This is a genomic window from Curtobacterium sp. PhB128, assembly GCF_004340725.1.
Taxonomy (GTDB): domain Bacteria; phylum Actinomycetota; class Actinomycetes; order Actinomycetales; family Microbacteriaceae; genus Curtobacterium.
Genome location: NZ_SLUR01000006.1, coordinates 57,672 through 115,342, shown reverse-complemented (window position 1 = coordinate 115,342; position 57,671 = coordinate 57,672). Strand labels below are relative to the sequence as shown.

51 protein-coding genes and 5 tRNA genes (2 of these 56 cut by a window edge) are annotated in these 57,671 nt (G+C 70.8%); 39 read left to right on the top strand and 17 right to left on the bottom strand.

Annotated features, from left to right (window positions below; translation table 11 throughout):
- Positions 1-1,312, top strand: the 3' portion of a protein-coding gene (gene menD / locus EDF23_RS11890; protein WP_131921845.1) for a 2-succinyl-5-enolpyruvyl-6-hydroxy-3-cyclohexene-1-carboxylic-acid synthase. Its footprint begins 434 nt before the window's first position; the window shows 1,312 of its 1,746 coding nt (coding positions 435-1,746); its start codon lies off the left edge, out of view; its stop codon occupies positions 1,310-1,312.
- Positions 1,313-1,320: 8 nt separating this feature from the next.
- Here the strand turns inward: menD and EDF23_RS11885 are convergent, their stop codons facing one another.
- Positions 1,321-2,580: an isochorismate synthase gene (locus tag EDF23_RS11885; protein WP_131921754.1), complete on the bottom strand. Its 1,260-nt coding sequence runs from the start codon at positions 2,578-2,580 to the stop codon at positions 1,321-1,323.
- Between the two features lie 108 nt (positions 2,581-2,688).
- Here EDF23_RS11885 and EDF23_RS11880 point away from each other — a divergent pair, with 108 nt between their 5' ends.
- The 4 genes from EDF23_RS11880 (at position 2,689) to EDF23_RS11865 (ending at position 7,170) form a co-directional block, all read left to right on the top strand.
- Complete coding sequence (locus tag EDF23_RS11880) at positions 2,689-3,480, top strand: demethylmenaquinone methyltransferase (protein ID WP_131921753.1); 792 nt, start codon at positions 2,689-2,691, stop codon at positions 3,478-3,480.
- A 32-nt stretch (positions 3,481-3,512) separates the two neighbouring features.
- Complete coding sequence (locus EDF23_RS11875) at positions 3,513-4,589, top strand: polyprenyl synthetase family protein (protein ID WP_111084273.1); 1,077 nt, start codon at positions 3,513-3,515, stop codon at positions 4,587-4,589.
- Between the two features lie 86 nt (positions 4,590-4,675).
- Positions 4,676-6,049, top strand: a complete 1,374-nt coding sequence (locus EDF23_RS11870; protein WP_123338847.1) for an FAD-dependent oxidoreductase — start codon at positions 4,676-4,678, stop codon at positions 6,047-6,049.
- A gap of 5 nt (positions 6,050-6,054) precedes the next feature.
- Entirely contained in the window at positions 6,055-7,170 is a 1,116-nt protein-coding gene (locus tag EDF23_RS11865; protein ID WP_131921752.1) for a heparan-alpha-glucosaminide N-acetyltransferase domain-containing protein, read from the top strand.
- A 180-nt stretch (positions 7,171-7,350) separates the two neighbouring features.
- Here EDF23_RS11865 and cls read toward each other — a convergent pair whose 3' ends face one another.
- Positions 7,351-8,811 carry a cardiolipin synthase gene (cls, locus tag EDF23_RS11860; RefSeq protein WP_123292102.1) on the bottom strand — a complete coding sequence of 487 codons (1,461 nt, stop codon included), beginning with the start codon at positions 8,809-8,811 and terminating at the stop codon, positions 7,351-7,353.
- Between the two features lie 5 nt (positions 8,812-8,816).
- Positions 8,817-9,305, bottom strand: a complete 489-nt coding sequence (locus tag EDF23_RS11855; RefSeq protein WP_111084269.1) for a YajQ family cyclic di-GMP-binding protein — start codon at positions 9,303-9,305, stop codon at positions 8,817-8,819.
- A gap of 137 nt (positions 9,306-9,442) precedes the next feature.
- Here EDF23_RS11855 and EDF23_RS11850 point away from each other — a divergent pair.
- The 5 genes from EDF23_RS11850 (at position 9,443) to EDF23_RS11830 (ending at position 12,049) form a co-directional block, all read left to right on the top strand.
- A tRNA-Tyr gene (locus tag EDF23_RS11850) sits at positions 9,443-9,527 on the top strand.
- Positions 9,528-9,584: 57 nt separating this feature from the next.
- A complete protein-coding gene (locus EDF23_RS11845) occupies positions 9,585-10,406 on the top strand; it encodes an inositol monophosphatase family protein (RefSeq protein ID WP_131921751.1) in 822 nt (273 codons plus the stop codon).
- Between the two features lie 148 nt (positions 10,407-10,554).
- Positions 10,555-11,778 carry a M23 family metallopeptidase gene (locus EDF23_RS11840; RefSeq protein WP_131921750.1) on the top strand — a complete coding sequence of 408 codons (1,224 nt, stop codon included), beginning with the start codon at positions 10,555-10,557 and terminating at the stop codon, positions 11,776-11,778.
- A gap of 93 nt (positions 11,779-11,871) precedes the next feature.
- Positions 11,872-11,943 (top strand) — tRNA-Thr (locus EDF23_RS11835).
- A gap of 32 nt (positions 11,944-11,975) precedes the next feature.
- A tRNA-Met gene (locus EDF23_RS11830) sits at positions 11,976-12,049 on the top strand.
- 186 nt (positions 12,050-12,235) lie between these two features.
- On the opposite strand, the gene EDF23_RS11825 is transcribed toward EDF23_RS11830, so the two are convergent.
- Positions 12,236-12,634 (bottom strand): hypothetical protein, encoded by a 399-nt coding sequence (locus tag EDF23_RS11825; protein WP_131845699.1) that lies wholly within the window; start codon positions 12,632-12,634, stop codon positions 12,236-12,238.
- Positions 12,635-12,763: 129 nt separating this feature from the next.
- Here EDF23_RS11825 and EDF23_RS11820 point away from each other — a divergent pair, with 129 nt between their 5' ends.
- Genes EDF23_RS11820 through EDF23_RS11810 form a run of 3 tightly spaced genes read left to right on the top strand, consistent with a single transcriptional unit; the run spans position 12,764 to position 14,666 of the window.
- Positions 12,764-13,213: a MaoC family dehydratase N-terminal domain-containing protein gene (locus tag EDF23_RS11820; RefSeq protein ID WP_123292106.1), complete on the top strand. Its 450-nt coding sequence runs from the start codon at positions 12,764-12,766 to the stop codon at positions 13,211-13,213.
- Positions 13,210-13,635: a MaoC/PaaZ C-terminal domain-containing protein gene (locus tag EDF23_RS11815; RefSeq protein WP_131921749.1), complete on the top strand. Its 426-nt coding sequence runs from the start codon at positions 13,210-13,212 to the stop codon at positions 13,633-13,635. The genes EDF23_RS11820 and EDF23_RS11815 overlap by 4 nt, the downstream gene beginning before the upstream one ends.
- Positions 13,636-13,649: 14 nt before the next feature.
- Positions 13,650-14,666: a UDP-N-acetylmuramate dehydrogenase gene (locus tag EDF23_RS11810; RefSeq protein WP_243648903.1), complete on the top strand. Its 1,017-nt coding sequence runs from the start codon at positions 13,650-13,652 to the stop codon at positions 14,664-14,666.
- 85 nt (positions 14,667-14,751) lie between these two features.
- On the opposite strand, the gene EDF23_RS11805 is transcribed toward EDF23_RS11810, so the two are convergent.
- Positions 14,752-15,933, bottom strand: coding sequence for a pyridoxal phosphate-dependent aminotransferase (locus EDF23_RS11805; protein WP_131921844.1), 1,182 nt, complete (start codon positions 15,931-15,933; stop codon positions 14,752-14,754).
- Between the two features lie 180 nt (positions 15,934-16,113).
- Between EDF23_RS11805 and EDF23_RS11800 the strand changes: the two genes are divergently transcribed.
- The 6 genes from EDF23_RS11800 (at position 16,114) to EDF23_RS11775 (ending at position 19,683) form a co-directional block, all read left to right on the top strand.
- Positions 16,114-16,186, top strand: a tRNA-Trp gene (locus EDF23_RS11800).
- A gap of 20 nt (positions 16,187-16,206) precedes the next feature.
- Complete coding sequence (gene secE / locus EDF23_RS11795) at positions 16,207-16,485, top strand: preprotein translocase subunit SecE (RefSeq protein WP_111084262.1); 279 nt, start codon at positions 16,207-16,209, stop codon at positions 16,483-16,485.
- Between the two features lie 119 nt (positions 16,486-16,604).
- Positions 16,605-17,618: a transcription termination/antitermination protein NusG gene (gene nusG, locus EDF23_RS11790; protein WP_111084261.1), complete on the top strand. Its 1,014-nt coding sequence runs from the start codon at positions 16,605-16,607 to the stop codon at positions 17,616-17,618.
- A 144-nt stretch (positions 17,619-17,762) separates the two neighbouring features.
- Positions 17,763-18,194 (top strand): 50S ribosomal protein L11, encoded by a 432-nt coding sequence (gene rplK / locus EDF23_RS11785; RefSeq protein ID WP_022906459.1) that lies wholly within the window; start codon positions 17,763-17,765, stop codon positions 18,192-18,194.
- A gap of 90 nt (positions 18,195-18,284) precedes the next feature.
- Positions 18,285-18,974 (top strand): 50S ribosomal protein L1, encoded by a 690-nt coding sequence (gene rplA, locus EDF23_RS11780; RefSeq protein WP_123292110.1) that lies wholly within the window; start codon positions 18,285-18,287, stop codon positions 18,972-18,974.
- Between the two features lie 100 nt (positions 18,975-19,074).
- The gene (locus tag EDF23_RS11775; RefSeq protein ID WP_123938622.1) at positions 19,075-19,683 is read left to right on the top strand and encodes a Pr6Pr family membrane protein; all 609 of its coding nucleotides are present in this window, start codon (positions 19,075-19,077) and stop codon (positions 19,681-19,683) included.
- A gap of 9 nt (positions 19,684-19,692) precedes the next feature.
- Here the strand turns inward: EDF23_RS11775 and EDF23_RS11770 are convergent, their stop codons facing one another.
- On the bottom strand, positions 19,693-20,376 hold the full coding sequence (locus EDF23_RS11770) for a YqaJ viral recombinase family protein (RefSeq protein ID WP_123938623.1): 684 nt from the start codon (positions 20,374-20,376) through the stop codon (positions 19,693-19,695).
- Positions 20,377-20,443: 67 nt separating this feature from the next.
- Positions 20,444-21,655 carry an ROK family protein gene (locus tag EDF23_RS11765; protein ID WP_185002799.1) on the bottom strand — a complete coding sequence of 404 codons (1,212 nt, stop codon included), beginning with the start codon at positions 21,653-21,655 and terminating at the stop codon, positions 20,444-20,446.
- 144 nt (positions 21,656-21,799) lie between these two features.
- On the opposite strand from EDF23_RS11765, the gene EDF23_RS11760 reads away from it, so the two are divergent.
- The 6 genes from EDF23_RS11760 (at position 21,800) to EDF23_RS11735 (ending at position 28,233) form a co-directional block, all read left to right on the top strand.
- Positions 21,800-22,546 carry a sugar phosphate isomerase/epimerase gene (locus EDF23_RS11760; protein ID WP_111084257.1) on the top strand — a complete coding sequence of 249 codons (747 nt, stop codon included), beginning with the start codon at positions 21,800-21,802 and terminating at the stop codon, positions 22,544-22,546.
- A complete protein-coding gene (locus tag EDF23_RS11755) occupies positions 22,543-23,688 on the top strand; it encodes a Gfo/Idh/MocA family oxidoreductase (protein WP_123938624.1) in 1,146 nt (381 codons plus the stop codon). Before EDF23_RS11760 ends, EDF23_RS11755 begins: the two co-directional genes overlap by 4 nt.
- A gap of 104 nt (positions 23,689-23,792) precedes the next feature.
- Positions 23,793-25,094: a sugar ABC transporter substrate-binding protein gene (locus EDF23_RS11750; RefSeq protein WP_111084255.1), complete on the top strand. Its 1,302-nt coding sequence runs from the start codon at positions 23,793-23,795 to the stop codon at positions 25,092-25,094.
- A gap of 224 nt (positions 25,095-25,318) precedes the next feature.
- Positions 25,319-26,314, top strand: a complete 996-nt coding sequence (locus tag EDF23_RS11745) for a sugar ABC transporter permease (RefSeq protein ID WP_111084254.1) — start codon at positions 25,319-25,321, stop codon at positions 26,312-26,314.
- The gene (locus tag EDF23_RS11740) at positions 26,307-27,146 is read left to right on the top strand and encodes a carbohydrate ABC transporter permease (protein WP_111084253.1); all 840 of its coding nucleotides are present in this window, start codon (positions 26,307-26,309) and stop codon (positions 27,144-27,146) included. Before EDF23_RS11745 ends, EDF23_RS11740 begins: the two co-directional genes overlap by 8 nt.
- Positions 27,147-27,291: 145 nt before the next feature.
- A complete protein-coding gene (locus EDF23_RS11735) occupies positions 27,292-28,233 on the top strand; it encodes a hypothetical protein (RefSeq protein WP_131921747.1) in 942 nt (313 codons plus the stop codon).
- A 60-nt stretch (positions 28,234-28,293) separates the two neighbouring features.
- Here EDF23_RS11735 and EDF23_RS11730 read toward each other — a convergent pair whose 3' ends face one another.
- The 5 genes from EDF23_RS11730 to EDF23_RS11710 all read right to left on the bottom strand — a co-directional run bounded on the left by EDF23_RS11730 (position 28,294) and on the right by EDF23_RS11710 (position 33,873).
- On the bottom strand, positions 28,294-28,971 hold the full coding sequence (locus tag EDF23_RS11730; RefSeq protein WP_111084468.1) for an ABC transporter ATP-binding protein: 678 nt from the start codon (positions 28,969-28,971) through the stop codon (positions 28,294-28,296).
- 134 nt (positions 28,972-29,105) lie between these two features.
- Positions 29,106-30,647, bottom strand: coding sequence for an ABC transporter permease (locus EDF23_RS11725; protein ID WP_131921746.1), 1,542 nt, complete (start codon positions 30,645-30,647; stop codon positions 29,106-29,108).
- Positions 30,648-30,776: 129 nt separating this feature from the next.
- Positions 30,777-31,487 (bottom strand): glycosyltransferase, encoded by a 711-nt coding sequence (locus EDF23_RS11720; RefSeq protein ID WP_165901109.1) that lies wholly within the window; start codon positions 31,485-31,487, stop codon positions 30,777-30,779.
- A complete protein-coding gene (locus EDF23_RS11715; RefSeq protein ID WP_243648902.1) occupies positions 31,484-32,839 on the bottom strand; it encodes a bifunctional PIG-L family deacetylase/class I SAM-dependent methyltransferase in 1,356 nt (451 codons plus the stop codon). The genes EDF23_RS11720 and EDF23_RS11715 overlap by 4 nt, the downstream gene beginning before the upstream one ends.
- Complete coding sequence (locus EDF23_RS11710) at positions 32,836-33,873, bottom strand: acyl-CoA/acyl-ACP dehydrogenase (RefSeq protein WP_131921743.1); 1,038 nt, start codon at positions 33,871-33,873, stop codon at positions 32,836-32,838. Before EDF23_RS11710 ends, EDF23_RS11715 begins: the two co-directional genes overlap by 4 nt.
- 110 nt (positions 33,874-33,983) lie before the next feature.
- On the opposite strand from EDF23_RS11710, the gene EDF23_RS11705 reads away from it, so the two are divergent.
- The 4 genes from EDF23_RS11705 to rplL all read left to right on the top strand — a co-directional run bounded on the left by EDF23_RS11705 (position 33,984) and on the right by rplL (position 37,454).
- The gene (locus EDF23_RS11705; RefSeq protein WP_197068690.1) at positions 33,984-34,718 is read left to right on the top strand and encodes a response regulator transcription factor; all 735 of its coding nucleotides are present in this window, start codon (positions 33,984-33,986) and stop codon (positions 34,716-34,718) included.
- Entirely contained in the window at positions 34,715-36,226 is a 1,512-nt protein-coding gene (locus EDF23_RS11700; protein WP_131921742.1) for a HAMP domain-containing sensor histidine kinase, read from the top strand. Before EDF23_RS11705 ends, EDF23_RS11700 begins: the two co-directional genes overlap by 4 nt.
- A 280-nt stretch (positions 36,227-36,506) precedes the next feature.
- On the top strand, positions 36,507-37,022 hold the full coding sequence (rplJ, locus tag EDF23_RS11695) for a 50S ribosomal protein L10 (protein WP_123292121.1): 516 nt from the start codon (positions 36,507-36,509) through the stop codon (positions 37,020-37,022).
- Between the two features lie 51 nt (positions 37,023-37,073).
- Positions 37,074-37,454 (top strand): 50S ribosomal protein L7/L12, encoded by a 381-nt coding sequence (rplL, locus tag EDF23_RS11690; protein WP_123938632.1) that lies wholly within the window; start codon positions 37,074-37,076, stop codon positions 37,452-37,454.
- 135 nt (positions 37,455-37,589) lie between these two features.
- On the opposite strand, the gene EDF23_RS11685 is transcribed toward rplL, so the two are convergent.
- Both EDF23_RS11685 and EDF23_RS11680 read right to left on the bottom strand, forming a co-directional pair.
- Positions 37,590-38,516, bottom strand: coding sequence for a hypothetical protein (locus EDF23_RS11685; protein ID WP_131879269.1), 927 nt, complete (start codon positions 38,514-38,516; stop codon positions 37,590-37,592).
- 186 nt (positions 38,517-38,702) lie between these two features.
- Positions 38,703-40,127, bottom strand: coding sequence for an amino acid permease (locus EDF23_RS11680; protein ID WP_123338869.1), 1,425 nt, complete (start codon positions 40,125-40,127; stop codon positions 38,703-38,705).
- Positions 40,128-40,268: 141 nt separating this feature from the next.
- Here EDF23_RS11680 and EDF23_RS11675 point away from each other — a divergent pair, with 141 nt between their 5' ends.
- From EDF23_RS11675 to EDF23_RS11645, 7 genes are all read left to right on the top strand, one after another.
- Positions 40,269-42,161 (top strand): ABC transporter ATP-binding protein, encoded by a 1,893-nt coding sequence (locus EDF23_RS11675; protein ID WP_243648901.1) that lies wholly within the window; start codon positions 40,269-40,271, stop codon positions 42,159-42,161.
- Between the two features lie 316 nt (positions 42,162-42,477).
- Positions 42,478-44,718, top strand: coding sequence for an adenylate/guanylate cyclase domain-containing protein (locus EDF23_RS11670; RefSeq protein WP_131921741.1), 2,241 nt, complete (start codon positions 42,478-42,480; stop codon positions 44,716-44,718).
- Positions 44,715-46,148, top strand: coding sequence for a mechanosensitive ion channel domain-containing protein (locus EDF23_RS11665; protein ID WP_131921740.1), 1,434 nt, complete (start codon positions 44,715-44,717; stop codon positions 46,146-46,148). The genes EDF23_RS11670 and EDF23_RS11665 overlap by 4 nt, the downstream gene beginning before the upstream one ends.
- A 10-nt stretch (positions 46,149-46,158) precedes the next feature.
- Positions 46,159-47,523, top strand: coding sequence for a cystathionine beta-synthase (locus EDF23_RS11660; RefSeq protein ID WP_123938636.1), 1,365 nt, complete (start codon positions 46,159-46,161; stop codon positions 47,521-47,523).
- Positions 47,524-47,537: 14 nt separating this feature from the next.
- Positions 47,538-48,683 (top strand): cystathionine gamma-synthase, encoded by a 1,146-nt coding sequence (locus EDF23_RS11655; protein WP_131921739.1) that lies wholly within the window; start codon positions 47,538-47,540, stop codon positions 48,681-48,683.
- Between the two features lie 90 nt (positions 48,684-48,773).
- A complete protein-coding gene (locus EDF23_RS11650) occupies positions 48,774-50,174 on the top strand; it encodes an MFS transporter (protein WP_131921738.1) in 1,401 nt (466 codons plus the stop codon).
- Positions 50,175-50,205: 31 nt separating this feature from the next.
- Complete coding sequence (locus tag EDF23_RS11645; RefSeq protein WP_165901108.1) at positions 50,206-50,778, top strand: substrate-binding domain-containing protein; 573 nt, start codon at positions 50,206-50,208, stop codon at positions 50,776-50,778.
- A 79-nt stretch (positions 50,779-50,857) separates the two neighbouring features.
- Here EDF23_RS11645 and EDF23_RS11640 read toward each other — a convergent pair whose 3' ends face one another.
- Positions 50,858-51,439: a TetR/AcrR family transcriptional regulator gene (locus EDF23_RS11640; RefSeq protein WP_165901107.1), complete on the bottom strand. Its 582-nt coding sequence runs from the start codon at positions 51,437-51,439 to the stop codon at positions 50,858-50,860.
- Between the two features lie 225 nt (positions 51,440-51,664).
- Here EDF23_RS11640 and EDF23_RS11635 point away from each other — a divergent pair, with 225 nt between their 5' ends.
- Both EDF23_RS11635 and EDF23_RS11630 read left to right on the top strand, forming a co-directional pair.
- On the top strand, positions 51,665-52,921 hold the full coding sequence (locus tag EDF23_RS11635; protein ID WP_111084464.1) for a multidrug effflux MFS transporter: 1,257 nt from the start codon (positions 51,665-51,667) through the stop codon (positions 52,919-52,921).
- A gap of 64 nt (positions 52,922-52,985) precedes the next feature.
- On the top strand, positions 52,986-55,004 hold the full coding sequence (locus EDF23_RS11630; RefSeq protein WP_131921736.1) for a helicase HerA-like domain-containing protein: 2,019 nt from the start codon (positions 52,986-52,988) through the stop codon (positions 55,002-55,004).
- Between the two features lie 19 nt (positions 55,005-55,023).
- Here the strand turns inward: EDF23_RS11630 and EDF23_RS11625 are convergent, their stop codons facing one another.
- The gene (locus EDF23_RS11625; RefSeq protein ID WP_123292133.1) at positions 55,024-55,668 is read right to left on the bottom strand and encodes a hypothetical protein; all 645 of its coding nucleotides are present in this window, start codon (positions 55,666-55,668) and stop codon (positions 55,024-55,026) included.
- Positions 55,669-55,960: 292 nt separating this feature from the next.
- Positions 55,961-56,048: transfer RNA gene (locus EDF23_RS11620), tRNA-Ser, on the bottom strand.
- Between the two features lie 121 nt (positions 56,049-56,169).
- Here EDF23_RS11620 and pta point away from each other — a divergent pair.
- On the top strand, positions 56,170-57,671 hold the 5' portion of the coding sequence (pta, locus tag EDF23_RS11615) for a phosphate acetyltransferase (protein ID WP_123292134.1). Its footprint extends 607 nt past the window's final position; 1,502 of the gene's 2,109 nt are visible here — the first part of the coding sequence; its start codon is at positions 56,170-56,172; the stop codon falls past the right edge of the window.

The following is a 57,671-nucleotide window of genomic DNA, read 5'->3' as shown; positions in this document are numbered from 1 at the left end:
GGCGCCCTCTGCGCACGGAGCCGACGCCTCGGTGCGTGCAGCGCTCCGCGACCTCGCCCGCCAGGCCGTCGCCGCGGCCGCCGGACACACCGGACAGCCGGGGCCGGCGCAGCTCAACGTCGCGTTCCGTGAACCCCTGTCCGCCGGCCTCGACGCCGACCGCGTGCAGGGCGTCCCCGACGACGAGGTCGACACCGCGTTCGCCACCCGTCGTGCGCACGGCGGACTCCCGGTGGCCGAGCTGTCGCCGGACGACGAACCGGGCACGGTCGTCATCGCCGGGCACGACGCCGGCGAGGACGCCGAGCGCATCGCGTGGGAGCTCGGCGCGCCCCTGCTCGCCGAGGTCTCCAGCGGCGCACGGTTCGGCCGGAACCTCGTCGTCACCTACCGCGAACTCCTGCGCGACCAGGACTTCGGCGGCTTGGTCCGTCGTGCCGTCGTGCTCGGCCACCCCACCCTCAGTCGCGAGGTCCCGGCGCTCCTGCAGCGGCAGGGGGTCGAGACGATCGTGGTCCGCGGACACGCGGCCGACCCCTTCGACCCAGCCCGCGCCTCCCGGCCCTCCGACACCACCTTCGTGTCCGACGTCCGCGTGACGGGCCGGACCCGGCCGGAGCACCGTGCGTGGGTCGGCCGCTGGGTCGGTGCGAGCCGGCAGCTGCTCGGCGACGGTGACGCGGGACCCGACCTCGGCGCCAAGCGGTCCCCGGACCGTGCCGAGCGCAACAAGTTCCTGCGCGACGAGGTCGCCCTCCGCCGCCGGCCCGTCGACCGCGCGATGCTCGCGGACGCCGTGTGGGGCGTGACGTGGCCGCACGACCGGCTCGTGTTCGGCGCCTCGCAGATCATCCGCGTCGCCGACGGGCGCGTGCTCGGCAAGAAGATCCGGGTGCACGCGAACCGCGGGCTCGCCGGAATCGACGGCACCGTGTCGACGGCGCTCGGGATCGCCGCGGCCCTCGAACAGTCGTCGGCGTCGGTCGGCACCACGCGCGTGCTGCTCGGCGACCTGACCCTGCTGCACGACCTCGGGGCGTTCGTCACCGGCACCGAGGAGCGCACGCACCGGGTCCAGGTCGTCGTCGGCAACGACCACGGCGGCGCGATCTTCCGCGGGCTCGAGGTGGCACGCACCACTCCACCGGAGGACATGCGGCGGATGATGTCGACGCCGCAGCACGTCGATGTCGAACGTGTCGTGACCGGCCTCGGCTGGGAGTACCGCCGCGCGGAGACGTGGGGCGACCTCGAGCGGGTGCTCACCGATCCGGCCGAGCGGGTCGTCATCGAGGTCCCGCTGGCCGACTGACGCGGCGCTCAGGCCAGCGCGTCGGTGACCGGTCGGAACTTCAGGGCGGTCTCGGCGACCTCGCGCGCCGGTTCCGACCCCGCGACGACGCCCGCACCCGCCCAGGCCCGGACGGTGCCGTCGTCGTCGATCCGGGCGCTGCGGAGCGCCAGCATCCACTCACCGTCGCCGGTGGCGCTCATCCAGCCCACCGGGCCGGCGTAGCGACCGCGGTCGACGCCCTCGAGCTCGGCGACGAGCCGGACGGCCACGTCGGTCGGGGTGCCCGCGACGGCGGCGGTCGGGTGCAGGGCGTCGGCGACGTCGAGCGAGGTGGTGTCCGGCGGCAGGGTCGCCTGCACGTCGGTCGCCAGGTGCCACAGGTTCGGCAGCTGCAGCCGGAACGGCTCGGGGTCGGCGCGCAACTCGGTCACGAGCGGGCGGAGCGAGGCGAGCAGGCTGTCGATCGCGAACGCGTGCTCGTCGACGTCCTTCGCGCTGGCGGCGAGGGCCTCGGCAGCGGCACGGTCCGACACCTCGTCGGCACCGCGTGCGGCGCTGCCGGCCAGCACCCGCGCCGTCAACCGGGTGCCGTCGGTGCGGGCGAGCGTCTCGGGGGTCGCACCGACCAGGCCGTCGACCGCGAAGGTGACGCACTGCGGGTAGGCGGCGGCGAGGTCGAGCAGCAGGGCGCGGTGGTCGGCGTCCGCTGGCATCCTGCCGACGAGGTCGCGGGCGAGGACGACCTTCTGCGCGCTCCCGGCGGCGATGCGCCGCACGGCCTCGGCGACGTTCGCGGCGTAGGCGGCCTCGTCGATCCGGCCGGGGTGCAGCGCGACGGAGACGTGTGGTCCGACGTGGGGGACCGGCACCGAGGTCCGCGTGAACGTGAGCGGCTCGGCGCCGACGGTCGTGTCGATCGCCGTGAGCCAGGCCTTGCCGCGCCGACGGCCGATGACCACGCGCGGGACGATCAGGACGCTCTCGTCGGCGGAGTCGTCAGCGAAGGCGAAGGAGCCGAACGCGACCAGGCCGGAGCCGCGCAGCTGCACCGGGTCGTCGACGACGGCCGACTCCACGACGGTGCGCCAGACCGCGGCGGCGTCGCGCATCCGGTCGGGGCCGGTGAACGTGAACCGCAGCGCCTCCCCGATGCCGACGATGCCGTCACCGTTCCGGACGAAGGCCAGGGGACGGTCGCGCAGGGTGTGGCGGAGGACGGTGCCCGGGTCGTCGAGGATCCGGGTGGAGACCGTCAGCGGGGGCGCCGCCGTGGTGGTTCGGGTCACGGCTCCGATGCTACGCGCGGTCGGTGGACCACCTGGCCGCGCGCTCGACGAGTGGGCCGTTGCTGCGAGTCCGGTGAACGTACGGTCGGGACCTCTAGGATTGGTCGGGTGAGCAGAGCGGACCTGAACAAGCGGCCGGACGAGGTGGCGGCGATGTTCGACGACGTCGCGGCCAAGTACGACCTCACGAACGACATCCTGTCGGCGGGCAACGCACCGCTGTGGCGTGTCGCCACGGTGCGGGCGGTCGACCCCCAGCCCGGCGAGAAGGTCCTCGACATCGCCGCGGGCACCGGGACGAGTGCCGCGGCCTTCGCGAAGAAGGGGGCCGAGGTCAGCGCGCTCGACCTCTCCGCCGGCATGATCGCGGTCGGTCGCGAGCGGCACCCCGAGATCACCTTCGTCGAGGGCGATGCCGAGCACCTGCCCTTCGACGACGACACATTCGACGCCGTCACGATCTCGTTCGGGCTGCGCAACGTGAACGACCCGAAGCAGGCGCTCGCCGAGATGCTGCGGGTCCTCAAGCCCGGCGGCCGAGTGGTCATCTGCGAGTTCTCGACCCCGCCGCGTGCGCTGCTGCGCCTCGGCTACGGCACCTACCTGAAGCGCGTGCTCCCGGGCATCGCGAAGCTCTCGAGCAGCAACCCCGCCGCCTACCGCTACCTCGCCGAGTCGATCGACGCGTGGCCGGACCAGCAGGTCCTCACCCAGTGGCTGCGCGGCGTCGGCTTCTCCGTGGTCGCCTACCGGAACCTCACGGCCGGTATCGTCGCACTGCACCGTGGCCGCAAGCCCGTCGCCGACACGGTGCGCGAGTCCGCGGCCCGTCGTGCGAAGGCACGCCGCGACCACCAGACCACCGGCGAGCAGCCGTGCGTCGACCCGGCCGACGACTGACCGGTCACCATCCCCCGAAGACGGAGCAGCACTTGAATCCGAGCGTCCCGGTCGCACGTCGCGCGCCGAGCCTCCGCGCCTCGCTGGGCATCGGCGAGCGGTTGTTCGCCACGCCCGCCGACCGCCGCTTCATCGCCGCCGTCGACGACGGTCTCGAACTCGTCGAGCAGGGGCTCGAGGACGCCATGCGGTCCACGGACACCCTCGCCGACACCACGAGCCGCTACCTGCTGTCCGCGGGCGGCAAGCGGATCCGTCCGACGCTGACGCTGCTCATCGCGCAGCTCGGCGACGGGGTGACCGACGCCGTGGTCAAGGCCGCCGTCAGCATCGAGACGACCCACCTGGCGTCGCTCTACCACGACGACGTCATGGACGAAGCGCCCGTCCGCCGCGGGGTCCCCGCAGCGCAGATCACGTACGGCAACAACGTCGCGATCCTGACCGGCGACCTGCTCTTCGCCCGCGCCAGCCTCATCACCGCCGACCTGGGCACCGAGGGCATCCGGATGCAGGCCGAGACCTTCCAGCGCCTCTGCATGGGGCAGCTGCACGAGACCACCGGCCCGCAGCCCGACGACGACCCGGTCGAGCACTACATCCAGGTGCTCAGCGACAAGACCGGCTCGCTCATCGCGACCGCCGCCCGCGCCGGTGTCATGTTCTCCGGCGCCGACCGTGCCTACCTCGACGCCGTCGGGACCTTCGGCGAGAAGGTGGGCGTCGCCTTCCAGCTCGTCGACGACGTCATCGACCTGGCACCGGCGACGGACAAGACCGGCAAGATCGCCGGCAACGACCTCCGAGCCGGCGTCGACACGCTGCCGATGCTGCACCTGCGTCGGCACGCGGCGACCGACCCGGCGGCGCAGGACCTCGTCCTGCGCATCGAGCGCGACGTGAACGGCGCCCCGGACGACGCGGTCGGCTCCGTGCCGTACCAGTCGGCCGTCGCCGCTCTGCGTGACCACGAGGCGACCGCGTCGACGCGCACGGTCGCGGTCCGCTGGGCCCGCGAAGCCGTGGACGCCCTCGCCCCGCTGCCCGACGGCACCGTCAAGCGGGCACTCACCCGCTTCGCCGACTCCGTCGTCGACCGCAGCCGCTGAACACCACCCGCGACCGGACGACCCCACGGTCGCCGCGCGGGACGCACCGCCGGGAGCACCCCACCCGAACGAACTGGAGACGATCAGTGCCCACCCTCCGAATCGCCATCGTCGGCGCCGGACCCGCCGGCATCTACGCCGCGGACATCCTGCTGCGCGAGGCCCACGGACACGACGTGTCGATCGACCTGTTCGAGCAGCTCCCCGCGCCGTACGGACTCGTCCGCTACGGCGTCGCCCCCGACCACCCGCGGATCAAGGGCATCGTCAACGCCCTGCGCGACGTACTCGACCGCGGTGTCGTCCGGCTGTTCGGCAACGTCCGCTTCGGCGAGGACATCACCCTCGAGGACCTCAAGAAGCACTACAACGCGGTCGTCTTCTCGACGGGCGCGATCAAGGACGCCGACCTGGACGTCCCCGGCGTCGACCTCCGGGGCTCCTACGGTGCCGCCGACTTCGTCAGCTGGTTCGACGGCCACCCCGACGTCCCGCGCACCTGGCCGCTGACCGCGGAGAGCGTCGCGGTGATCGGGGTCGGCAACGTCGCGCTCGACGTCTCCCGCATCCTCGCGAAGCACGCCGACGACCTGCTGCCGACCGAGATCCCGGCGAACGTGTACGAGGGCCTCAAGGCGTCGCCCGTCACGGACGTCCACGTCTTCGGCCGCCGTGGTCCTGCCCAGGTGAAGTTCACGCCGCTCGAGCTCCGCGAGCTCGGCGAGGTCCGTGACGTCGACATGGTCGTCTACGACGAGGACTTCGACCACGACGAGGCGTCGAAGACCGCGATCGCCACGAACAAGCAGGTCATGGTCATCAACCGGGTGCTCGAGCAGTGGCGCACCCGCGAGACCGGCCAGGCGAGCCGGCGGCTGCACCTGCACTTCTACGCGAAGCCGACCGAGTTCGTCGGCGACGAGCAGGGCAACCTCACCGCGATCCGGTACGAGCGCACCCGGCCGAACGGCGAGGGCGGTGTCGAGGGCACGGGCGAGATCCGCGAGATCCCGATCCAGGCGGCCTACCGTGCCGTCGGCTACTTCGGTTCCCCGCTGCCCGGGCTGCCGTTCGACGAGCGCCACGGCGTCATCCCGAACCACGAGGGCCAGGTCCTCGACGACGACAACCAGCAGATCCCGGGCGTCTACGCCACCGGCTGGATCAAGCGCGGCCCGGTCGGGCTCATCGGGCACACCAAGTCCGACGCCATGGAGACCGTGCAGCACATCGTCAACGACCAGGCGAGCTGGTGGACGCCGGAGGACCCCTCCGAGGGTGCGATCCCGGCCCTGCTCCGCGAGCGTGGCGTCGAGTACACCGACCTCGAGGGCTGGCACCACCTGGACACCCACGAGCTCGCGCTCGGTGCTGCCGAGGGCCGTGAGCGCATCAAGGTCGTGCCCCGCGACGAGATGATCGACGTGTCCCTCGGTCGCGTCGACGTGCCCACGAACTGACACCGATGACCGACACGCGCCCCGTCCCGCCCACCGCGGTGCGGGGCGCGTCCGTGTCCGGCGTGCGACTGCAGGGCGTCGACGTCGCGCGGGCCGTCGCGTTGCTCGGCATGATGGCCGCGCACATCGGCGGCATCGCGGACCAGCTCGACTGGTCCGATCCGTCGACGTGGTCCGCCGTGGCGCACGGGCGCCCGTCCACGCTGTTCGCCGTCCTCGCCGGCGTCTCGATCGGCCTGACGAGCGGTCGCACGACTCCGCCAGGGCCCCCGACGATCGGGCGGGTCCGGGCGCGCCTGGCGATCCGCGCCGCGGCCGTCGTCGCAATCGGGTTCGTGCTCATCGCCCTGGACACCCCGGTCTACGTCATCCTGCCGACGTACGGAGTGCTGTTCCTGCTGGTGATCCCGGTGCTCCGGGTCCGCCCGGCGTGGCTCCTCGCCATCGCGGGCGCCTGCGCCGTGTTGTCGCCGATCGTCGCTGTCTCGACCGCACCGGCCTACGCCGACGCGGGCATGGTCGGACAGCAGCTCGGCCTGGTCTACCCCGTGGTCACCTTCCTGGCGTACGTCCTGGTCGGTCTCGCCGTCGCCCGGGCCGGGCTGGAGATGCGGGGCACGCAGGTCGTGCTCCTCGCGTCCGGCGCACTGGTCGCCGCCACCGCGTACGTCGTCGGCACGGTCCTCGCGCCGCTTCCGTCGGGGGCCGCGTTCGCGTTCCCGGGGGTCCCGTACGCCGCCGAGGGCAGCACGCCGGCCGAGGCCCTCGCCCAGCTCTTCCTGTCACCGCGCGACCACTCGTCGACGACGGTGGACGTGGTCGGCACCGCGGGGGTGGCGGTGGCGGTCATCGCGCTCTGCACCCTGGTGTTCGACGGGCGCGGGCGGGTCGCCGAGCGGATCGCGTTCCCGCTCGCCGCCGTCGGGTCGATGCCCCTGACGATCTACTCGGGACACCTCGTGGTGATCGCGATGCTGCCCGAGTACCCGGAGTCGGCCGAGGCGTGGGGCTGGTTCGCGCTGGGCTCGGTCGTGTTCGCGATGGTCTGGCGCCGGTTCCTCGGCCGGGGCCCGCTCGAGCGGGCCGTCGCGGCCCTGGCGTCCACCGTCCCGATGCGCTGAGCGCTCCTGCCGGGCCGATCCGGTCCCGGAGCGCTGCCGCACGGTGCAGCGTTGTTCATTCACCGCGGGCTTGCCCGCTGGGTGACACGCTGTCGCGACGCACCGTGCTGCCAAGGTCGCACCGGGTGGAGGACGACGCACCGTGCGCGGCGGAGGCGAGCCGCGCCTCCCGGTCGTCCGCTACTGCAGCGCTGCCGTGAGCCGCGCGACGTTGTCGAGCACCTTGGACCGGCGCGGACGGTCGACCCACTCGTCGAGCGTCAGCTCGAAGCTGTGCTCCTTGTAGGCGTCCTGCACCTCGCGCAGGGCGTCGACGAAGCGGTGGCCTCGGACCATCACGGAGACCTCGAGGTTCAGGCTGAACGAGCGCATGTCCATGTTGCTCGACCCGATCACCGACACCTCGTCGTCGATGGTGAAGTGCTTGGCGTGCAGGATCGTCGGTGCCCGGTACAGCCAGATCCGCACACCGGCGCGGAGGAGTCCCTCGTAGTACGAGCGCTGCGCGTGCCACGTCATGGCGTGGTCGCCCATCTCGCCGACGAAGAGCTCGACCTCGACGCCGCGCTGGGCGGTCGTCGTGATGGCGTAGAGCATCGAGTCGTCCGGCACGAAGTACGGCGAGGTGATCGACACCTTCTTCTGCGCCGAGTAGAGCAGTGCGTTGAACAGGCGCAGGTTGTTCTCGCCGTCGAACCCGGGCCCGGACGGCACGACCTGGCAGTCGAGGGCGTCGCCGCGGTCGGCCCGCTGGACGGGGTCGCTCTCACGGAGCAGCAGTTCGTCGGTCTCGCTGTACCAGTCGGTGACGAACAGTGCGTTCAACCCCGCGACGACCGGTCCCTCGAACCGGGCGAACAGGTCCTTGTAGACCATGCCCTTCTCGATGTGCGACTTGATGTCGTACGAGGGGTCGATCAGGTTCTGCGACCCGGTGAACGCGACCGAGCCGTCGATGACCATGATCTTCCGGTGGTTGCGCAGGTCGGGGCGCTGGAACTTCCCCTGCAGCGGCAGCAGCGGGAGCATGAGGTGCCACTCGATGCCGGCGCGGTCCATGAACGCCAGCGTGTCCTTGTACCCGGGGTAACCGCGGCTGGCCCAGTGGTCGAGCAGGAACCGGACGGTGACGCCGCGGGCCTGTGCACGGGCGAGCGCGTCGAAGAACGGTCGCGTGGTGTCGTCGAGCGTCGCGATGTAGAACTCGACGTGCACGAACCGCCGCGACTGCTCGATCGCCCGGGTCATCTCCGCGATCGACTCCTCGGAGTCGGGGTAGAGCTCCGCCGAGTTGCCACCGACCAGCGGCATCGCGCCGAGTTCACGGTTCAGTGTGGTGATGCTCTCGAGCCACAGCGGCCACGGGTGGTCACGGCGCACGCGTTCGATGCCCTCGGTCTGTTCGAGGATGTACGCGTTGATCTCGGTCTGCTTCTCACGCCGCGCACGCGGCAGCTTCGTCGACCCGATGACCAGGAAGACGATGAAGCCGATGTAGGGGATGAGGAAGATCGCCAGCAGCCAGGCGGTCGCCGTCTGCGGCTTCCGGTTGATCGGGACGTAGATGATCGAGAAGACGCGGATCGCCAGGTCCAGCAGGACGGCCAGGACCGTGATCGCGACGGTGAGCCAGTGCTCCACGGACGTCAGCGGAAGTTGATGTACTGCAACGGGACGTCGAACTCTTCACCCTTGAGGAGCTGGATCGTGTTCTGGAGGTCGTCGCGGCTCTTCGAGGAGACCCGCAGTTCGTCGCCCTGGATCTGGCTCTTCACGGTCTTCGGGGCGTTGGCCCGCAGGAACGCACCGATCTTCTTCGCGACGTCCTGCTCGATGCCGTTCTTGAACTTCACCTCGATGCGGTACTCCTTGCCCGAGGGGTAGGGGTCGCCAGCGTCGAGGCTCTTCAGGCTGATGTTGCGCTTGATCGCCTTGCTCTGCAGGACGTCGAGGACGGCCTTCGCGCGCTCTTCCGAGTTCGCCTTGATGAGGACGTCCTCGCCGCTGAAGGCGACCGACGCGTCCGCGCCCTTGAAGTCGTACCGCTGCTCGATCTCCTTGGCCGCCTGGTTGAGGGCGTTCTCCGCCTCCATCTTGTCGACCTTGCTGACCACGTCGAAGGAACTGTCTGCCATGCCGGACAGCCTAACGGCGGACTGGAGGCCCGGTTCCGGTCGCGCAGATCGGTTCGCGGTGGTCACGACCACCGTTCCGGATCCGCTATGCTTTTGTGCGCGCCTTCGGTTGGTGATCACACCGGCTGGGTGCGCATGGCAAGTTACCCAAGCGGCCAAAGGGATCTGACTGTAAATCAGCCGGCGTAGCCTTCGGGGGTTCGAATCCCTCACTTGCCACCATCGCGAAGCCCCGTCCGACCCGGACGGGGCTTTCGTCGTCCCTGGCAGGATCGGTGCATGGCATCCGACTGCACACCGTCCCAGTTCGCCGACCTCGCCGAGACGATCGCGCGCGAAGCGGCCACGCTCGCCGCGCGACGACGGGCCGAGGGCGTCGAGGTCGCCGACCGGAAGTCGAGCATCGTCGACGTGGTCACGGCGGCGGACCGCGAGGTCGAGGCGCTCATCCGCGCCCGGATCGCCGAGGCCCGGCCGGACGACGCGTTCCACGGCGAGGAGTCCGGCTCGGCGTCGGGGGAGTCGGGCATCACCTGGGTCGTCGACCCGATCGACGGCACGGTGAACTACCTGTACGGCAGCGCCGAGTACGGCGTGAGCATCGGCGTCGTGCGGGGTTCCGCCGACCCGACGACGTGGGAGCCGATCGCCGGTGTCGTCGTCGCTCCCGCGACCGGGGTGGTGTTCCGTGCCGCCGCCGGACAGGGCGCCACCCGTGACGGCGTGCCCCTGTCCGTCAGTGCTCCGGCCTCGCTCGCCGAGACACTCGTGGCGACGGGCTTCGGGTACACGGCCGACCGGCGCCGTGAGCAGGTGTCCGTGCTCGCCGGGCTGATCGGCGAGGTGCGGGACATCCGGCGCGGGGGAGCGGCGTCGCTCGACTGCTGCGCGGTCGGGACCGGGGTCGTCGACGCCTACTACGAGCGCGGGATCAACCCGTGGGACATGGCCGGCGGCTCCGTCGTCGCGCGCGAGGCCGGAGCGTCGGTCCGCATCTGGGAGGCCGGCGGCACCCGTTCCTTCCTGTTCGCGAGCCCCACGGTGGCCGACGACCTCGAGGCGCTGCTGCGCGGGCTGGAAGCGGAGGCGCTCGGCATCTGAGGTCCGTCGGTCCCTCGGTCTGGGGGTGCCCGGTGGACATGACCACGACTGGCGACGTGCGACGACGTTTGCTACCGTGCTCAGGTCCCGTTATCTGCTCGTTACCAACGAGCGCGCCCCTTCCTCGATCAGGATCGCCACCGCACGCATGCCCCACTCCCCACTGACGTCCGTCCCCACCGGTCCCGTCGACGCCGCCACCCCGGTCGTCCACCTGACCCGACGAGCACGGATCGAGGCGGAGCGAGCGGCTGCGAAGGGTGCTCCCGGCACGCAGGACCACGCGCAGGACGTCGCAGCCGACCGTGCCGCGGGCCCGTCGTTCGACGAGGTCGTCGGGCTGACCACACCGTCGTCGGCCGCCGCTCCCGTGTCGCCGATCGACCTCGCACCGGTGTCGCCCGCGCTGCCCGAGTCGGCGGTCCGTCCGGCCTCGCGCATCACGACGCCGCCGGCTCCCACCTCGCCGGACGTCCGCGCCACGGCGCCGCACACCGCGACGGCTGCAGCGGAGTCCGTCGCGCCCCAGCCCCGCCGTGTCATCGGCCAGGTCCCGGCGTCCCGTCGGCGGACCGGCCGTGCCGCACCGGCCGTGCAGGTCGACCGCGCCACCCGGCACATCGCGGCCAGCCGCACCGCCGCCGTGCCCGCCCCGGCTCCGGCCGCCCGGAAGCAGGGTGCCTCGTTCCGCCGTGCGGCCTCGCGCGTGACGGCCGTCGGTGCGCTCCTCTTCGTCGCCGGTCTCGTCGTCTCGACGTCGCTGCCCGCCCAGGCGCTCTACGTGCCGGAGACCGGCTCGACCGCGGCCCGGTCGACGGCGAGCGGTGCGACCCAGTCGATGAGCGTCAGCGCCGCAGCCGACGGGTCGACGAGCCGCGACCAGTACACGGTGTCGGACGCCACGCAGTACAAGAACGTCGACGCCTCGAGCTTCACCAACGACCCGACCGGCACGATCCAGTGGCCGTTCCTCACCGGCGTCCCGATCACCTCCGGCTTCGGCGGTCGTCAGGTCGCGGGCTGCTCGTTCTGCTCGACGAACCACATGGGCGTCGACTTCGCTCCCGGCGAGGGCACCCCGATCCGGGTGATCGCCGCCGGCACTGTCATCAAGGTCCAGGCGAACGACGGCGGCTTCGGCAACGACGTCTGGGTGGAGCACGACGTCGACGGCAAGCAGTTCGTCAGCGTGTACGGCCACATGGAGGACAACTCCTTCAAGGTGGTCACCGGTCAGCAGATCGAGGTCGGCGACGAGCTCGGTCTCGTGGGCAGCACGGGCAACTCCACGGGCCCGCACCTGCACCTCGAAGTGCACGTCGACGGGGTCCCCGTGGACCCGTTGGCGTGGCTCCAGACCAACGCGAACTAGCGGTCGCCGACGCGGCACGCCCGGGCGTCTCGCCCGGTTCCGGAGCAGCGTCGGAGGTCTGCTATCCTCGTGTGGTGCCGTTCGCGGCACATCGCCCCGATAGCTCAGTGGTAGAGCACCTCCATGGTAAGGAGGGGGTCGTCAGTTCAATCCTGACTCGGGGCTCCGACCCGGTGCGCGTGTCGCTCCGGATCTCTGGCGGGGTAGCTCAGTTGGTTAGAGCACACGACTCATAATCGTGGGGTCGCGGGTTCAAGTCCCGCCCTCGCTACAGCAAGCCCGGCGATCTGTTCGCCGGGCTTTCGTCGTTCCCGGGCTGCGTCGTTCCAAGGCTGCGTCGTTCCCGGGCTGCGTGCACAGCGGTGCGGACGCACTTCGGCTGTGCGCTGGACCAGGTGCGTGCCAGGAGGCGCGTGGCGGACCCACACCGGGCCTCCCGTCCGCCCTGGGGTCGGCCCTACAGCGCGGAGTGCGACCCGGTGTCGGTCCGCGTCTGCAGCACGCCGGCCGCGCGCAGTGCGCGCTCGATCGCCGCGTTCACCTCGTGCCACGCAGCCCGTCGCCGGCTCGCGCCGATGCTGCCGCCGGAGACGGCCGTGCCGTGTCCGCGGTGCCGCAGCGTGATCGTGGTGGAGGCCCCGGTGACGGTCGTCGACAACTCGTAGCGGCGGAACTCGCGGGACGGGTGCACGAGCGCGCCGAGGAGGATCGTCAGCAGCCGGTTGCCGGTCGTCGCGGTGAGGGTCCCACCGGTCGACTCGACGTGGTGTCCCGCCGTGCGGAGTGCCGCGCCGGCGACCTCCATCGCGGTGCACCGGTCGCCCGTGTGCACGGCGAACTCGGTCCTGGTGTCCATCGTTGCTCCCCCGTCCCCTGATCCGGTGTCGCGACCGGACCGCCGATTCCCCCGAACCGGCGCAGCAAGCCTAGCCGATGCATCCTCAGCATCGACAGGCCCCCGGACGGGCGTCGGTAGACTGCCGACGTGTCAGTGAACCCCGAGCTCGTCGGCAGGACGTTCCCGCCGGCCCAGCCCTACCTGGTCGGTCGCGAGAAGGTGCGCGAGTTCTCGCGCGCGGTGTTCGCGACCAACCCCGTCCACCACGAACCCGATGCGGCCCGCGCCGCCGGGTACGCCGACGTCGTCGCCCCGCCGACCTTCGCGGTCGTCGTGCAGGAAGCCACGCTCGCGCAGCTCCTGGCCGAGCCGGACGCCGGCATCGACTTCTCCCGTGTCGTCCACGGCGAGCAGTCCTTCACCTACGACCGGCCCATCGTGGCCGGTGACGAACTCACCGCGACCCTGACCGTCACGAGCGTCAAGACGCTCGGCGGCAACGCGATGGTCACGGCCCAGAGCACCATGAACGACGCCTCGGGGGAGCACGTCGTCACGGCGACGTCGACCCTCGTGGTCCGAGGAGACGACGCATGACCGCCGCACCCGCCACCGCGATCGAGGTCGGCACGGTCGTCGCCGAGCGCGAGGTGCACGTCACCCGCGACTCGCTCGTCCGCTACGCCGGCGCCTCCGGTGACTTCAACCCGATCCACTACCGCGACGACGTCGCCACCTCGGTCGGCCTGCCCGGCGTCCTCGCGCACGGCATGCTCACGATGGGCATCGCCGTGCAGCCGGTCTCCGAGTGGCTCGGCGACAGCGGCTGGGTCGCGGGCTACGGCGTCCGCTTCACCCGCCCCGTCGTCGTGGACCCGGAGCAGGGCGCGACCATCGGCATCGTCGCCAAGGTCGGCACCGTCGACGACGACGGCCGACCGAAGCGCATCGACCTCACCGTGACCGCCGGCGGGCAGACCGTGCTCGGCAAGGCGCAGGTCACGGTGGCGTTCCGCTGACCGTGCACGAGCCGGTGCTCGCCGACCTCACGACGCTCGGCGTCGGTGGGGCGGCCGCGCGGCTGCTCACGGCCACGACGACCGACGAGCTCGTCGACCACACGCGCACCGCATGGGACGACCACGAGTGGCTGGTCCTCGGCGGCGGCAGCAACGTGCTGGTCGCCGACTCCGGCTTCGACGGCACCGTCGTCCTGGTCCGCACCACGGGGGTGGACGCCGACACGGACGCCGACGGTGTCACCGTCCGTGTCGCGGCCGGCGAACCCTGGGACGCGTTCGTCGCCACCACCGTCGCGAACGGCTGGACCGGCCTGGAGGCCCTCAGCGGCATCCCGGGCACCGTCGGCGCCGCCCCCGTGCAGAACATCGGCGCCTACGGGGTCGAGCTCTCCGACGTGCTGACCCGGGTCGAGTTCCTCGATGCGGCCACGGGGGAGCGCACGTGGGTGCCCGCGGCCGAGCTGGCGCTCGGCTACCGCACGTCGACCCTCAAGCACGGACGCCGCGGTGTCGTGCTGACGGTCGAGTTCCGGCTCGGCACGGCGGAGGAGCACGGCGTGCCGGTGCGGTACGCCCAGCTCGCCGGTTCGCTCGGGGTCGACCTCGGTGCCCTCGTGGAGCCCACGACGGTCCGCGACGAGGTCCTGCGCCTCCGCGCCTCGAAGGGCATGGTGCTCGACGCCGACGACCGGGACACCTGGAGCGCCGGGTCGTTCTTCACGAACCCGATCGTGTCCGCGCCCTTCGCCGAGACCCTCCCCGCCGACGCGCCACGGTGGCCGGCCGGCGACGACGTCAAGCTCAGCGCCGCCTGGCTCATCGAGCACGCGGGGGTGCACCGTGGCTACGCCGTGCCGGGGTCGCGCGCGGCGATCTCGTCGAAGCACACCCTGGCCCTGACCAACCGTGGCGGCGCGACGGCGGCCCAGGTGGCCGAACTCGCACGGTACGTACAGGTCACGGTCCTGAACCGCTTCGGGGTGTCGCTCGTGCCGGAGCCCGTCGTGGTGGGGGACCTGCTCGACTGAGCGCACGGGCACGACCCGGCCACGGGCCTCCCGGAACGCAGAACGGGCCACCTCGACGAGGCGGCCCGTTCTGTGATCGGGGGGACTACGCGAAGAACTTCGCCAGGCGGGCCACACCCTCGGCGATGTCGTCGTCGCCGAGCGCGTACGACAGGCGCAGGTAGCCGGACGGACCGAAGGCCTCGCCCGGGACGACCGCGACCTCGGCGTGCTCGAGGATCAGGTCGGCCAGCTCGAGGGTCGTCGTCGGGGTCGAGCCCGCCCACTCGCGACCGAGCAGTGCGGTGACGTCGGGGTAGACGTAGAAGGCGCCCTGCGGGGTCGGCGTGACGAAGCCCGGGATCGCGTTGAGCCCGGCGACGATGGCCTGGCGACGGCGGTCGAAGGCCTCGCGCATGGCCGCCACCGGCTCCTGCGGCCCGGTGAGGGCGGCGATCGCGGCGCGCTGGGACACGTTCGACACGTTCGACGACAGGTGCGACTGCAGGTTCGACGCGGCCTTGACCGCGTCGGCGGGACCGATGAACCAGCCGACGCGCCAGCCGGTCATCGCGTAGGTCTTCGCGACGCCGTTGACCAGGATCGTGGTGTCGGCGAGGGCCGGCACGGCGTCGAGGATGCCGGTGAAGCGGAGTCCGTCGTACACGAGGTCCTGGTAGATCTCGTCGCTGATCACCCAGATGCCGTGCTCGAGTGCCCACTCGCCGATGGCCGTGGTCTGCTCGGCGGTGTAGACGGCGCCCGTCGGGTTCGACGGCGAGCAGAACAGCAGCGCCTTCGTCTTCGGGGTGCGCGCGGCCTCGAGCTGCTCGACGGTGACGAGGTAGCCCTGGTCGCTGCCGGCGAAGACCTCGACCGGCTCGCCACCGGCCAGGCGGATGGCCTCGGGGTAGGTGGTCCAGTACGGGGCGGGGAGCAGGACCTCGTCACCGGCGTCGACGATGGTCTGGAACGCCTGGTAGACGGCCTGCTTGCCGCCGTTGGTGACGATCACCCGCGACGGGTCGACGGTGATGCCGGACTCGCGTGCGGTCTTCTCGGCGATGGCCTGCTTCAGCTCCGGCAGACCGGTCGCCGGCGTGTACCGGTGGTTCTTCGGGTCCTGTGCGGCCTCGACCGCGGCGACGACCACGTGGTCGGGCGTGGCGAAGTCGGGCTCGCCGGCGGCGAAGGAGATGACGGGTCGGCCCGCGGCCTTCAGGGCCTTGGCCTTCGCGTCGACCTTGAGCGTCGCGGACTCGGCGATCGCCGCGATGCGGGACGCGATGCGCGGCCGATCGGTCGGCGCGGCGGCGGGGGTTGCGGTGGACTCGGGGCCGGGGGCTGCGGTGCTCACGGGTGCCAGCCTATCGGCGCGGCACGCCGTGGAGGGGGCCAAGTGGACACCGTGTGACGGACTCCCGTACACTCGACCACCGGAACACGATCGGTGACGGACGTGCTCTGAAGGGCGGTGGCTCAATTGGTAGAGCAGCGGTCTCCAAAACCGCAGGTTGCAGGTTCGAGTCCTGTCCGCCCTGCAACTCTGGAAGGGTAGAAGTTGGCGAGCAAAGACATGGAGACGACGGCGGACGACGTCGTCGCCAAGGCGAAGCAGGACCGGGCCGAGCGCCGGGGTCCGATCGCTGCCATCGTGCTCTTCATCCGTCAGGTGATCGGCGAACTGCGCAAGGTCGTGACGCCGACCCGCAAGGAGCTCTTCAGCTACACGCTGGTCGTGCTCGTCTTCGTCGTCGTGATGATGATCCTGGTGTCGATCCTCGACTTCGTGTTCGGTCTCGGCGTCGGGTACGTCTTCGGCAACGGGCCCACGGCCTGACCCGGACGTCGACTGCCGAGTGCGGCAGTCCACTGGAGTACGGTCGCCCGAGACGGTGCCGATCGTGACCAGGACCGTCCGCCATCCCGACCCGCACCACCGAACGGAAAGAATCGACTGTGTCTGACTACTCCCGCGACGACATCGACCTCGCGACGGCTGCCGAGCAGTCCTCCGAGGTCGAGGAGAACCAGGAAGGCGACGTCGAGACCGGCGAGGAGCGCTCCGCCGAGTCCGCCGAGGAGCGCGCGATCTCCGTCGAGTCCGAGGACGACGAGTCCCTCGGCATCGACGAGGAGCTGACGGCACTGCAGGAGTCCAAGGACCCCGAGGCCGACGCCGTCGTCGAGGACGCCCTCGAGATCGACTCCGCTGACGAGGCCGAGGCCGCCGTCGAGGCGGTCGAGGACGAGGAAGAGATCGAACTCGAGTCCGAGACCGCCGAAGAGGCGAACGAGACCCTCGCCGCCGACGAAGCGATCGACGCCGAGGACGACGACGCCGAAGAGGCCGAGGTCGACCCGTACGAGGCCTTCAAGGTCGAGCTGCGGATGAAGCCGGGCAAGTGGTACGTCATCCACTCCTACGCGGGCTTCGAGCGCCGCGTGAAGTCGAACATCGAGAACCGCATGGTGTCGATGTCGATGGAGGAGTCGATCTACCAGGTCGAGGTCCCGATGGAGGACGTCGTCGAGATCAAGAACGGGCAGCGCAAGCTGGTCACCCGCGTCCGGATCCCCTCGTACGTGCTCGTCCGCATGGACCTCAACGAGGACTCGTGGTCCGTCGTCCGGCACACCCCCGGTGTCACCGGCTTCGTCGGCAATGCCCACAACCCGACGCCGCTCCGTTTCGACGAGGCGTTCGGCATGCTCAAGTCCCTCGTGCAGGTCGCCGAGGCCGCCCCGACCAAGGGTGGCTCGAAGTCCGGCGGTTCCCTGCAGGCGCAGCCCGCTGCCGAGGTCGACTTCGAGGTCGGCGAGACGATCACCATCAAGGAAGGCTCGTTCGCGGGCCTGCCGGGTTCGATCTCCGAGATCAAGCCGGAGAGCGGCAAGCTCACCGTCCTCGTCTCGCTGTTCGAGCGCGAGACCCCGGTCGAACTCAGCTTCGACCAGGTCACGAAGCTCTAGTCCAGGTCTCCCCGTTCGGGTAGACTCATCGAGTTTGGGCCCGCACGCCTCGTGCGTGTGGGCCTTCACCGCGGTCCGGAACGGCCGGACCAGCGGGAGAGTGCACGGATCCCCGTGCGTTCGATTCCAGGAGGAAGACAAGTCATGGCACCGAAGAAGAAGGTCACGGGCCTGATCAAGCTGCAGATCAACGCGGGAGCCGCCAACCCGGCCCCGCCGATCGGTCCGGCACTCGGTCAGCACGGCGTCAACATCATGGAGTTCTGCAAGGCGTACAACGCGGCGACCGAGTCGCAGCGTGGCAACGTCGTGCCGGTCGAGATCACCGTCTACGAGGACCGTTCGTTCACGTTCGTCCTCAAGACCCCGCCGGCCGCTGAGCTCATCAAGAAGGCTGCTGGTGTGCAGAAGGGGTCCGCGACCCCGCACACGGTCAAGGTCGCGAAGATCTCGATGGACCAGGTCCGTCAGATCGCCGAGACCAAGCAGGCCGACCTGAACGCCAACGACATCGAGCAGGCCGCGAAGATCATCGCCGGCACCGCACGCTCGATGGGCATCACGGTCGAGGCCTAAGCACCGATCGGGCTCCGGCCCACACCCAGACACCTTTCCGTGGGAGAGCCGCGCCGGCTCGTCAACCACGTATCTCGCAAGGAGACCACCATGGCGAAGAAGTCCAAGGCCTACGAAGCCGCGGCCGCGAAGATCGAGGCCGACAAGTTCTACACCCCGACCGAGGCAGTCGCCCTGGCCAAGGAGACCGGTTCTGCGAAGACCGACTCCACGGTCGAGGTCGCACTGAAGCTCGGCGTCGACCCGCGCAAGGCGGACCAGATGGTCCGCGGCACGGTCATCCTGCCGCACGGCACGGGCAAGACCGCCCGCGTCATCGTGTTCGCGACGGGTGCAGCGGCCGAGGCCGCGATCGCAGCCGGCGCCGACGAGGTCGGTGGCGACGAGCTCATCGCGAAGGTCGCCGAGGGCTACACGTCCTTCGACTCCGCCGTCGCGACGCCCGAGCTCATGGGCAAGGTCGGTCGTCTCGGCAAGGTGCTCGGCCCGCGTGGCCTCATGCCGAACCCGAAGACCGGCACCGTGACGCCGAACGTGGCGCAGGCCGTCAACGACATCAAGGGCGGCAAGATCGAGTTCCGCGTCGACAAGCACGCCAACGTGCACTTCGTCGTCGGCAAGGCCTCGTTCACGCCGGAGCAGCTCGACGAGAACATCTCGACCGCGCTCGAGGAGATCAACCGCCTCAAGCCGAGCTCCTCGAAGGGCCGTTACGTCATGAAGGGCGCCGTCTCGACGACCTTCGGTCCCGGCATCCCGCTGGACGTCAACAGCATCTGAGTCCACTGACTCCGAGTCACTGACTCGCAGAAGGGCCCGCACCGGCAACGGTGCGGGCCCTTTTCGCGTGCAGGGGCGCGCGTCCCGGTAGCGTGGTCTCGTGCGCACCCTCGTGAACTCGCTCCGGTTGATCGCCGTCATCGCCGTCGTCGTCGCGATCGTCGCCCAGTGGCTCGTCAGCTCGAAGACGGACGTCTACAACCCGTGGAACTTCTTCGGCTACTTCACGATCCAGTCGAACGTCATCATCGCCGTGGCCCTGGCGGTGACCCTCGTCGCCTCGGCCCGCCGCAAGCGTGGGGATCTGCGGGTGAGCCTGCTCCGGGGCGCCGGCACGGTCTACATCGCCACGACCGGCATCGTCTACAACACCCTGCTGACGAACGTCGACGTGTCGGCGAGCGTCCAGTGGTCGAACGACGTGCTGCACAAGGTCATCCCCGCGTACGCGGTCCTCGACTGGCTGCTGTTCTCCGACCGGTCGAAGCTGCTCCTCCGCCACGTCTGGTGGTTCCTGATCTACCCGGCGGTGTGGACGATCGTCATCCTGATCCGGGGCGCGACCGACGGCTGGGTGCCGTACCCGTTCCTCGACCCGGCGCAGGGGTACGGCGTCGTGGCGATCTACTGCGTCGGCGTGGGCGTCTCGATCGGGTTGCTCGGCGTCCTGGTCGTGGGGATGAGCCGGCTGAGACTCGTCAAGGTCTGAGCTGACGGGCTACGAGCGGAAGTCGCGCAGCTTGTCGAGCACCAGGTCGGCGAGCTGCACGAGTCCGCGGATCTGGTCGTCGTCACGGTCGACCCAACGGCACTCGGGCTCGTCGGCGACGGGGACGAAGCCGTCGTGGCGCTCCCAGACGAACAGGGTGCGGTCGGCACCGAGCACGTACTGCTGCCACCAGATCTGCCGCAGGTAGTGCCGGGGGATGCTCCGCCAGCCCTTCGCGGTGGTCTTGATCTCGGCGAGCACCACCCGCGAGCCCTGGACACCGACGCCGTCGGGGGTGGCGAGGTGCGCCCGGTTCGCGGCGGCGTGGAACAGGTGCGCCGATGGCTGGATGCCGTGGGTGGCCGCGACCCAGGCGGCGATGTGGGGCTCGCGGTCCTTGCCGTGCTCGGTGAACGCGTTGCCGGAGAACCGTGAGCCGTAGCGCTTCTCGGTGACGACGGCCTCGACCGCGTGCAGCGAGGCGAGCCGAGCGACGTCGGTCGCGGTGATGCCCGCGGCGCGGGCGCGGAGCCAGGCGAAGCGGTCCGAGGAGTGCGCGACGATCCGCTCGGTGTGGCCGCGCAGGGCGGTGAACGCGTCGCGCCCGGGGACCGCAGCCGGCGTGGCGGAGGCAGACAGCTCCTCCAGTCCGGGGTCCAGGTCGCCCCACAGGGTGGGCTGCACGATCGTCACCCGTCGATTCTCCCCCCGACCACCGGCAAGACCGAATCCGACGCGCTCACGAGGCGCAGCGCACACGTCAGGAGACCAGCTCACGCCCCTCGGCGTAGGCGACCAGCTCGTCGACCCCGGCGGGGGAGAGCGCGTAGCCGATCGCGAGCGCCGCTGCGCCCTGCAGCGCGGCGAGCGACCCCGCACGCGACTGGGCGATGACGAGGTGCTCGGTGGCGAGCGGCATCGACCGCGAGTAGACGACCTCGCGGACGCCGGCGAGCAGGTGCTCACCAGCCTGCGTGATCGAGCCGCCCAGGACGATGACCGACGGGTTCATGAGCGAGACGCACGTGGCGAGCACCTCGCCGATGTCGCGGCCCGCCTGTCGGACGGCGTAGATCGCGTCGAGGTCGGACCGGTTCACCAGGTCCAGCACGTCGGCGCCGGTGTGGGCGTCGTGCCCCTTCGCACGCAGGGCACGGGCGATCGCCGGACCGGACGCGACCGCCTCGAGGCACCCGGTGTTGCCGCAGTGGCAGGGGACGTCGCCGGCGCGGGACACCCGCACGTGGCCGATGTCACCGGCGGTGCCCTGGGCGCCGCGTTGCAGCTCGCCGTCCGACACGATGCCGGAGCCGATGCCGGTGGCGACCTTGACGAACAACAGGTGGTCGACGTCGGGCCAGCCGTGCTCCCGTTCGCCGAGGGCCGCGATGTTCACGTCGTTGTCGAGCAGGACGTGCGCCGCGATGTGCTGGCGGAGCCACGACGGCACGTCGAAGCCGTCCCACCCGGGCATGATCGGCGGGTTCGCCGGGCGTCCGGTCGAGAACTCCACCGGACCGGGCACGCCGATGCCGATGGCGATGACGTCCTGTCGGGCGCGGCCGACCTCGTCGAGCAGCTCGTCGATGGTGGCGACCAGCCACGACAGGGTCTCCACCGGGCCGGCGGCGATGTCGATGCGTGCTTCACGGGTGGCGAGCGGGGCAGCGACCAGGTCCGTGACGGCGACACGGCCGTGCGAGGCGCCGAGGTCGGCGGCGATGACGAGCCGGGCGCGGGGCTTCAGCGCCACCTGGGCCGGCGGCCGTCCTCCGGTGGAGACGGCGGTGTCGACGGGGCCGACGAGACCGACCTCGATGAGGGAGTCCAGGCGCACGCCGATGGTGGAGCGTGCGAGTCCTGTCAGTGCGGCGAGCTCGGCCCGGGTCCGCGGCACGCCGTCGCGGAGGATCTGGAAGAGCTCGCTCGTCCCGACCGGAGGCGACGCTGCCGTCCGAGTCAAGTCGACCATGGGGGGAGTGAAGCACACATCGAACGCGCCACGCAACGAAGTTCGTCGACCTTCCACGAACTTCTGCTTGACCGCCGACAGAAGTGGTCATAGTGTGACGCTCGGTCAGTGACGACCGCACCATCTCGACGAGGAGAACCCCTGGTGACCCAACCGATCTCGGTTCAGCTCTACACCGTCCGCGACGCCCTCTCGGCCGACCTGCCCGGCACGCTCCAGCGCATCGCCGACATCGGCTACACGAACGTCGAGGCCTTCGGCTTCGTCGACAACGCCGACGAACTCGCCGCCGCGCTCCGCGACGCCGGCCTCGCCGCCCCGAGCGGACACGCACGACTGCTGGACGCCGGCGAGCAGGACCTCGAGCGGATCTTCCACGCGAGCGTCACCGTCGGACTCGGCACCCTGATCGACCCGCACATCGACGAGGCCCGCTGGACCACCCGCGAGGACGTCGAGGCCATCGCCCGCGAACTGAGCGCCCTCGCCCCCCGCGCGGCCGACCACGGCCTGGTGCTCGGCTACCACAACCACGCGTTCGAGTTCTCGAACCGCATCGACGGCGTCAGCGCCTACGAGGTCTTCGCCGACGCGCTGTCCGACGACGTCGTGCTGGAGCTCGACACCTACTGGGTCAAGGTCGGCGGTGACGACCCGGTGGCGATCATCGGCAAGTACGGCGACAAGATCGAGTTCCTGCACGTCAAGGACGGCGACGGCTCCCACGACGACGACAAGCAGGTCGCCGTCGGCAACGGCATCATGCCGATCCGCGAGATCCTCGCCGCCGCACCCGACGCACTCCACGTCGTCGAGCTCGACGGCCACGAGGGCGACGTCTTCCAGGCGGTCGCCGACTCCTACACGTTCCTCGAGGGGGCCCGCGCATGACCGACACCACGGCGTCCACCGCCCTCGACAGCAGCACCCGGACCGGCCGCGTCGGCGTCGGCGTCATCGGCGCCGGGGTCATCTCCGACCAGTACCTGTCGAACCTCACCGTCTTCCCCGACGTCGAGGTCCGCTTCATCGCCGACATCGACCTGCCGCGCGCAGCCGCCCAGGCCGAGAAGTGGGGCGTCGCCGGGTCGGGCACGGTCGAGGAGCTCCTGGCCGACGACGACATCGAGATCGTCGTCAACCTCACGATCCCGGCCGCCCACGTCGAGGTCGCCCTGCAGGTCCTCGCCGCCGGCAAGCACGTGTGGGGCGAGAAGCCCTACGCCCTCGACCGCGAGAGCGCGACCGAACTCCGTGACGCCGCACGCGCCGCGGGCAAGACCGTCAGCGTCGCACCCGACACCTTCCTCGGTGCCGGCCTGCAGACCGCGCTCCGCACCATCCGCGACGGCCGCATCGGCAAGCCGCTCAACGGCCTGACGCTCTTCCAGAGCCCCGGCCCGGAGTCCTGGCATCCGAGCCCCGAGTTCCTCTTCGCGTACGGTGCGGGCCCGCTGTTCGACATCGGCCCGTACTACATCACCACCCTGGTGCAGACGTTCGGTCCGGTGAAGAAGGTCACGGCGACGGCGTCGAAGTCCCGCGCCACGCGCACGATCGGCTCCGGCCCGAAGGCGGGCACCGAGTTCCCCGTCGACGTCCCGACGAACCACTCCGCGCTGATCGAGTTCGAGGACGGCGGGAGCGCGCAGAGCGTCTTCTCGTTCGAGTCGGACCGCGGTCGCACGGGCGTCGTCGAGATCGCGGGCGAGACCGGCACCGTCGTGTTCCCGGACCCGAACAACTTCGACGGCGACACCGAGCTGTACGCGCTCGGCGCCGAGGAGCCCGAGACGATCCCCGCGGTCGGCTCCACCTACTCGCGCGGCACCGGCGTGGTCGACCTCGCCCGCTCGCTCCGCGCAGGCGACGAGAACCGGGTCCCCGGTGCCCTCGCCTTCCACGTCCTCGACGTGATGGTCTCCATCGCCGAGGCGGCAGAACGTGGCGAGGCGGTGCTCGTCGAGAGCACCGTGTCGCCCTCCCAGACCCTCCCAGAGGGTTGGGACCCCGCGGAGCAGACCCTGGCCTGACCGGCCCGGATCCGCCCCGCACACCACAGCAGCACCCGAAGATCCATCCCGCACCACCCCTGCACCATCCCTGCACCATCTCAACGACGAGAAAGTAGAGAGTCATGCGCACTGCCATCCGCGCACTGGCCATCACCGCGGCCGCCGCACTCACCGTGACCGGCCTCGCAGCCTGCTCCTCCGGATCGTCCGGTTCCTCCGGCGACTCCAAGACGCTCACCTACTGGGCGTCCAACCAGGGCACGTCGCTCCAGAACGACAAGGAGGTGCTGACCCCCGTCCTCAAGAAGTTCACCAAGGAGACCGGGATCAAGGTCGACCTCCAGGTCATCGGCTGGAACGACCTGCAGACGAAGATCCAGACCGCCGTCACCTCGGGCCAGGGCCCGGACGTCGTCAACATCGGCAACACCTGGGCCACCTCGCTCCAGGCGACCGGTGCGTTCCAGGAGTACGGCGACTCCGAGATGAAGGCGATCGGCGGTGCCGACAAGTTCGGCAAGGTCGCGCTCTCCACCGGTGGCGCCCCCGGCAAGACCGTCACGAGCGTCCCGCTCTACGGCCTCGCGTACGGCCTGTACTACAACAAGTCCATGTTCAAGGACGCCGGCCTCGAGGCACCGACCACGTGGGAAGACCTCACGGCGGACGCCAAGAAGCTCACGACCGGCGGCAAGTACGGCTTCACCATCGCCGGTGGTTCGTACACCGAGAACTCGCACTTCGCGTTCATCACCTCGGCGCAGAACGGTGGCGAGTGGTTCGACAAGGACGGCAAGCCGACCTTCACCGACAAGGCGAACGTCGACGGCATCAAGCGCTACCTCGACCTGATGCAGTCCGACAAGGTCGTCAACACCTCGAACGCGCAGTACGACAACGGCACGCAGGCCGTCTCGGACTTCGCGAACGGCAAGGCCGCGATGATGCTGACGCAGAACAACGCGAACGCGACGATCACCTCGCAGGGCATGAAGACGGACGAGTTCGGCGTCGTGCCGTTCCCGACCACCGCTGACGGCGAGGACATCGCGTCGTTCCCGGCCGGCATCAACCTGTCGATCTTCAAGAACACGAAGAACAAGGACGGCGCGCTCAAGTTCGTCAAGTACATGACGAGCGCGGACACGCAGACCACGCTCGACAAGCCGTACTCGGCCCTCCCGGTGCTCGCCGCCGCGGCTGACTCGGTCACCGACGAGCAGACGAAGACGTTCCTCGACATCTACAACAACAAGGCCAAGCCCCTCCCGCTGGTCCCCGCCGAGGACCAGTTCGAGTCCACCGTCGGCAAGGCGATGAACGACATGTTCGCCAAGATCGCCACCGGCGGCTCCGTGTCCGACAGCGACATCAAGACCGCGCTGCAGACCGCCCAGGACCAGGTGTCCCAGGCGAACGGCTGATCCAGCCAGGAGGCCCGGGGCGCGTCCGCAAGGACGCCCCGGGCCTCCACCCCTCGCGTCCACAGCCGGACGCGCCGGGGCAGGTCGTCACCGGCCCCACAGCCCCAGAGCCGGCCATCCGCCGGCAGTGAGCGTCCCGTCTCACGCACGCCGTGCCTCCCGTCCGCTGCCACGGACCGGAGTGCGAAGCACCCGAACCCCCTCCTGCCGAAAGGCCCCCGCCCATGTCCACGACGGTCCTGCCCGATGCGGAGCGCATCGACCTGACGCACACGAAGGGCTCGACGCTGTCGGGCCGTCCGCCAGGTCGCAAGCGCAAGACCAACTGGCTGCCCTACGCGCTCGTCGCGCCGGCCATCCTGTTCGAGCTGCTCATCCACATCGTCCCGATGCTCACCGGCATCTGGATCTCGTTCATCCAGCTCACCAAGTACTTCATCGCCAACTGGGGCGCTGCACCCTTCGCGGGACTGCACAACTACTCGGTCGTCGTCGACTTCGACCAGGCGATCGGCAAGGGCGTCCTGCACTCCTTCCTGATCACCTGCGGCTTCACGGTGCTCGTCGTCGGCCTCTCCTGGACCTTCGGCATGGCCGCCGCGGTCGCACTGCAGAAGCCGTTCAGGGGCCGCGGCCTGTTCCGCACCCTGTTCCTGGTGCCCTACGCGCTGCCGATGTACGCCGGCATCATCACCTGGAAGTTCATGTTCCAGCGTGACTCCGGCGCCGTGAACCACGTCCTGGTCGACCAGTTGCACCTGTTCAACGGCACCGGCCCGTTCTGGCTGATCGGCTCGAACGCTTTCGTCTCCGTCGTCGTCGTGGCGATCTGGAAGACCTGGCCCTTCGCCTTCCTGATGCTGATGGCCGGCCTGCAGTCCGTGCCGAACGACGTGTACGAGGCCGCCTCGGTCGACGGCGCGAAGCCGTTCCGGCAGTGGCGGTCGATCACGCTGCCGATGGTCCGCCCGGTCAACGTGACGCTCGTGCTCGTGATGTTCCTCTGGACCTTCAACGACTTCAACACGCCGTTCGTGCTGTTCGGCTCGACCGCGCAGCCCCCGGCCGCGGACCTGCTGAGCTTCCACATCTACAACGCGTCCTTCATCACCTGGAACTTCGGCTCCGGTGCCGCGATGAGCGTCCTGCTCCTCATCTTCCTGCTCATCGTCACCGGCATCTACCTCGCCGTGACCAACCGGAGGTCCGTCCGTGCGTGAGACATTCGGCGCCAAGTCCTTCAAGGTCGTGACCCTGGTCATCCTGACCCTGTTCACGGTCGTACCCCTCTACGTGATGATCACCACGGCCATCAAGCCGCTCGGTGACGTGCAGAACGACTTCACGTGGATCCCGACCAACATCACCATCCAGCCGTTCATCGACATGTGGTCGACGGTGCCGCTCGGCAAGTACTTCGTGAACTCGCTCGTCGTCTGCACGGTCGCCACGGTGTTCTCGCTGATCATCGCCACGTTCGCCGCCTACGGTGTCTCGCGCTGGAACTTCAAGGGCAAGAGCACCTTCACCACCGCGGTGCTCTCCACCCAGATGTTCCCCGGCGTGCTGTTCCTGCTCCCGCTGTTCCTCATCTTCACGAACCTCGGGAACTCGCTCGGCATCCAGCTCGTCGGCAGCTGGACCGGCCTGATCATCACCTACCTGACGTTCACGCTCCCGTTCTCGATCTGGATGCTCGCCGGCTACTTCGAGACCATCCCGCGTGAGCTCGACGAAGCCGCGATGGTCGACGGTTCCGGCCCGATGGGTGCCCTGTTCCGGGTCATCCTGCCCTCGGCCCGCCCGGGTCTGGTCGCGGTCGGCATCTACTCGTTCATGACGGCCTGGGGCGAGGTGCTCTTCGCCTCGGTCATGACCAACGGCGACGGGCAGACCCTGGCGGTCGGTCTGCAGCAGTACTCCACGCAGACGAACGTGTACTGGAACCAGATCATGGCCGCGTCCCTGGTCGTGTCCATCCCCGTGGTGATCGCGTTCCTCATCGTGCAGCGCCAGTTCGTGGCCGGCTTGACCGCCGGTGCCGTGAAGTAGGCAGCTGGCTCGACCCCAGCTCCAGCTCCAGCTCCGGCTCCAGCTCCAGCTGCAGCTCCGCGAAAGCGACAGATTCCCGGCGAACATCGCCGGGAATCTGTCGCTTTCGCGTACCGGTCCGTGCCGCCCGGGCAGGATGGGGCGCATGAGTGGAGCGCGCGGGCGGCAGCTGCTGCCGGGACAGACCAGCCGGGTGCACGTGTACGACCTCGAGTCGCGGACATCGCGGCCGGTGTTCGAGTCGAGGACGGTGCTCGTCGAAGCGCCGAACGTGCTCGACGACGGCACCCTGGTGCTGAACGGTGGCGGTGACCTCTGGCTGCTGCCGCTCGTCGACGGCGCACAGGTCCTCGACGAGACCGCGCTCGTCCCGGTGCCGATGCCCGGCGTCCCCGAGATCAACAACGACCACGTGCTCGACCCCTCGGGCAAGTCGGTCGTGGTGAGCGGCCGCGACGGGGACCTGTACCGGGTGCCCGTGCCGGCCGGGGGAGCGGCCGCGACCCTCACCGACGTCACCACCGCGCTGCCGGTCGTCCGGAAGTTCTACCTGCACGGCATCGCCCCGGACGGGGAGACCCTCGCGGCGATCGTCGGGGAGCGCACCGAGGCGGGCGTCTGGACCACCGACGTCGCACTCGTCGACCCCGCCACCGGCGAACCGACGTTCCTGACCCGCGACGAGCACCCCGACGACGGCGTCTCGTTCGCGGGCGAGATGCTCGTGTGGAACTCGGAGCGGTTCACGCCGGGCACCGCGCAGCTCGTCGCGCTCTGGCCGGGGGCGACCGACCCGGTCCGGATCACGAACGACGACCGGGTGAACTGGTTCCCGCACGTCTCGCCGGACGGGGAGCACCTGCTCTACCTGTCCTACGAGCCCGGCGTGCAGGGCCACCCGGCCGACCACCGCGTGGAACTGCGGCGGCTGCCCGGGGTGCTCGTCCGGGGCGCCCGGATGATGCCGGTGCCGGAGACCCTCGTCGTGCTCGACGGCGGCCAGGGCACGGTCAACGTCCCGCCGTGGTCCCCGGACTCCCGCTGGTTCGCCTACTGCGACTACCCCGTGGGTCGAGACTCGGCCTGAGCGACAGTCCTCGGGCTCGTGGCCACGAGGACTGTCGCCCACCGCGAGACTCGGGTCACCTCAGACCTCGCGCACCTGCCCCTGCTTGAGGTGCAGGCGACGCTCGGCCCGCTTCGCCACCCACGAGTCGTGCGTGACGATGACGACCGTCAGCCCGCGTTCCTTCCACTGCTTCTCGATGAGCCCCATGATCTCGTCGCGGGTACCCTCGTCGAGCGCGCCGGTCGGCTCGTCCGCCAGCAGCACGCTCGGGTTCTTCACCAGGGCACGGGCGATCGCCACGCGCTGCTGCTGCCCGCCGGAGAGCTCGGCCGGCAGATGCTCCATCCGCTCGCCGAGCCCGACCTCGCGGAGCGCCGCCGTGGCCCGCTCGCGGATCTCCGAACGTGCCCGGTTCGCGAGCGACCCCGCGAACGCCGTCTCGACGTTCTCGAGCGCCGTCAGCGTCGGGATGAGGTTGAAGCTCTGGAACACGAAGCCGATCTCGGTCGCCCGCAGGTCGGTCAGCGCACGGTCGCCGAGCTTCGCCACGTCGCGGTCGCCGCCGAGGTGGATCGAGCCGGCCGTCGGCCGGTCGAGTGCCCCGAGCATCTGCAGCAGCGTCGACTTTCCGCCGCCGGTCGGCCCCTGGATCGCCACGAGCTGTCCCTGCGGGATCGTCAGGTCCACGTTCGTCAGGGCGGTGACGGTGCGGTTCTTCTGCTTGTACGTCTTGCTGACGTTGGTCAGCCGGTACATCGGACTGGAGGCGCGGCTCGCCTCCGCCTGGCCGGGTGCGGTGTCGGTGCTGGTCACGGTCACTCCTTCTGGTCGCGTGCTCGGGGTCGGTGCGGGTCCGGTGGTCGGCACCGCGCCCGTGGCGGGGCCGGGCATCAGGCCACGCTCCGCAGGGCCTCGGCCGGACGGAGCTTGCTCGCGCGCCAGCCGCCGAGAGCGCCGGCGATGAGGCCACCGAGGATCGCGAGGCCGATCGCCAGCAGGATCACCTCGACGGTCACCGGGGCGTGCAGGACCACGTCGGTCGTCGACGCGGTGCTCGCGCCGCCGCCGAAGCCGCCGGCCGGGGCGCCGCCCGTCGTGCCGCTGCCCGCGGCCGCGGTCGCCGCGCCACCGGGCATGCCACCGCCACCTGCGCCGCCACCGCCGGTCGTGCTCGAGGCGCTCGCCGAGATGGTCGGGCTGATGATGTTCACCACGAGGATGCCGATCAGACCGGCTGCTGCGCCGAGGACACCGCCGATGAGGCCCTGCACGAGGGACTCGCCGGCGACCTGCCGGGTGATGCGGCCGTTCGACCATCCGATGGCCTTGAGGGTGCCGAACTCGCGGGTGCGCCTCGTGACGCCGGAGATCGTGAAGAGGATCGCGATGAGGAACGCCGCCGCCAGCACCACGATCGACAGCCAGGTGCCGAGGTTCGAGACGAGGCTCGACGCGGTGCTCAGCGAACCGGAGACACTCGACGCCAGGTCGGACTCGGTCGAGACCGTGGCGGTGGTGAGCTTCTGCTGCAGGGCGGTCTTGATCGCGCTGACGTCCGACGAGGACTCGGCGGACACGTAGATCGAGGTGACCTTGCCGTCGAGGTCCGCCAGCGCCTGCGCGGTGTCGAGGGGGATGTAGGTGTTCGAGCCGGTCGTCGACGACGAGCCGGTCGAGGTGACGATGCCGATCACCTCGAAGTCGGTGCCGCCGATGTCGACGGTGTCGCCGACCGCCTTCGACTCGCTCTTCGCGTAGGACGCGTCCAGCACGACGACGTCCTTGCCCGCGTCCTTCGCGGTGAACGTGCGGCCCTTGGTGAGCTCGGTGCTGGTCAGGGGGCCGACGGCGTCGCCGGAGACCGGGATGCCGGTCACGGTGAACGAGTCGACGTTGAACGAGCCGCCGCCGAAGCCGCCGCCCTGGCCGGAGTCGCCGCTCGGCGGGCCCTGCTGGGTGGAGCTGTCCGTGCTGCTGCTGTCCGTGCTGCTGCCGTCGGTCGACTGCTGGACCTGCCCCGAGAACGTGCTGTTCTCGAGGGTCAGGACACCGGTCGCCGCCTTGACGCCGTCGGTGCCCGTCACGGTCGTGAGGTTCGCGGCGCTGAGCGTGCTCGTGCCACGGGCGACGGCGAGCCGTGACTGCGACAGGTCGGTCGAACCGCTGCTGTCGCTGTCGTCACCGCTCTGGCTGCCGAAGTCGAAGCTCGGCCGACCGGAGCCCGACGCGCTCGGGGTCGTCGTCTTCGTGACGGTGATGTCGGTGCCGACGCCGTACACGGACTGCAGGACGCTGGACTGGGCCGCCTTCACGCCGCCCGCGATCGAGGACACGATGACCACGAGGGCGATGGCCAACGCCATGCCGATCGCGATGATGACGGTCTGCTTCTTGCGGTTCGTGAGTTCGCGCCTGAGGTACGTCAGGAACATGGTTCTCCTCGGTGGTGGCCGGCTGGGGTCACCGGCCGCGCAGAGCGCACGGCGGGGCCGACGGAGGAGAACGTAGGCAGCCGGTCAGTGGCCGCCCCATCGGCAGCCTATGAGCTGTCTAAGGGGCCCTCAGCTCGCGTCGCCGTACGCCCGGCGCAGGTGCTCCGCGTAGCCGCCGGGCGTCCGGCCGGCGAACCGACCGCTCGTCACCACCGGCAGGTCGACCGTCGCATCGACGCGGAACCCCATCGCGTGCGCCCGCTCGACGAGCCGGACGTCCTCGTGCTCGGGGACGGGGTCGAACCCGCCGAGCGCCAGGTACGCCGATGCCAGCACGCCGAGGTTCGCGCCGTGCACGTGCCCGAGCGCGGCGCCGGGCGGGTGCGCCTGCGTCCACCGGGCGAGCACGACCGGGTCCAGGTCGTCCGGGTCGGGGACGACGGCGCCGACGAGCACGTGCGCCCCGGAGCGGAGGGCGTCGGCCTGCTGGACCAGCCAGCCCTCCGGCACCCGCGAGTCCGCGTCGGTGTGGGCGAGCCAGCGGGACGCCGGGTCGGCGGGGTGCTGCCGGAGCGCGTGCGTGGCCCCGATGGTCCGCGCCCGACCGACGCCGACGTGGGCGGTCGCGACGACGTCGACGCGGTAGCGTTCGACGACCGTCGCCGTGTCGTCGGTGCAGCCGTCGAGCACGACCGTCACCGAGACCGCCACGTCGGGGTGCTCCCCGCCGAGTCGGGCGCGGGCGGCGAGCAGGGCGTCGAGGCAGGCGGCGATGCGGTCTTCCTCGTCGTGGGCGGGCAGCACGACGTCGATGCGCGTGACGCCGGAGGGCGCGGTCACCGGACGAGTCCCTCGGCCCGTGCGACCGACACGACGCCGGGGCCGGGCAGCACGCTCAGCACGAAGTCCGGTTCGACGTGGCGGACGAGCGCCGGTCGTGGCCACCGTTCCGCGAGCCGGGCGTCCACCGCGTCACCGCTCGACACCGCCTCGTCGTCGGGGTGGCGCCAGTGGCAGGCGACCAGCACGCCGTCGTCGTCGAGCGACCCCAGCACCCGGTCGATCGTCTCGTCGAGGTCATCGGGGGACAGGTAGTAGCCCACCTCGGACATCACGACGAGGTCCCACCGACCCGCCGGCCACTCGGCGGGCAACGAGGCCTGCACGAACCGGGCCCCCGGCGCACGGACGGCAGCCCGGGCCAACGGTGCGGCCGAGATGTCGGTGCCGAGCACGGCGTCGGCCCGTTCGGCGAGCGCTGCGGTGAGGACGCCCGTGGCGCAGCCGAGCTCGAGCGCGGACCGGTACCGCTCGCGGGGGAGCGCGGCGAGCGTCACCGCTCGCTTGCGGCGTTCGTACCAGGAGCGCTCGAAGTCCCAGCCCTCCGGCTTCCGCTCGTAGTGCGCGTCGAACGACTCCCGCGAGCGCGACGTCGTCGGCTCCGGCACGAAGAACCACTCGGTCGACCGCAGGTGGTGCGCGGCGTGCCGGTCGTCGATGATCGCCTCGTCCCCGGCGGCACCGGACAGCGGGCGGACCTGCGAGGCGTAGGCGTCGAGGGCGGCGCGTTTCCGCTCCCGGACGGCGTCGGCCAACGGCAGGACCCGGGCTCGGTCCCACGGCTGTGCGGACGCGGACGGGTCGTCCCAGTGCCACGCCCAGATCGGGTACGTCAGCAGCGACACCCCGGCGGCCTCGGCGGTGACCGCTTCGGCGACCTCGCCCGCGATGCGGTGGTCCCGGTGACCGTCCCCGCGCCACGGCGCCACCACGAGCGTCGGTCGCACGGCGTCGTCGAGCGCTCGCCGCAGGGCGTCGGTGACCTCGTCCCGGTGCTCCCGCGTCCCGCCGTCGGAGATCCCGACCGACGACGCCGTCACCCCGGGGTGCAGCGTGGCGAGGGCCCGGGTGAACTCGTCGTCGCGCACGGTGGCCAGCTCCGACGCCGTCGTGGTGGGGGAGTCCGGGTGCGAGCGCTCGCCGCGGGTGAGGAGCACGACGTGGGTGGGGAGTCCCGCGTCGGCTGCGGTCGCGATGAGCCCGCCGGCACCGAGGGTCTCGTCGTCGGGGTGCGGCGCGAGGACCACCACGGAGCCGATGCCGCCCAGGTCGACGGGTGCGGCCGACAATGTGTCGAGGAACGGCGTCCACACCGCGGGGTCGGTGCCCGGCTCGCGGTGGTCGAAGCTCACCACGCGACACCGCCGCGCTCCGTCACGATGCGGCCGATCCGGGCGAGGTCGCGGGCCCCGTGGTCCTGCAGCACGTAGAGCTCGAGGTCGGCGACCCGTGCCGCGACCGCGGGGTCCGAGGTCAGGGGAGCCGGGCCGACGGTGGCGACGACCCGCTCGCGCACGGCGTCCACCGCCCGGCGCACCCGGGAGCGCACCGTCTGGGCGAGCAGCGGCCAGTCGACCTCGGCGGCGTCGGGCTCCTCGGAGCGGTCGATCCGGGCGGCGGCGTCGGCGAGGGCGTCCTCGGCGTCCGCGAGGTCGAGCACGGTCGCACCGAGCGCGGCCTGCAGCAGTTCGGACTCCGGGTGGGCCGCGGCCAGCGCGCGCAGGACCCGGCCGAGGCCCACCGCACCGCCCCACCAGCACGCGGCGACGCCGATGCCGCCCCACGCGAAGCCCGGTCGCTGCAGGTACCAGCCGGGTGCGCCGACGAGCCGTGCCGTGGCACCGTCGAAGTCCACCGGGCCGCTCGGCACGTCGGGCATGCCCCGGGCGACCCAGGCCTCGTCGTGCGCGGTGACGCCGTCCTGGCGCAGGTCCACGGCGACGAGGACGCGGTCGTCGCCGGCGTGCGCGGTCACCAGCGCGTGCGACAGCGTCGACGCGAGGGAGCACCACGGCTTCGTGCCGGTGAGGATCGCCGTGCCGTCGTCCTGCAGCGCGGCCTCGAGGCGGAGTCCCGGGCCCTCGGCAGCGAAGACGCCCCAGGTCGAATCAGCGGGGACCGGCACGTCGGCCTGCTGCAGGATGCCGAGCGCGTCGAGGTGGGGTTCGACGGTGCGGGCGGTCGCGACGTCGCCCGCGGCGACGGCGGCGAGCGTGGCGAGGAAGCCGCCGGCGGTCCCCGCGGACAGGAGCGGGGTGGTGGCCGCGAGTGTGCGCGCGGCCGTCAGACGGTCTGCCGGGCTCGAGCCGGGCCTCCCGGCCGTCTCCTCGATCCCCGCGGTGTCGACGTGCCTGGCGGACGGTGGCCAAGCGGAGGATCGCAGCATCCCCCCAACCTACGAAGGCGCGGCCGAGTGCCCTCGGAGCGATCCACAGAGCGCGGAGGGGCGGTCCACAGACAGCTCATAGGAAATCCTCGATACTCGAAGACGTGACCATCTCCCAGCCTGCAGCAGCCCCGCGCCTCACGCGTGCCGACGGAACCCCGTTGCGCATCCTGGTCGTCGACGACGAAGCCAGCCTCACCGACCTGTTGTCCATGGCGCTCCGCTACGAGGGCTGGGACGTCAAGAGCGCGAACGGCGGGCAGGACGCCCTGACGACGGCGCGGGAGTTCAAGCCCGACGCGATGGTGCTCGACGTGATGATGCCGGACCTCGACGGCCTGCAGGTGCTCAGCCGGCTGCGGCAGAACAACGACGACACCCCGGTGCTGTTCCTCACCGCGAAGGACTCGGTCGAGGACCGCGTGACCGGGCTCACCGCCGGTGGCGACGACTACGTCACCAAGCCGTTCTCCCTCGAAGAGGTCGTGGCGCGACTCCGGGGCCTCATCCGCCGCTCGCAGATCTCGATCTCCGAGGCCGGCGACTCCCGCATCGTCGTCGGCGACCTGGTGCTCGACGAGGAGTCGTACGAGGTGCACCGTGCCGGCCGGCCGATCGAGCTGACCGCCACCGAGTTCGAGCTCCTCCGCTTCCTGATGCGCAACCCCCGTCGCGTGCTGTCGAAGGCGCAGATCCTGGACCGCGTGTGGTCGTACGACTTCGGCGGCAAGTCCTCGGTCGTCGAGATCTACATCTCCTACCTGCGCAAGAAGATCGACGCCGGTGAGACCCCGATGATCCACACGGTGCGCGGCGTCGGGTACGTCATCAAGCCCACCTCGTGACCCTCCGGCGTCGGCTCGTCCTGAGCATCGTCGCCCTCGTCGTCGCCGTCAGCGCGGTGATCGGGGCGGTGAGCATCATCGCGCTCTCCTCGATCCAGACCGGTGCGATCGACAAGCAGATCACCAGCGCCACCCACCGTGCGCAGCGCTACCTCGAGCAGAACCAGAGCGGGCAGCCGAGCATCGACCTGTCCCGTCCGTCGGGGCAGGCCGCGGGGACCCTGACCGCCTACTTCGTGGACGGGCAGGTCGTCATCGCGAACGTCCTCGACGACTACGGGCGACCGAGCTCCATCACGCAGTCGAGTGCCTCGGCCCTCGGCCAGGTGCGCGTGGGCGGCGACCCGGAGACGGTCGACCTCGGTTCGGACATCGGGCGCTACCGGCTCACCGCCGTCACCGTCGGTCCCGCCGTCCTGGTCGTCGGACTGCCGATGGCCCCGGTCTACGCCAGCGTCTGGTCGCTGTTCTGGGTGGTCGTCATCGTCGTCGGCACCGCGCTGCTCGCCGCGTCGATCGTCGCCGCCGTCGTGGTCCGGCGTTCGCTGCGCCCGCTCGAGCGCGTCGCCGAGACCGCCTCGACCGTGGCCCGGATGCCCCTCGACCGCAGTGACGCCCTGGACGGCGTCCGCGTGCCCGACACCGACCCCCGCACCGAGGTGGGCCGGGTCGGCAGCGCCTTCAACCGGATGCTCGGGCACATCGGCAGTGCGATGCAGGCCCGGGAACGCTCCGAGCAGAAGGTCCGGCAGTTCGTCGCGGACGCCTCGCACGAGCTCCGCACCCCACTCGCCTCGGTGCGTGGGTACGCCGAGCTCACCCGTCGGATGGGCGGTGACCTGCCGAAGGACGTCGTCTACGCCATGAGCCGCATCGAGTCCGAGTCGATCCGGATGACGTCGATGGTCGAGGACCTGCTGCTCCTCGCCCGCCTCGACGAGGGGCGCGAGATCCAGTTCGACGAGGTCGACCTGACCGGCCTCGTGCTCGACGCCGTCAACGACGCCCACGCAGCATCGCCGGAGCACGTCATCGAGATCGACGTGCCGTCCTCACCCGTCGTGGTCGTGGGGGACGCCGCGCGCCTGCACCAGGTGATCGTGAACCTCGTCACCAACGCCAGGACCCACACACCAGAGGGCACCCGCATCACCGTGGGTCTCGCGCCGTCGCCGTCCGCCCCCGGCGTGGACCTGACCGTGCGGGACACCGGCCAGGGCATCGACCCGGAGTTCCTGCCGAAGCTGTTCGAGCGGTTCGCCCGTGCCGACAGCTCCCGGTCGCGCACCGTGGGGTCGACCGGGCTCGGGCTCGCGATCGTGGACGCGGTCGTGCAGGCGCACGGCGGCAGCGTCGAGGTGGCGAGCGTGCCGGGCGACACCGTGTTCACGGTGCACCTGCCGGTGGATCCGTCGGCCGCGTCGGAGTCGGAGTCGGCCGCGTCGGCCGCTGCTGCGGTGTCCGCGGACTGGTCGGGGACGCCCGCTGCGGTGGACGCGACCCACTGACGCTGGGGAGGCGCGGGGCGGGCCCGCACCGCGCCTCCAGACCGGTGTTTGGTCTCGTCCACGGCATCTGCTACTGTTCTCGAAGCCAAAGACCGCCGGATGTCGTGCTGCTCGCAACGTGGTTGTGAACATCGTGACCGAAGGTCCTCACTCGTGAGGCATCCCGCGCAGGTGTTCCGAACCACTCCCACCATCTGGTGAGAGCAGCTCCGAGCCTCTGCGCCGGAGCTTTTTTCGTTCGTGGACCTGGGGCTACCGGCAAGAAACCCCAAGGAGAACCATGGCGAACAAGGAAGCTGCGGTCGCCGAGCTCACGGAGTCCTTCCGTAGCTCGAACGCCGTTCTGCTCACCGAGTACCGCGGTCTCACGGTCGCGCAGCTCAAGGAGCTCCGCAACTCGATCCGTGAGCACGCCACGTACGCCGTGGTGAAGAACACGCTGACCAAGATCGCGGCGAACAACGCCGGCATCTCCTCGTTCGACGAGGAACTCGCCGGTCCGTCCGCTCTCGCCTTCGTCCACGGTGACACCGTCGCCGTCGCGAAGTCGCTGCGTGCATTCGCCAAGGCGAACCCCGAGCTCGTGGTGAAGGGCGGTTACTTCGACGGTAACCCGCTCACCGCGACCGAGGTGGACAAGCTCGCCGACCTCGAGTCCCGTGAAGTTCTGCTCGGCAAGCTCGCCGGCGCCTTCAAGGCCTCGCTGTTCGGTGCTGCGTACCTGTTCCAGGCCCCCCTCTCGCAGGCCGTCCGCACCGTGGACGCCCTTCGCGAGAAGCAGGAGTCCGCGGCCTGATCAGGCTCGCGTTCCACAACCACACGTATTACTGAGTAGTAGGAGAAAATCATGGCGAAGCTTTCGCAGGACGAGCTCATCGAGGCCTTCAAGGAGCTCACGCTCATCGAGCTCTCGGACTTCGTGAAGAAGTTCGAAGAGGTCTTCGAGGTCACCGCTGCTGCCCCGGCCGCTGCTGCCGCGCCGGCCGCCGCTGCCCCGGCCGAGGCCGCTGAGGAGAAGACCGAGTTCGACGTCATCCTCAAGTCCGCTGGTGACAAGAAGATCCAGGTCATCAAGGAGGTCCGTGGCCTGACGTCGCTCGGCCTCGGCGAGGCCAAGGCGCTCGTCGAGACCGCCGACGCCAAGATCCTCGAGGGTGCGAACAAGGAGACCGCCGAGAAGGCGAAGGCGACCCTCGAGGCCGCTGGCGCCACGATCGAGCTCGCGTAGTCTCGACCGTTCGGTTCACGAAGGCCGCTGCCCCTCGGGGTGGCGGCCTTCGTCGTGCGCGACCTTTCGCGCTGAGCGACAGTTCGCGGGTCGCCGGTGGCGTGAGGTGTCGCACAGCGCGTGAGATCGCACTGCTCAGAAAGATATGCCGTGCGAGCGGAAGAGCGCGCGGAGGCGATCGGGCTCGACCAGGTGCCACCAGGTGACGCGGATGACGGCGCGGACGATGGGGAGCGCACGGAGCCGGTCTTCACGTCGTTTCTCGGCCCAGAGCACGTCCGCAGGATCGCGCCCCCGCAGCATGGACGGGTCGACGTACTTCTGTCGCCCGTCGAACTCGACGATCACGCCCAACGTCGGGAACCAGAAGTCGACGCGGTCGACGGTGCCGTCTCGGTGTCGGAACTCGGCCTGTGGCTCGCACGGCGGGAGTCCGAGCTGGACGAACCGGATCGCGGCGAACGACTCGCCGACCGACTCGTGTCGAGCGTCCAACGCAGCGAGCACGGTCTCCGCACGCACGGATCCGCGCGCTGGACGGATCGGGACAGACCGGCGGAGGTCGTCGCGAGCGATCGCTCCCTGCCGGACTGCCGCATCGACGGCGACCGCTGCGGTGTGGGGTGCACTCGAGGTGATGAGCGCGAGCGCGGTGTCGAGTGCGGCGGTGACCGGCACACCGTCGAAGGCGACCGAGTCGTTCAGGGGCGGCCCTGGCCAGGGGTGCCGGACGAGACCTGCTCGGTGCTGGATCGACGGGACCGCCGGGTCGATGACGTGGACGCGATCTGGAGCGGTCCCGACCAGCGGCCACCCGTGCATCAATGCGGCGGTGACGTGCGAGAACACCGACCCGACTCGGAGCCGTGGAGCGATCGCCCGTGCGCGAGCGAGGTGCTGGCCGACAGGGCTGAGGGCCTCCCATTCGTCCGCTGGGATGTACACGCCAGCGAGCAGGCGGACGAGTGTGCCCGACGCATGCTTGCGTTGCAGGAGTCTTGCGTTCGCCGGATCCAGTGCTGTCGCCCGGAGCAGGCGTGGCCGGTGGGTGCTCTCGTTCATGCCGTGATGATCGTCGAGGCGGTCCGTGCCGTGTCGGCCCGTCGGACACCTGTGGACCTGGAGCCCCGGCACCGTCCCTGTGGAGGAATGAGTCAGCATCGAGTTCACGGGCTCAGCGACGTCTCACGGGCAGTGGGACGCGTGAACTGTCGCTGGGCCCGCGAAGTCGCCGGCGGGCGGCGCGGGTCAGCGCAAGGTGCTGTGACGGCGGCCGTAGGCCAGGTAGAGCACGGCGCCGACGACCATCCAGATACCGAAGGCGATCCACGTCGTTGCGCCGAGGAACACCGCCAGGAGCACGCAGCTCAGGGCACCGAGGATCGGCACGACGGGGAACAGCGGCACGCGGTACGAGCGCTCGAGGTCGGGCTGCGAGCGACGGAGCACGATGACCGACACGTTGACGAGCGCGAACGCGACGAGGGTGCCGATGCTGGTGGCGTCGGCGAGCTCGCCCAGGGGGACCAGGGCGGCGACGATCGTGACCGCGATGCCGATGATCAACGTGTTCGCGATGGGGGTGCCGGTGCGCCGGGAGACCCGACCGAAGACCTTCGGGACGAGGCCGTCGCGGGCCATGGTGAGCAGGATCCGGGTCTGGCCGTAGAGCACGGTCAGCACCACGCTCGCGATCGCGATCACCGCGCCGATCGAGAACACCAGCGCGACGAGCGGCTGACCCGTGACGTCGACCACGATGCGGACGAGCGAGGCCTCGGACGACGAGAAGTCCGTCCACGAACGGGCACCGATCGCGGCGATGGCGACGAGGATGTAGAGCGCCGTGATGAGCGCGATCGAACCGATGATCGCCCGGGGGAGGTCGCGGCGGGGGTTCTTCGCCTCTTCGCCGGCGGTGGAGGCGGCGTCGAAACCGATGTACGAGAAGAAGAGCCTGGACGCGGCGGCGGTCACCCCGGCGGCACCCATCGGCGCGAGCGGCTCGAAGTTCTGCGCCTGGAAGGCCGTGAAGGCGACGACCACGAAGAACACGAGCAGTGCGATCTTCACGACGACCATGACGGTGTTCACCCAGGCGCTCTCCCGGGCACCGGGGATCAGGACGACGGTGGCGAGCAGGACCAGGACGGCCGCCGGCAGGTTCACGACGCCGCCGTCGCCCGGAGGCGCGGACAGTGCTGTCGGCAGGTGCAACCCGAACACGCGCAGGGTCTCGTCCACGTACTCGCTCGCGCCGACCGCGACCGCGGCCACCGAGACGGCGTACTCGAGGACGAGGCACCATCCGCAGACCCACGCGATGCCCTCGCCCATGGTGGCGTAGGTGTACGAGTAGCTCGACCCCGAGGTCGGGACGGCTCCGGCCATCTCGGCGTAGGACAGTGCCGAGAGCAGGGCCGCGATCCCGGCGACGACGAAGGAGATCCACACGGCGGGACCCGCGAGCGGCACGGCCGTGCCGAGCACCACGAGGATGCCGGTCCCGAGGGTCGCGCCGACGCTGATCATCGTCAGGTGCCAGACACCGAGTGACCGGCGGAGCGGTTCGCCGTTGACGCCGACGGCCGCCTCGGACTGCAGTTGCTCGATCGGCTTGCGGCGGGCGAGCTGCTGGCGGAGGGACGTGGGACGGGACGGCGCGGACGTCATGGGACCTCGGTGGTGCGGGGGTGGGGACGGCACATGCTCGCACGCCCCCTGAACGGGGTCAAATACGGCCGTCGGACTGCACTGCGGAACGGCGGTCGTCGAGCACGCGCCGATGTCCGACCGCGGGGATACGGTTGCTGCATGAGCATGGGCGGCGGGATGCGCGGGGGCGGCGGTGGCGGTGGTCCGCGCGGCGGCGGCCGGATCTCCAGCGGTGACTTCCGTGCGCAGAAGGCCGCCAACGCCGAAGCGCCGAAGATCCCGCACCTGGTGAAGCGGATCGCCGGGCTGTTCGTCCCGCACCGGCGGTCGATCGTCCTGACGGTCGTCCTCGTCCTGATCGGCGCGGCGATCTCGGTGATCCCGCCGCTGTTGACGCAGCAGGCGTTCGACCGGGGCCTGTTCCCACCCTCCGGCAGCCCCGACGTCCCGGTGCTGGTCGAGCTCGTGTCGGCGATGGTGTTCCTCTGGATCGCGAGCGCCGGGGTGGGCGTCTGGCAGACCTACCTGACGGCGACGGTCGGCAACAAGGTCATGGGCGCCATGCGGATGCGCCTGTTCGGGCACCTGCAGCGCATGGAACTCGCGTTCTTCACCCGCACGAAGACCGGTGTCATCCAGTCCCGCCTGCAGAACGACGTCGGCGGCGTCGCGAGCGTGCTGAACAACACGATCTCGTCGGTGCTCGGCAACACCGTCACGGTCATCGCCGCCATCGTCGCCATGCTGCTGCTGAGCTGGCAGATGACCCTGGTCGCGGTCGTGCTGCTCCCGTTGCTCGTCATCGCGCAGCGTCGGGTCGGGCAGGTCCGTGCCCGCATCGCCGGGCAGACGCAGGAGTCGCTGTCCGACATGACGGCGATCACGCAAGAGGCACTGAGCGTCTCCGGCATCCTGCTGGCCAAGAGCTTCAACCAGCAGCGCAGTGAGACCCGCCGCTACGGGGACGAGAACCGCAACCAGATCCAGTTGCAGGTCCGCCAGCAGATGTCCGGGCAGTGGTTCTTCGCGATCGTGCAGATCTTCCTGTCGATCATCCCGGCGATCATCTACCTCGTCGCAGCCTGGCTGATCATCGGCGACGTCCCGATCACCGCCGGCACCATCGTCGCGTTCACGACGGTGCAGTCGCGCTTGCTGTTCCCGACGGTCGGACTGCTCCGGGTGGTGCTCGACCTGCAGACCTCCGGAGCGCTGTTCGCTCGCATCTTCGAGTACTTCGACCTGAAGCCCGCGATCACCGACTCGCCCACGGCGAAGCCCGTCGACGACACCATGGTCGGTCACGTCGCGTTCGACGACGTGACGTTCACGTACCCGGACGGCGAGGCCGACAAGCCGACGCTCCGCGGGGTCTCGTTCGACCTCCGACCCGGGCAGTTCGCCGCCTTCGTCGGTCCGTCTGGTGCGGGCAAGACCACCGTGTCGTACCTGGTACCGCGCTTGTACGAGGCGACCGAGGGTTCCGTGCGGTTCGCCGGACAGGACGTCCGCGACCTCGTGCACGAGGACCTCATGCGCCACGTGGGGATCGTCAGCCAGGAGACCTACCTGTTCCACGCGACGATCGGCGACAACCTGCGCTACGCCAAGCCGGACGCGACCGACGACGAGGTCGAACGGGCGGCACGCGCGGCGAACATCCACGACACGATCGCCTCGTTCCCGGACGGCTACGACACGGTCGTGGGGGAACGTGGGTACCGACTGTCCGGCGGCGAGAAGCAGCGGATCGCGATCGCGCGGGTGCTCCTGAAGGACCCTCCCGTGCTCGTGCTCGACGAGGCCACGAGCGCGCTCGACTCGATCTCGGAGCGCGTGGTGCAGACTGCGCTCGACACCGCCGCCGCGGGGCGCACCACCATCTCGATCGCGCACCGGCTGTCGACGATCCGGGACGCCGACGTCATCTTCGTGCTCGACCACGGGCGGATCGTCGAGCAGGGCACGCACGACGAACTCCTCGCGCTCGACGGCACCTACGCGCTCCTGCACCGGCAGCAGAACACCCCGGCAGACACCGTCGAGCGCTGAGCCGGCCGGCCGGCGCCGGCGCGCACAGACCGACCGGTGCCAGCGTGCGCGGCGCGTGCGCGGAACGGACAGGTGACCCGACGGCGGACGGGAGGCCCGTGACCGGGCCGCAGCGCGCCTCCCGTCCGACCGCCCGCGTCTCCAGCCCGCGTCTCCAGCCCGCCGTCTCCAGCCCGCCCCGCGACAGGTGTCGCGAACGCGACCACCGAGGTCACGAAGCCGCAACGAACGTCGGATACCTGACACGAGTGTTGCTCGCGTGGTACCTGTGGTTGACGCGCACGCGCGCACCCTGCCCTCCTGAGCGGAGTTCGAAGTGACTGCAGTCCCACCGACGTCCGACACCAGCAGCCCCGGTCCCGACCCGATCCCCCCGGCGACGGACTCGCAGACGGGCGGTCCTCGCGTCGTCGAGGACGCACCGCGCAGGAAGGGCAAGCTCCGGGCGTTCCTGACGAGCGGCTCACTCGACATCCAGTCGAAGCTCCTGGTGATGCTGCTCGCCGTGAGCATCATCGCGGCGCTGGTGGTCGGCGTCGTCGGCTACCTGAACGGTCGTGCCTCGCTCGAGAACGCAGCGCTCAACCAGGTGACGTCGCTGCGCGAGGCCCGGATCACCGAGCTGAAGCGGTCGTTCGACCAGTTCACCCAGACGGTCGTCGCGCAGACCCGCAACGAGAGCGTGATCGGCGCGACGAAGGCGTTCTCGGCCGGGTGGGACGACCTGCGTGACCGTCCGGTGTCCGAAGCCGACCACACGAAGGTCGACGCCTGGTACGCGGACACCTTCGTCCCGCAGCTCGACGCGCGGAGTGGCGGCTCGGCGAACCCGGACCAGTTCGCGCCGACGACCGATCCGCAGGCGTACCTGCAGGCCCGGTACACGGCGCCCTTCGACGACTACGACAAGGCCGCGCAACTCGACGACGCCGGTGACGGCAGCAAGTGGTCCGAGGCGCACGCCGAGTACCAGCCGTACTTCCGCCAGGCGGTCGAGTCCGCCGGTTACGAGGACCTGCTCCTCATGGACACCGACGGCGACGTGACGTACTCGACCTATTCCGGGGCGGACCTCGGTTCCAACCTGCAGGACGGCCCGTACCGGGACTCGAACCTGGCGAGCGGGTACGAGGAGGCGCTGCAGCTGACCAGTGCGGACGACTTCGTGGTGACCGACTTCGCCCGGTACGCACCGAGCCTGAACGTCCCGACGCTGTGGGTGATGTCCCCGGTGGCCGACGACGGCAAGATCATCGGCATGATGGCCGTGCAGGTGCCGGTGGACCTCATCAACCAGGTCATGACGGGCAACCAGGACTGGGCCGACGACGGGCTCGGCGACACGGGGGAGTCGTACCTGGTGGGGGCGGACCACCTGATGAGGTCCTACCCGCGCCAGCTGCTCGAGCACCCGAAGCAGTACCAGCGCGACGTGATCGCCGCGGGGACCGCACCCGGCACGGCCGCGCGACAGATCGCCGTGAAGGGGTCGGTGCTCCTGCAGGAGGTCAACACCACCCCGGTCAGCCGGGCACTGCAGGGCAAGTCGGGCACGGTGATCTCGAACGACTACCGGGGCAAGGAGGTGTTGTCCGCGTACGCGCCGCTCGAGGTGGACGGCCTGCGCTGGGTGGTCGTGGCGCAGATGGACACCTCCGAGGCCTTCGCGCCGGTGAACGACTTCGCCCGGAACATCGGGTTGTCCCTGGTCGCCATCATCGTCCTGGTGAGCCTGCTGTCGCTGCTGCTGGCGCAGGTCTTCGTCCGCCCCATCCGCCGACTGCAGACCGCGGTGAACCGGGTCAGCAGCGGCGATCTCGGCGTCGAGGTGAAGACGAAGGCCGGTGACGAGATCGGTGACCTCGGGCTCGCCTTCAACGACATGAGCCGGAGCCTGCAGGTGAAGCAGGACCTGCTCGACGAGCAGCGGCGGCAGAACGACACCCTGCTCCTGACGCTCATGCCGGAGGAGGTAGCCCGGCGGTACAAGCAGGGCGACGAGACGATCGCCTCGGACCACCAGGACGTCGCGGTGGTCTACGCGGACATCATCGGGTACGACGACTTCGCCGCCGGCCTGACGGCGGAGGAGTCGCTGTCGCTGCTCAACGACTTGTGGCGGTCCCTCGACGAGGCCGCTGGTCGGCACGGCATCGAGCGGGTGCGCACGACGCGCAGCGGGTACCTGGCCAGCTGCGGTCTGAGCGTGCCCCGCGTCGACAACGTCCGGCGGGTGGTCGACTGGGCGGAGGAAGCACAGGGTGCGCTCGAGCGGTTCAACGCCCAGCACGGTTCGAAGGTCGGGCTGCGCGCGGGCATCGACACCGGCCAGGTGACGAGCGGTCTGGTCGGTCGTTCCAGCATCGTCTACGACATGTGGGGCGATGCCGTCAGCCTGGCGTACCGGGTCCAGGGCATCGCGCCCGCGCCCGGGGTGTACGCGACGCAGCGGGTGATCGACAAGCTCGGTGACCGCAGTGGCGTGCAGGACGTCGCGACGGTGCAGACCCAGACCGGACCGCAGAAGGTCTGGAAGCTCGAGCGGGTGGCGTCGTGATCGCCTTCTGGGAGCAGGCGTGGTTCTGGCCGTCGATCAGCGTGATCGTCGGGTTGCCGCTCCTGCTGCTCCTGCTGACCGAGGTGCAGTCGAGCCTCGAGCGTCGGCACAACCCGATGTCGAAGGTCGTCGCGCTGCTGCGCAACGCCGTCGTCCCGGTCATCGCGATCCTGGTCCTGTCGGTGCAGGTGACCGACGCGGTCGATCCGGGCCGGCCGGTGGTCAGCCAGGTCATCGCGACCGTGCTCGGCTTCCTGCTGATCGTCTTCGTGCTGAACGGGCTGAACATCCTGATGTTCACGAACGCCCGGAAGGGCACCTGGCGCGAGAAGATCCCGTCGATCTTCGTCGACATCGCCCGCGTCATCCTGGTGGCGATCGGCCTCGCGGTGGTGTTCCGCATCGTGTGGGGGACCGACATCGGCGGCATCTTTACGGCGCTCGGGGTCGGGTCGTTCGTGATCGCCCTCGCGTTGCAGACCGCCGTCGGGCCCATCGTCGCCGGCCTGTTCCTGCTGTTCGAGCAGCCGTTCCGACTCGGCGACTGGCTCGACATCGGCGGCACGCGTGGCCGGGTGGTCGAGGTCAACTGGCGATCGGTGCACGTCGACACCGGCGAGGGCATCCTGATCACCCCGATCGGATCGTTGGCCGGGGCGTCGTTCACGAACCTCAGCCGCACCGGTGGCACGTTCCCGGTGTCGACCGACGTCACGTTCACGACGGACGATCCACCCGCCGCCGTGGTCGCCCTGCTCGAGCGGGTCGCCAGCGGTCTCCCGCAGCTGTACACCGGGACGCGACCGACGGCGGTGCCGGCGGGCGGCGCGGCGTACGCGGTGTCGTTCCAGGTGCGCGGCCCGTCCCAGGAGGCCGACGCGCTCGCCCAGTTCCGGATGTGGCTCTGGTACGCCGCTCGTCGCGCCGGACTCGGGCTCGACGGCGACACCACCGACGACTTCGTGACGGACGCCCGCCGCGACGAGGCGCTCGCGGCCATCGCCGCGACGCTGTACCTGAGCGGGGACGACAGCGTCGCACTCGCCCCGGTGGTGCGCCTGGAGCGGTACGCCGCCGGCGAGGTCATCCACCGGGTGGGGACCGTGCCGGACTCGGTCCGGTTCGTCCTGTCCGGCAGCGTGGACCTCCGGGTCCCGTTCGAGGACGCCGAGTTGCCGGCGACCCGCGTCGAGGCTGGCGACTACGTCGGACAGACGGCGTTGACCCGGGAGGCGCTGCTCACGACCGCCACGGCGCTCACCGAGGTCTCGGTGCTGGTCATCCCCGCCACGGCGCTCGACCAGATCGTCCGGTCCACCCCGGCGCTGGCGCGCGACATGGGCGACGTGATCGACCGTCGACGCGCCGAGGTGTCCGCAGCGGTGTCCGCGCACGTCGCATCCCAGCAGAACGCGGTGACGGCGTCCTAGACTCGAGCCCGTGCGTTACGCGAACTCCGTGGTCGACCTCGTCGGCGACACCCCGCTCGTCAAGCTCAACCGCGTCACCGAGGGGGTGCGCGCGACCGTCCTGGTGAAGGTCGAGTACCTCAACCCCGGTGGGTCGTCGAAGGACCGCATCGCCACGCGGATCATCGACGCGGCCGAGGCCTCCGGTGACCTGCGACCCGGCGGGACGATCGTCGAACCCACCTCGGGCAACACCGGCGTCGGGCTGGCCCTCGTCGCCCAGCAGCGCGGCTACCGGTGCGTGTTCGTGCTGCCGGACAAGGTCGGCGAGGACAAGCGCAACGTCCTGACCGCGTACGGCGCCGAGATCGTCGTCACGCCGACCGCGGTGCCGCCGGAACACCCGGAGTCGTACTACTCGGTGTCCGACCGGCTCGTCCGCGAGATCCCGGGCGCCTACAAGCCGAACCAGTACGCCAACCCGAACGGGCCGCGCAGCCACTACGAGACCACCGGTCCGGAGATCTGGCGCGACACCGAGCAGCAGATCACCCACTTCGTCGCGGGTGTCGGGACGGGTGGCACCATCTCGGGCACCGGGCGCTTCCTGAAAGAGGCATCCGACGGCCGTGTCCGCATCGTGGGGGCCGACCCCGAGGGCTCGGTCTACTCCGGCGGCACCGGCCGGCCGTACCTGGTCGAGGGTGTGGGCGAGGACTTCTGGCCGACCGCGTACGACCCCGAGGTGCCGGACGAGATCATCGCGGTGTCGGACGCCGACTCGTTCGCGATGACCCGCCGCCTGGCGCGGGAAGAGGGCCTGCTCGTGGGCGGGTCCAGCGGGATGGCGGTCGTCGCAGCGCTGCGGGCCGCCCGCGACCTGACCGAGGACGACGTCGTCGTGGTGCTGCTGCCCGACGGCGGTCGCGGCTACCTCGGCAAGATCTTCAACGACCGGTGGATGCGCTCGTACGGCTTCGCCGAGACCGACGAGGCGCGCACCGTCGGGTCGCTCATCGCCGGCAAGGACGGCCGTCTGCCCGACCTGGTGCACGCGCACCCGGCGGACACCGTGCGCGAGGTCGTCGACATCATGACCAAGTACGGGGTGTCCCAGATGCCCGTGCTCAGCGCGGAACCGCCGGTCGTCATCGGCGAGGTCATCGGGGCCGTCGCCGAGAAGGACCTGCTCGAACAGGTCTTCACCGGTGCCGCGAAGATGACGGACGCCCTGACCGGTTTCGTGGGCGAACCACTCCCGTTGATCGGCGTGGGCGAGTCCGTGTCCGCAGCGCGTCGAGCCCTCGAGACGGTGGACGCCCTGCTCGTCGTCGAGGACGGCAAGCCGGTCACGGTCCTGACCCGCCACGACCTCCTGACCTACCTCTCCGAGTAAGGAACGCAGCCAGCATGACCGAGTTCAGCACCCGCGCCGTCCACGCCGGCCAGGAGCCCGACGGCCCCACCGGCGCCGTCATCCCGCCGATCCACCTGACGTCCACCTACGTGCAGGACGGCATCGGCGGGATGCGGAACGGCTACGAGTACTCCCGCGCCGGCAACCCGACGCGCGACTCCCTGCAGACGCTGCTCGCCGACCTGGACGGCGGCGTGGCCGCGTACTCGTTCGCGTCCGGTCTCGCCGCCGAGGACGCCCTGCTCCGGGCGGCGCTCCGTCCCGGGGCCCGCGTCGTGATGGGGAACGACGTCTACGGCGGGACCCACCGTCTGGTCAGCCGACTGCACGTGCCGTGGGGCGTCGAGCTCGTCGTCGTCGACATGAGCGAGCTCGACCAGGTCCGGGCCGCGCTGCAGGGCGCCCCCGAGGACACCGTGCTCTGGGTCGAGACGCCGACCAACCCGCTCATGAAGATCGCCGACATCGCCGGACTCGCGACCCTCGGGCACGAGGCCGGTGCACTCGTCGTCGTGGACAACACCTTCGCGTCGCCGTACCTGCAGCAGCCGCTGTCGCTCGGTGCCGACGTCGTCGTGTACTCGACGACGAAGTACCTGGGTGGCCACTCCGACGTCGTCGGTGGGGCCGTCGTGCTCGCCGACCAGGAGCTCGCGGCGAAGGTGCAGTTCCTGCAGTTCGGCGCCGGTGCGATCTCGTCGCCGTTCGACGCCTTCCTGACGACCCGCGGCATCAAGACCCTGGCGGTCCGGATGGAGCGGCACTCCACGAACGCGCAGGCCGTCGCCGAGGCGCTCGTCGCGGCGCCGGGCATCGAGCGCGTCTACTACCCGGGGCTCGCCGACCACCCGGGGCACGACATCGCCGCGCGTCAGATGCGCGGGTTCGGCGGGATGCTGTCCGTCGCACTGTCCGGCGGCCCGGACGCGGCCCGGCGCTTCGCGGAGTCCACGGAGCTGTTCGCGCTGGCCGAGTCGCTCGGGGGAGTGGAGTCGCTCATCGGGTACCCGAGCGAGATGACGCACGCCTCGGTGAAGGGCACGGAGCTCGCGGTGCCCGAGAACGTGGTGCGGCTGTCCGTCGGCATCGAGGACGCGGGTGACCTGATCGCGGATCTGCAGCTGGCGCTGACGCGCTGACGCGGACCTGCAGCAGGCGCTGACGCGCATCGCGCGTGGTCCGCGCCCCGCGACGTCGGCGGTGTCGCCCCTCGCCCCTACGATGAGCGGGTGAGCACCACGGCGACGAGGACGGGCCTGCTGAGCGGGCGGTACGCCCTCGCGACGATCGGCATGGTCGCCATCGTGGGCGTCGCGGCGTTCCAGAACCTGGCGATGACGACGATCATGCCGGTGATCAGTCGCGACCTGGACGGCGAGGCCCTGTACGCCCTGGCCTTCGCGGCACCGCTCGCGGCCGGGGTGCCCGGCATGGTGCTCGCCGGCAACTGGACCGACCGCGCGGGCGGCCGGATCGTCGCCTGGGTCTCCGCGCTGCTGTTCGCCGTCGGGACCGCCGTGGTCATGCTCGCGCCGACGATGGAGGTCTTCCTCGTCGGTCGACTGGTCGAGGGCTTCGGTGCCGGCGCGATCGACGTCGTGCTGTACGTGCTCGTCGCCCGGATCTTCCCCGCCGAGCTGCACGGACCGGTGTTCGCCGGGTTCGCGGCCGCGTGGGTGGTCCCGGCGCTCATCGGCCCGGCGATCGCCGGCATCGTCACCGACACCTGGAACTGGCACTGGGTCTTCGCGGGGGCGCTCGTGATCGCCGTGGGTGCGTTCACCGTGCTCGTGCCGACGCTCGGACGGCTGCAGGCACCGGCGGTCGAGCTGCGGCCGCCGTGGCAGCGGATCCGGATCGGGTGGTCGGTCGCCGCGGCCGTGTCGATCCTGCTGCTCAACGTCGCGCCGGACCTGACCCCGTGGGGGATGGTGGCCGCGGTCGTGGTCGGCCTGGTCGGGACGTGGTTCGCGCTGCGCCCGCTGCTGCCGACCGGCACCTTCCGCGCCGCTGCCGGACTGCCGTCGGTGGTGCTGCTGCGCGGGCTCGTGGCGGCGTCGTTCTTCGGCAGCGAGGCGTACGTGCCGTTCCTGCTGCAGGCGAAGCACGGCCTGTCCGCATCGGCAGCGGGGCTCGCGCTGACCGTCGCCGCGCTCAGCTGGGCGGCCTCGAGTTGGGCGCACGGTCGGCTGGGGGAGCAGCGCCTGACCGCTCGTCGGACCTTCGGTGTCGGACTCGTGCTCGTCCTGGTGAGCCTGCTGGCGGCCTTCGCGGTGGCGACGCTCGACCTGCCGTGGTGGGTGCTCGTCGCCGGCTGGTTCGTCGGCGGCGCGGGCATGGGGGCGATCTACCCGCGGACGTCGATGCTCACCCTGCGGTTCTCGGGCGAGGGCGACGACGGCTTCGCGAGCTCGGCGCTCACCATCGCCGACGCCGCGGGCAGCGTCATCGGCCTGGCGGTCACCGGGCTGCTGTTCACCGCGACCGGCGGCGCCGAGGGCACGGTGTCCTTCCCGCTGGTCTTCGCGGCGATGATCTGCTTCGCCGCACTGGCGATCGCCGCGGTCCGGCGGCTCGGCCCCGTCCCCGCGCCGGTGTCGTCGGCGTCGCCGGACCGCGCAGCCGGGTAGCGTGGCAGACCGGACCGAAGAGGAGACACCCGTGGTGCGCATCGTCGCTGCAGCCGTCGTCCTGACGGCCGCCCTCGCGTTGGCCGGCTGCCAGGGCACGACCTCCGCTGCGCCCACGCCGGTGCAGAGCACGGACCTGACCAGCTCCGACGGCGGGTTCGACAAGCAGGCCGTCATCGGCGTCGTGCTGGTCGACGACGACGCGGCCCTGGGCGAGGACCTGCGGGCCGGCCTGTCCGATGCCGGGTTCCGTCCCGACGTCCGGGTCGCACCCGCGTCCGGCGCGGCGGCGTCCCAGCGGACCGCGGTCGCCCAGCTCGTTCGCAAGGGCGCCAAGGCCCTGCTCGTGCACGCGGCTCGGCCGTCCGCGCTCACCGGGGTGATCCAGACCGCGCACGACGCCGGTGTCGTGGTGGTGTCCCTGGGTGATCCGCTGCCGGCGAGCGGTACCGGCGGCGACGGTGTGTCGGCCGACTACCGGGTGCCCGCAGCGGCGGACGACGCGGACCTGGCGGCCACCGCGGTCGAGGTCGTGCAGTCGTTGCAGCGCGGCGAGAAGCCGGAGACCGAACCGAGCGACGGCGACTCGACCGACGCCGAGTGAGCCGAGGCGAGCCGCGTCACCAGGCCGGTCAGCGCCGCGCCAGCTGGCCGGTCAGCGCCGCGCCACCAGGCGGCTCAGCTCAGCTCCACCAGGCCGGGAACGACAGCGTGATCGTCTCGACCAGCGCCTTCCGCGACCGTCGGGGCCCGGCGAGCCACGCTTCGATCGCCCCGACGAAGCCCTGCGCGACGTAGCCGGCGGCCACGTCGTCGAGGAGCTCCGGGCGGCGGTCGGTGTCGAGTTCGCGGATGTGCAGGGCACTCGACTCGGTGAAGTGGCCCACGAGCAGCCGGTGCAGTGACGCGTCGTTCGGGTCCGGCAGTGCCTTGGCGTAGATGTCGCGGTGGGTGGTCACGTGCTCGACGACCGCGTTGATGCCCCGCCGTGTGATGGTCGCGAGCTCGGCCGCGTCGGCCCCGCGGGCGGCTGCGGCCCGTCGGTCGTCGGCGTCGTCCTGCCGAATGCGGTCGAGCTCCGGCGTCAGCACGTCGGCGAGCAGCGATCCGGGGGAGACCGCGTGCGAGTAGAACGTCGCGCGGTTGATGCCGGCGGCACGGGTGACGTCCGCGACGGTGATCTCGGAGACGGGGCGGTCGGCCGCCAGTCGCAGGATCGCTTCGCGCAGGGCGGCGGTCGTGTGCAGGATCCGGGCATCCACCATGACGCCCACCCCCTTCTGATCCGGTTCACCCGGAGGCCCCCGAGCAGTCCGACGGTACCGCATGGCACGGGATCGGCACGCGGACGGCGGGTGGCAACACGCGGGCAATCCGTGCCAGCGGCGCCGGGAGCGCTCCTGCGGCCCGTAGGATGGTTCCGCGGACGAATCGATTCGATCGACGCCGCGATCACCTCCCCGCCCCTCACCGCCGAAGGACTCCTGCTCGTGACCGCGCCCGCCACCACCGGTTCGCTCCGGGTCGTCCTGCACCCCGGAGACTCACTCTCCCGTGGGCAGCGACTCGTCTACGTCTTCGTCCTGGGCGCCCTGACGGCGCTCGGGCCGTTCACGATCGACCTGTACCTGCCGGCGTTCCCGGCGATCAAGGAGCAGTTCGGCGTCACCGACGGCGCCGTGCAGCTGACGCTCACGGCGACGACGCTCGGGTTCGCGTTCGGGCAGCTGCTCGTCGGTCCGTGGAGCGACAAGGTCGGCCGCCGGCTGCCGCTCATCATCGCGACGACCGTGCACATCGCCGCGTCGATCGGCGCGGCGACCGCTCCCGACATCGAGCTGCTCGCGGTGTTCCGCGTGCTCCAGGGCATGGGCGCGGCCGCCGGCGGTGTCGTCGCGATGGCCACCGTCCGCGACCTGTTCGGCGGCAAGCCGCTCGTCCGGATGCTGTCCCGCCTGGCGATGGTGAACGGGCTGGCGCCGATCCTCGCGCCGCTCATCGGCTCGCAGATGCTCCAGTTCACCAGCTGGCGCGGCATCTTCGTCTTCCTCGCCTGCTACGGCCTGGCCGTGGTGATCGCGTCGATCCTGCTCATCGTCGAGACCCTGCCCCCGGCCCGTCGCCGCGAGGCCGGCCACTCCACGATCGGTCAGCGGTACAAGGCGCTGTTCTCCGACCGGATCTTCGTGGGGGTCGCGCTCATCGGGGCGATGGTGTTCAGCGGGTTGTTCTCGTACCTCAGCTCGTCGCCGTTCCTGTTCCAGGGCGTCTACGGACTCGACGCCCAGCAGTACGGGCTGCTCTTCGCGGTGAACTCGGTGGGCGTCGTCCTCGGTGTGCAGATCTCCGCGCGGTTGGCGCAGCGCGTCGGGCCGCAGTGGATCCTGGCGTGCTCGACGGCGACCCTGTTCCTGGCGTCGATCGCGATCATCGTGCTCGACCAGCTCGGTGCGGGGCTCGTGGGCGTGCTCGTGCCCCTGTGGTTCTTCATCGCGGCGTGTGGGTTCTCGTTCCCCCTCGTCCAGGTCATCGGCCTGGCCGCGCACGGCAAGGAGGCCGGAACGGCGGCGTCGCTGCTCGGCGCCCTGAACTTCGGCGTCGCCGGCCTGATCTCGCCGATCGTCGGTTGGCTCGGCATCACCACCGCGACCCCGATGGCGATCGTGATGGCCTCGACCTCGGTGATGGCCATCCTGATCCTGTGGTTCGTGGTGCGGCCCCGGACGGTCCCCGAGCTCACGCACTGACGGGTTCTCCACAGCTGCCCGGATCAGCCGGACAGCGGCCCCCGCGCGTCCATAGGCTGTGCCCATGAGCGACGCGGTGGAGCAGGCACGGGCAGCGGCCGAGGCCGCCAGGCAGGCAGCGGACGAGGCACGCCGGCTGGCCGACGAAGCCGTGCAGCGGGCCGAGGAGCTCGCCGCCGCACTCGCCGGACAGGAGGCCCGGCTCGCCCCCGACGCGGAGCCCACCTCCGCCACCCCACCGGCTCCAGAGCCCACCACCGCAGGATCCACCGCAGCCGTCCCGGACGACGCGACGGCGGCTCCCGACGTGGCCGTCCCGGCACCGGCGGACGCGCCTGCGGCCGGCACCGCGCCTCCCGGCAGTGGCGCAGCCCCGCTCGGGCCGGACGCCGTCGCCGCGATCCGCACCGGCTACACCGTCGAGGGGCAGGCGCTCGAACTCGGTGCCCTGGTGAACGGCGAGGCGCAGCCCGACGTCCAGGTCCGCATCCCGCTCGGCATGCTGAACCGGCACGGGCTGGTCGCCGGTGCGACCGGCACCGGCAAGACCCGCACGCTGCAGGTCCTCGCCGAACAGATCGCGGCGAACGGCGTGCCGGTCTTCGCGGCCGACATCAAGGGCGACCTGTCCGGGCTCGCGGTGGTCGGGCAGGGGAACGAGAAGCTGCTCGCGCGCACCGCGGGCATCGGCCAGCAGTGGCAGGGCGTCGCGAGCCAGGCGGAGCTCTTCTCGCTCGGTGGTCAGGGCACGGGCGTGCCGATCCGTGCGACGGTGTCCGGGTTCGGGCCGTTGCTGCTGTCGAAGGTGCTCGGCCTGAACGACACCCAGGAGTCCTCGCTCGGACTGGTGTTCCACTACGCCGAGCAGGCCGGGTTGCCGCTCGTCGACCTGGCCGACCTGCGGAGCGTGCTGACGTTCCTGGTGGGCGACCAGGGCAAGGGCGAGCTCGCCGAGCTCGGTGGTCTGTCGAAGCAGACCGCCGGGGTGATCCTGCGCGAGCTCATCACGTTCGCCGACAAGGGTGCCGACCAGTTCTTCGGCGAGCCCGAGATCGACACGCAGGTGTTCCTGCGCACGGCGGCGGACGGCCGGGGGATCGTCAGCTTGCTCGAGGTACCGGGCGTGCAGGACCAGCCCGAGGTCTTCTCGACGTTCCTGATGTGGCTCTTGGCCGACCTGTTCAACGAACTGCCAGAGGTGGGCGACCAGGACAAGCCGAAGCTGGTGTTCTTCTTCGACGAGGCGCACCTGCTGTTCAGCGGGGCGTCGAAGGACTTCACGGACCAGATCGTGCGGACCGTGCGGTTGATCCGGTCGAAGGGCGTCGGGATCTTCTTCGTGACCCAGACCCCGAAGGACGTGCCGAACGACGTCCTGGCGCAGCTCGGGTCGCGCATCCAGCACCAGCTGCGGGCGCACACCCCCGACGACGCGAAGGCGCTCCGGGCGACGGTGTCGACCTACCCGTCGAGCGACTACGACCTGGGTGAGGTACTGACCTCGCTGGCGACCGGCGAGGCGATCGTCACCGTCATGAACGAGAAGGGCGCACCGACGCCGGTCGCGTGGACCCGGTTGCGCGCGCCGCAGGGGTCGATGGACCCGATGCCCGCCGCCGAGATGCAGTCGCGGGTGCAGGCATCGCCGTTGCTCGCGACGTACGGCACCCGGGTGGACCCGGACTCGGCGCACGAGATGCTCGCGCGTCGGATGGAGGCAGCTGCTGCCGAGGCCGCGGCGGCGGACGCGCAGAAGGACGCAGCCCTCGCGGCGGCCGAGGCCGAGAAGGAAGCGGCGCGTGCTGCGGCGACCGCGGCCAAGGAGGCCGCGGCGCAGGCCAAGCTGGAGGAACGCGAGCGGGCTGCTGCGCAGAAGGAGTACGAGCGGACGCAGCGCGAGTTCGAGAAGGCCGAGCGGGCTGCGGCGTCGCGGCGTTCGGGCCGGTCGGGGCGGAGCACGCGGACGACGACCTCACGGAAGGCGGACGACCCGCTGTCGGACCTGCTCGGGTCACGGCTCGGCGGCACGATCGCGAAGGAGGTCGTGCAGGGGATCTTCTCGACGCTGCGCCGACGTCGGTGACGTCCGGCAGATCCGAGCGTCAGCGACCGAGCAGGCCGGTGAACTCGACGACGAGCAGACCCAGGACGACGAGTGCTGCCACGCCGCCGACGAGCAGGTAGGCCGGCCGCTGTTCGTACCAGGCGCGGCTCGACGGGTAGCGCTTCGCGAAGACCCGGGCCGAGACCGGACGTGCCTCTTCCGTCACCTGGACGCCCAGGGCGTCGACGACCTGGGCGAGCCCGTCGTCGCCCCACACGTCGGCACGGATTCGGAACAGGTGCGCACCCGTCGCGTCGAACGCCACGAGTTCGCGCATGGTTCGGTCGACCGAGCTGCCGTAGGTGGTGGCGAGCACCAGACTGTGCACGCGGTCGCGGGGGATCCGACGGTGCGCGGTGACCACGCCCCGGATCGTCAGGCCGTCAGGGTCGATGCCGATGTACGCCGTGCTCAGTCGGACGAAGACGACGCCCACGAGGACCGCCAGGGCGACGACCACGGTCGCGACCATCGCCCACGTCCGGAACGGGAACGACACCCAGACCAGGGCGACGGCGAGCGGCACGGCCGAGAACACGATGCTCAGCGCCGTCGAACGGACCAGGGACCGGCGGGGGCGGAGGACGACGTCGTACACGGTGGCACGCAGGTGCGGCGTCGCTGGCACCGTCATGTCCCCCATGCGCGTCTCCTGAACCCTCGGGTCTCCCGGGCACGCCGAATCGGCCGCCCTGCGAGCGACGCCCCTGCCGCTCGATGCACCGCGGTCGACTCGTCCCGGAGTCGTCCGCTCCGGCAAGCATAGGTGCACGACGGGGACCGGGGACAGCCCGTTCCACCCCGGATCGGCGTTTGACGGCCAGTCCTTGGCGAACAGGGGACAGACGGGTCCGCCGCGTGGGGGACCAGCCGGCGCGATCACGACGCGCGCCGCCCGGAACGACGAAGGCCCCGCACTCGGTGCGGGGCCTTGCTGGCGGAGAATGGGGGATTCGAACCCCCGAGGGCTTGCACCCAACACGCTTTCCAAGCGTGCGCCATAGGCCACTAGGCGAATTCTCCTTGTGCTGTCTCGCGACGGCGACACCCAATGGTACAGGTTCCCAGGGGTGCTCACGACCGTGTGTCGTCGAGGCCCGTGCTCCCAGTTGTCGTGACATGTCCGGCGACTACCCTGGAGCGCGTGTCGACCCGCATCTACATCACGTCAGCAGAAGGGCACACGGGCAAGAGCACCGTCGCCCTCGGTGTCCTCGAGACCCTCGCGCGCTCCGTCGGCCGCGTCGGCGTGTTCCGCCCCGTCGCCCGCTCGGTCGCCGAACCCGACTACGTGCTCGAACTGCTGCTGCAGCACACCGCGGTCGGGATCTCGTACGACGACGCCGTGGGGGTCACCTACGACGACGTCCACGCGGATCCGGACGCAGCGCTCGGCACCATCGTGAACCGCTTCGCCCAGGTGGAGCGGCAGTGCGACGCGGTGGTGGTGCTCGGTTCCGACTACACCGACGTCGGCAGCCCCACCGAGCTGTCGTTCAACGCGAAGGTCGCCGCGAACCTCGGTGCCCCGGTGCTCCTCGTCCTCGGTGGTCGTGACGCCGCCGAGCGCGGTGCCCGCACGCCCGAGGGGATGGCGCAGGTCGCGGACGTCACGACGAGCGAGCTGCGGGCGGCACATGCGCAGCTGTTCGGCGTCGTCGTGAACCGCGCCGACCCGGAGGCCCTCGCCGCGATCGTGGCGAGTGTCGAGCGGGCCGTGCACGACGACCACCCGGACGTGCCCGTTTGGGCGATCCCGGAGGACCGCGTCCTCGTCGCCCCGACCGTCCGCGCGCTGCTGCAGGCGACCGACGCGACCCTGGTGCGCGGGGACGACGCCCTGCTCGACCGCGAGGCACTCGGCACCGTCGTCGCCGGCATGAGCATGGAGAACGTCCTGCCCCGCCTGATCGAGGGCGGCATCGTCGTGGTCCCGGGCGACCGCAGCGACGTCCTCATCGCGACCCTGCTGGCGAACCAGTCGGACACGTTCCCGAGCCTGGCCGGCGTCATCCTGAACGGCGGGTTCGAGACCGCACCGCAGATCTCCCGGCTGCTCGAGGGCCTGTCGAGCTCGCTGCCGATCGCGCAGAACGACCTGGGCACGTACGACACCGCCCTCCGCATCACGCAGACCCGCGGGCGCCTGGCGGCGGACTCGCCCCGCAAGGCCGACCTCGCGCTGGCCCTGTTCGAGCAGCACGTCGACGCCGAGTCCCTGCGCGACCGCCTGCAGCTCACGCCGTCCGGCGTCGTCACGCCGCTCATGTTCGAGCACGGCCTGCTCGACCGGGCACGGGGCTACGGCAAGCACATCGTGCTGCCCGAGGGCGAGGACGACCGCATCCTCCGCGCGGCGTCCACGCTGCTCGCCCGCCAGGTCTGCGAGCTGACGATCCTCGGCGACCCCGCCGCGATCCGCACCCGCGCGACCGAGCTCGGACTCGACCTCGACGCCGCCCAGCTCGTGTCGCCGTTCGACCCCGAGCTCCGCGAACGCTTCGCCGAGGAGTACACCCGCCTCCGGGCGCACAAGGGCATGTCGATCGAGCTCGCGCGCGACACCGTCACCGACGTCTCGTACTTCGGCACGATGATGGTGCAGCTCGGACTCGCCGACGGCATGGTCTCCGGTGCGAAGCACAC

What these genes read in the sequence shown, in the direction of transcription:
- EDF23_RS11865 (WP_131921752.1), top strand. Translation starts at nt 6,055, where the DNA reads ATGACCGACACGCGCCCCGTCCCGCCCACCGCGGTGCGGGGCGCGTCC.
- EDF23_RS11855 (WP_111084269.1), bottom strand. Translation starts at nt 9,305, where the DNA reads ATGGCAGACAGTTCCTTCGACGTGGTCAGCAAGGTCGACAAGATGGAG.
- EDF23_RS11845 (WP_131921751.1), top strand. Translation starts at nt 9,585, where the DNA reads ATGGCATCCGACTGCACACCGTCCCAGTTCGCCGACCTCGCCGAGACG.
- EDF23_RS11840 (WP_131921750.1), top strand. Translation starts at nt 10,555, where the DNA reads ATGCCCCACTCCCCACTGACGTCCGTCCCCACCGGTCCCGTCGACGCC.
- EDF23_RS11825 (WP_131845699.1), bottom strand. Translation starts at nt 12,634, where the DNA reads ATGGACACCAGGACCGAGTTCGCCGTGCACACGGGCGACCGGTGCACC.
- EDF23_RS11815 (WP_131921749.1), top strand. Translation starts at nt 13,210, where the DNA reads ATGACCGCCGCACCCGCCACCGCGATCGAGGTCGGCACGGTCGTCGCC.
- rplK (WP_022906459.1), top strand. Translation starts at nt 17,763, where the DNA reads ATGGCACCGAAGAAGAAGGTCACGGGCCTGATCAAGCTGCAGATCAAC.
- rplA (WP_123292110.1), top strand. Translation starts at nt 18,285, where the DNA reads ATGGCGAAGAAGTCCAAGGCCTACGAAGCCGCGGCCGCGAAGATCGAG.
- EDF23_RS11765 (WP_185002799.1), bottom strand. Translation starts at nt 21,655, where the DNA reads ATGGTCGACTTGACTCGGACGGCAGCGTCGCCTCCGGTCGGGACGAGC.
- EDF23_RS11755 (WP_123938624.1), top strand. Translation starts at nt 22,543, where the DNA reads ATGACCGACACCACGGCGTCCACCGCCCTCGACAGCAGCACCCGGACC.
- EDF23_RS11750 (WP_111084255.1), top strand. Translation starts at nt 23,793, where the DNA reads ATGCGCACTGCCATCCGCGCACTGGCCATCACCGCGGCCGCCGCACTC.
- EDF23_RS11745 (WP_111084254.1), top strand. Translation starts at nt 25,319, where the DNA reads ATGTCCACGACGGTCCTGCCCGATGCGGAGCGCATCGACCTGACGCAC.
- EDF23_RS11735 (WP_131921747.1), top strand. Translation starts at nt 27,292, where the DNA reads ATGAGTGGAGCGCGCGGGCGGCAGCTGCTGCCGGGACAGACCAGCCGG.
- EDF23_RS11730 (WP_111084468.1), bottom strand. Translation starts at nt 28,971, where the DNA reads ATGTACCGGCTGACCAACGTCAGCAAGACGTACAAGCAGAAGAACCGC.
- EDF23_RS11725 (WP_131921746.1), bottom strand. Translation starts at nt 30,647, where the DNA reads ATGTTCCTGACGTACCTCAGGCGCGAACTCACGAACCGCAAGAAGCAG.
- EDF23_RS11710 (WP_131921743.1), bottom strand. Translation starts at nt 33,873, where the DNA reads ATGCTGCGATCCTCCGCTTGGCCACCGTCCGCCAGGCACGTCGACACC.
- rplJ (WP_123292121.1), top strand. Translation starts at nt 36,507, where the DNA reads ATGGCGAACAAGGAAGCTGCGGTCGCCGAGCTCACGGAGTCCTTCCGT.
- rplL (WP_123938632.1), top strand. Translation starts at nt 37,074, where the DNA reads ATGGCGAAGCTTTCGCAGGACGAGCTCATCGAGGCCTTCAAGGAGCTC.
- EDF23_RS11685 (WP_131879269.1), bottom strand. Translation starts at nt 38,516, where the DNA reads ATGAACGAGAGCACCCACCGGCCACGCCTGCTCCGGGCGACAGCACTG.
- EDF23_RS11680 (WP_123338869.1), bottom strand. Translation starts at nt 40,127, where the DNA reads ATGACGTCCGCGCCGTCCCGTCCCACGTCCCTCCGCCAGCAGCTCGCC.
- EDF23_RS11675 (WP_243648901.1), top strand. Translation starts at nt 40,269, where the DNA reads ATGAGCATGGGCGGCGGGATGCGCGGGGGCGGCGGTGGCGGTGGTCCG.
- EDF23_RS11655 (WP_131921739.1), top strand. Translation starts at nt 47,538, where the DNA reads ATGACCGAGTTCAGCACCCGCGCCGTCCACGCCGGCCAGGAGCCCGAC.
- EDF23_RS11640 (WP_165901107.1), bottom strand. Translation starts at nt 51,439, where the DNA reads ATGGTGGATGCCCGGATCCTGCACACGACCGCCGCCCTGCGCGAAGCG.
- EDF23_RS11630 (WP_131921736.1), top strand. Translation starts at nt 52,986, where the DNA reads ATGAGCGACGCGGTGGAGCAGGCACGGGCAGCGGCCGAGGCCGCCAGG.
- EDF23_RS11625 (WP_123292133.1), bottom strand. Translation starts at nt 55,668, where the DNA reads ATGGGGGACATGACGGTGCCAGCGACGCCGCACCTGCGTGCCACCGTG.